Here is a 45,670-nt window from a genome sequence, read left to right on the forward strand (position 1 = left end):
TCTTGACGCCAGACATACCATATCCCTCTGCACCAGACTCCATCACTGGAGTATCATCCAGTTTATCCGTCCTAACCCGAATAAATAAGGTTGACTGCGCGGACCTTTTTTACCCACTGTGGGCTCTATTGGTTGTAACACTGATTCGCCGATAGTCAAGGCGACCATTGGGTCAGAGTTGAAATTCTGACAGGTCGCCCCCATCACTGTACTTGAACCACTGACGAACCTTTCTTTCCATGCATGCAAACAGCCAGATTCGACTAACATTCAATCAGGATCGCCCGGATCAGGAACATGACGACGACGGTTCTGCGGGCATTGCTGTTCAGGAAGCGAAGCCTGCCTTACAGGCGCCGCCGATGTACAAGGTGGTTTTGTTCAATGATGACTACACACCGATGGATTTCGTGGTCGAAGTGCTCGAGGTGTTTTTTAACCTGAACCGCGAGTTGGCGACCAAGGTAATGCTGGCCGTTCACACAGAAGGACGGGCAGTATGTGGAGTGTTTACCCGCGACATCGCCGAGACAAAGGCCATGCAGGTCAACCAGTACGCCAGGGAAAGCCAGCATCCGCTACTCTGTGAAATCGAGAAGGACGGTTAACGCCGACCACTTGGGTATGAGGTGAAGCTATGTTAAACCGCGAGCTCGAAGTCACCCTCAATCTTGCCTTCAAGGAGGCCCGTTCGAAGCGTCATGAATTCATGACCGTCGAGCACCTGCTGCTGGCACTTTTGGATAACGAAGCTGCCGCCACCGTGCTACGTGCGTGCGGCGCCAACCTCGACAAACTCAAGCATGACCTGCAGGAGTTTATCGACTCCACTACGCCACTGATCCCCGTGCATGACGAGGACCGCGAAACCCAGCCAACCCTGGGCTTCCAGCGGGTCTTGCAGCGTGCGGTATTCCACGTCCAGAGCTCCGGCAAGCGTGAAGTCACAGGCGCCAATGTGCTTGTGGCTATCTTCAGCGAACAGGAAAGCCAGGCAGTGTTTCTGCTCAAACAGCAGAGCGTTGCGCGTATTGATGTCGTCAACTACATCGCCCACGGTATCTCCAAGGTGCCAGGGCACGGCGATCATTCCGAGGGTGAGCAGGATATGCAGGACGACGAGGGCGGTGAGTCTTCTTCTTCAAGCAACCCGCTGGATGCCTATGCCAGCAACCTCAACGAGTTGGCGCGCCAGGGGCGGATCGATCCGCTGGTGGGCCGCGAGCTTGAAGTTGAGCGTGTAGCGCAGATCCTCGCGCGTCGTCGCAAAAACAACCCATTGCTGGTGGGCGAGGCGGGCGTGGGTAAAACCGCGATTGCTGAAGGCCTGGCCAAACGTATTGTCGATAATCAGGTGCCTGACCTGCTGGCCAACAGTGTCGTCTACTCCCTTGACCTGGGCGCATTGCTCGCCGGGACCAAGTACCGTGGCGACTTCGAGAAGCGCTTCAAGGCGCTGCTCGGTGAGCTGAAAAAGCGCCCGCAGGCGATCCTGTTTATCGATGAGATCCACACCATCATTGGCGCCGGTGCGGCTTCCGGTGGGGTGATGGACGCCTCCAACCTGCTCAAGCCGTTGCTGTCGTCGGGTGATATCCGCTGCATCGGTTCGACCACCTTCCAGGAATTTCGCGGGATCTTCGAGAAAGACCGCGCCTTGGCGCGTCGCTTCCAGAAAGTCGACGTGTCCGAGCCTTCGGTTGAAGACACCATCGGCATCCTGCGTGGGCTCAAGGGGCGTTTCGAAGCGCACCATGGCATCGAGTACACCGATGAGGCGTTGCGCGCAGCGGCCGAGCTGGCGTCACGCTACATCAATGACCGGCATATGCCGGACAAGGCCATCGACGTCATCGACGAAGCGGGTGCCTACCAGCGCCTGCAACCCGTCGAGAAGCGCGTGAAGCGCATCGACGTGCCTCAGGTCGAGGACATCGTGGCGAAGATCGCGCGGATTCCGCCAAAACACGTCACCAGTTCCGACAAGGAACTGCTGCGTAACCTGGAGCGTGACCTCAAGCTCACCGTGTTCGGTCAGGATGCGGCCATCGACTCGCTGTCCACCGCGATCAAGCTGTCGCGCGCGGGCCTCAAGTCGCCGGACAAGCCGGTCGGTTCGTTCCTGTTCGCAGGCCCTACCGGCGTCGGCAAAACCGAGGCGGCGCGGCAGTTGGCCAAGGCCATGGGCATTGAGCTGGTGCGCTTTGACATGTCCGAATACATGGAACGCCACACGGTGTCGCGCCTGATCGGTGCGCCTCCGGGCTACGTCGGTTTCGACCAGGGCGGTCTGTTGACCGAAGCAATCACCAAGCAGCCGCATTGCGTGTTGCTGCTCGATGAAATCGAGAAGGCCCACCCGGAAGTCTTCAACCTGCTGCTGCAGGTCATGGACCACGGGACCCTGACTGATAACAACGGGCGCAAGGCGGACTTCCGCAACGTGATCGTGATCATGACCACCAACGCCGGTGCTGAAACCGCCGCGCGGGCTTCGATCGGCTTTACGCATCAGGATCACTCCTCCGATGCAATGGAAGTGATCAAGAAAAGCTTCACGCCGGAGTTCCGCAACCGCCTGGACACCATTATCCAGTTTGGTCGCCTCAGCCATGAGGTCATCAAAAGCGTGGTGGACAAGTTCCTTACCGAGCTTCAAGCGCAGTTGGAAGACAAGCGCGTGCAGCTGGACGTAACGGACGCGGCGCGCAATTGGCTGGCGGAGGGTGGTTACGACGCGGCAATGGGCGCTCGCCCAATGGCACGTCTGATCCAGGACAAGATCAAGCGGCCACTGGCCGAAGAGATCCTGTTCGGCGAGCTCTCCGACCATGGTGGCGTGGTGCATATCGATCTGAAGGACGGCGAGCTGACCTTCGATTTCGAAACCACGGCTGAAATGGCCTGACATCGCTGACCGCAACAAAGCAAAAAGGCGCCCAAGGGCGCCTTTTTGCTGTCTGTCTCAAACACTGAAGATCAACTGTGGGAGCTGGCTTGCCTGCGATTGGATGGGTCAGTCAGCAACGTGCTTACTGTCATACCGATATCGCAAGGCAAGCAACTCTCCTATTAATCTCACGCGTCTGGATAGATAGCGCACACACAAAAACGCCCGGCAGAACCGGGCGTTTTGTATTGACTTGATTAACGAGCGCGGTAAGTGATGCGCCCTTTGCTCAAGTCATAGGGCGTCAGCTCGACGCGCACCTTGTCACCGGTAAGAATACGAATGTAGTTCTTGCGCATCTTGCCGGAGATATGCGCGGTTACGACGTGCCCATTTTCCAACTCCACACGAAACATGGTGTTGGGCAGGGTGTCGACGACAGTGCCTTCCATTTCGAAGCTGTCTTCTTTCGACATGCAGTAAAGCCCTCGGTATCCAGTGAATGGCCCGGTGCAACTGCGCCAGGCAAAAGCGGCGTGCATTGTGCCCGAAAAAGGGTGTTTAAGCCAAGGGGTTCTAGTTAAGCGTGACCCATCTTTGATTAATAAGTAGCTCAATCGGCCGATATTGGGTCTTGTAGTTCATCTTTTTGCAGTTTTTTATCCAGTAACCGAGGTACACCGCCTCCAGTTCCAGGCGCAAGGCTTCACCGATTTGCCACAGAATTGCAAAGCGTCCCAGGCTGCGACGTTCTTCGCTTGGCTCGTAGAACGTGTAAACCGCGGACAGGCCGTTGGGCAGCAGATCGGTCACGGCCACCGCCAGCAGGCGTCCGTCCAGGCGAAACTCATAGAAACGAGAAAACGGCAGGTCGCGCACCAGGAACGTCGAAAACTGATCGCGACTGGGTGGGAACATATCGCCGTCGGCATGGCGTTGTTCGATGTAGCGCTGGTAGAGATCGAAATATTCTTCGCTGTACTGAGGCTTGGTGGCGGTCACCGTCAGGTCGGCATTGCGCTTGAGGATACGTTTCTGGTTACGGTCCGGCAAAAACTGCGCAGCCGGGATGCGTGCCGGCACGCAAGCATTGCAATTCTGGCAATGGGGGCGGTACAGGTGATCGCCGCTGCGCCGAAAACCCATCTCTGACAGGTCGGCGTACACGTGCACGTCCATTGGCTGGCTGGGGTCGAGGAACAGCGTGGTGGCCTGCTCGTCGGGCAGATAGCTGCAAGAGTGGGCTTGAGTGGCATAAAACTTCAAGCGCGCCAGCTCGGTCATGATCAACCCTCGGGATAAGCTTTGAAATAAGTGTAAGCCAGGTGCGAGAAAGTCGCCTAGGAAACCCACGGTCCAGAGCTGGGTTGGTCCAAATGGTTGCGCAGGAAGGCCGCGAAATCACTGCGCGGTATGGCGCGCGCGCCAAGGCTGTGCAGGTGATCATTGGGCATCTGGCAGTCGATCAACACAAAACCCCAGGCCTGCAACTGCCGGGTCAGGGTGGCGAAACCGAATTTCGACGCGTTGTCGGCACGGCTGAACATGGATTCGCCAAAGAACAGTTGGCCCATCGCCAGCCCATACAGGCCGCCAACCAGTTCGCCGTTATCCCACACTTCCACCGAGTGCGCGTAGCCGCGCTGGTGCAGCGCCAGGTAGGCGCTCTGGATGCCCTCGGTGATCCAGGTGCCATCGGCGTAGCTGCGCGGTGCGGCGCACGCCTGGATGACGGCAGCGAAGTCCTGGTCGAACGTCACGCTATAACGCTGCTGGCGCAGCAGTTTGCCGAGGCTGCGCGAGACATGCAGTTCGTCGGGGAATATCACGGTGCGCGGGTCGGGTGACCACCAAAGAATCGGCTGGCCTTGCGAGAACCATGGAAAGCAGCCATGGCGGTAAGCCTCGATCAGGCGTTCGGCCGACAGGTCGCCGCCGGCGGCAAGCAGGCCATTGGGTTCGCGCATGGCCTTGGCCAGCGGCGGAAAAGTCAGGGAGTCGCGTTGCAACCAGGTCAGCATGGCATCCAGGCTTACGGAAGGGGAGGGGAGTGGCAGACGGGTCGCCTGCCGCGGCAGGGGTGATTATTGTCGACACAGCGCTGTGGGGCCAGCCCGAATCGGGGATCGACGAGGATTAGCGTGAGCGCGTGTTTCTGCAACTCTGTGCCCGAGGCGCGGTCGTAATCGGGTCCAGGCAATGCAGGCCATTTGCCAAGCTTGCCTGGATTGCTAAAAACAGCTCATAAGCCTTTGTCAGCAAAGACAATGCATGCTCAAATTGAACATGCTGTGACACTTCATTTGTCTATGCTGCTCAGTGATCGGCAAGGGCGTGGCATCGCGGGCGCAAACCCGTACAATGCGGCCATTGTGGCGTTATCGCCATTTCACCCTTTCATCACCCAGTGTTAAAAGTAGATTCAGCGACGTTCGTTCATTTTTCAGCCGCTCGGATTGAGCGGTAGTGTGCAGTCATTCAACAGATGGACGCGCTAAAGGCGCAGGAAAAGACCCGTTTTGAAGAAATCCGCCGCAACACCTAAAGCAGCAGTCGTGCCGGCCTGGCGCCAGCATCTGCACTACCGACTCAAGGAAGGAGCGCTGATCGCCATCGGCGCCCTGTGCCTGTTCCTGATGATGGCCTTGCTGACCTATGGCAAGGACGATCCGGGCTGGAGCCACAACAGCAAGATCGAAGACGTGCAGAACTTCGGTGGACCTGCCGGTTCCTACAGCGCCGACATTCTGTTCATGGTGCTGGGTTACTTCGCGTATATCTTCCCGCTGTTGCTGGCGATCAAGACCTGGCAGATCTTCCGCCAGCGCCACGAGCCGTGGCAGTGGAGCGGCTGGCTGTTCTCCTGGCGCTTGATCGGCCTGGTGTTTCTGGTGCTGTCCGGTGCGGCCCTGGCGCATATCCACTTTCATGCGCCTACCGGTTTGCCGGCGGGCGCGGGCGGTGCGCTGGGCGAGAGCCTTGGCGACCTGGCGCGCAAGAGCCTGAATATCCAGGGCAGCACCTTGATGTTTATCGCGCTTTTCCTGTTCGGCCTGACGGTATTCACCGACCTGTCGTGGTTCAAGGTGATGGACGTCACCGGCAAGATCACCCTCGACCTGCTCGAATTGTTCCAGGGTGCGGCCAACCGCTGGTGGTCGGCGCGCGTTGATCGCAAACGCATGGTTGCGCAGCTGCGCGAGGTGGACACCCGCGTCAGCGAAGTGGTGGCCCCAAGCACACCAGACCGACGCGAGCAGGCCAAGGTCAAGGAACGCCTGATCGAGCGCGAGCAAGCCCTGAGCAAACATATGTCGGACCGCGAGAAGCAGGTGCCGCCGGTAATCGCCCCGGCGCCGCCCAAGGCTCCCGAGCCCAGCCATCGCGTACAGAAAGAGAAGCAGGCCCCGTTGTTTATCGACAGCGCCGTGGAAGGCACCTTGCCACCGATCTCGATTCTCGACCCGGCCGAAAAGAAACAACTCAATTATTCCCCGGAATCCCTGGCGGCCGTCGGCCATCTGCTGGAAATCAAACTCAAGGAATTCGGCGTCGAAGTTTCCGTCGACTCGATCCACCCGGGCCCGGTTATTACCCGTTACGAAATCCAGCCCGCCGCCGGCGTCAAGGTCAGCCGCATTTCCAACCTGGCCAAAGACCTGGCCCGCTCCCTGGCCGTGACCAGCGTGCGTGTGGTGGAAGTGATCCCCGGCAAGACCACCGTGGGCATCGAGATTCCCAATGAAGACCGGCAGATCGTGCGCTTCTCCGAAGTGCTGTCGACGCCGGAATACGACAACTTCAAATCGCCGGTCACCTTGGCCCTGGGCCATGACATCGGCGGCAAGCCGGTGATCACCGACCTGGCGAAAATGCCGCACTTGCTGGTTGCCGGTACCACCGGTTCCGGTAAGTCGGTAGGCGTGAACGCGATGATCCTGTCGATCCTGTTCAAGTCCGGCCCGGATGACGCCAAGCTGATCATGATCGACCCGAAGATGTTGGAATTGTCGATCTACGAAGGCATTCCGCACCTGCTCTGCCCGGTGGTCACCGACATGAAGGACGCCGCCAACGCCTTGCGCTGGAGCGTGGCCGAGATGGAGCGCCGCTACAAGCTGATGGCGAAGATGGGCGTACGAAACCTGTCCGGCTTCAACGCCAAGGTCAAGGAAGCCCAGGACGCCGGCACGCCGCTGACCGACCCACTGTACAAGCGCGAAAATATCCACGACGAAGCGCCGCTGCTGACCAAGCTGCCGACCATCGTGGTGGTGGTCGACGAATTTGCCGACATGATGATGATCGTCGGCAAGAAGGTTGAAGAGCTGATCGCACGTATCGCCCAGAAAGCCCGGGCTGCCGGCATCCACTTGATCCTGGCGACCCAGCGGCCATCGGTGGACGTGATCACGGGTCTGATCAAGGCCAACATCCCGACGCGCATGGCGTTCCAGGTTTCCAGCAAGATCGACTCGCGCACCATCATCGACCAGGGCGGCGCCGAGCAACTGTTGGGTCACGGTGACATGCTCTACATGCCGCCCGGCACCAGCCTGCCGATCCGGGTTCACGGCGCGTTCGTTTCCGATGACGAAGTACACCGCGTGGTGGAAGCCTGGAAACTGCGCGGCGCGCCGGAATACAACGACGACATCCTCGCCGGTGTCGAAGAGGCCGGCAGCGGCTTCGACGGTGGCAGCAGCGGTGGCGACGACGACGCCGAAACCGACGCGCTGTACGACGAGGCCGTGGCGTTCGTGCTTGAAAGCCGCCGTGCCTCGATCTCTGCGGTACAGCGCAAACTGAAAATCGGCTACAACCGCGCCGCCCGCATGATCGAAGCCATGGAAAACGCTGGCGTCGTGACCGCAATGAACACCAACGGCTCGCGCGAAGTCATCGCCCCCGGGCAGATGCGCGACTGATCTCGTGCCGCGTGGCAGCACGCGGCTCGCCTTAACGACTCAATGAGGACTCCCATGCGTCTTATCCGCATGCTGTTGTTGCCAGCCCTGGCCCTGACTGCTGTTTCAGCCCACGCTGATCCGGCCTCCGTGGCCAGCCTGACCAACCTGTTGGACAAATCCAAGACCCTGACGGCGCGCTTCTCCCAGCTGACCCTGGATGGCGGCGGCACCCAGTTGCAGGAAACCGCCGGTGAAATGGCCGTGCAGCGCCCGGGCCTGTTTTACTGGAAAACCGACGCGCCGAACGAGCAGACCATCGTCTCCGACGGCCAGAAAGTCACCTTGTGGGACCCGGACCTGGAGCAGGCGACCATCAAAAAGCTCGACCCGCGCCTGAACCAGACGCCGGCGCTGCTGCTGTCGGGCGATGTGTCGAAAATCAGCGACAGTTTCGATATCACCTCCAAGCAAACCAGCAACGTGATTGAGTTCACCCTCAAGCCTAAGTCCAAGGACACGTTGTTCGACAGCCTGCAGCTATCGTTTGGCAATGGCGTGATCAACAACATGCGCCTGATCGACAGCGTTGGTCAGCGTACCGATATCCTGTTCTCCGCGGTCAAGGCCAACGGCGTTGTCGATGCCTCCAAGTTCAAGTTCGTCATCCCCAAGGGTGCCGACGTGATCCAGGAATAAACTGTTTAGAGGTTTCAAGCGCTGCCCATGGATTTGTTTCGAAGTGACCCGATTGCTCAACCCTTGGCCGCGCGTTTGCGTTCGACCAACCTGGACGAGTACGTCGGGCAAGAACACCTGCTCGCTCGCGGCAAGCCATTGCGCGAAGCCCTGGAGCAGGGTGCGCTGCACTCGATGATTTTCTGGGGGCCGCCGGGCGTGGGTAAGACCACCCTGGCGCGCTTGCTGGCGAAGGTCTCGGATGCGCACTTCGAAACGGTTTCGGCGGTGTTGGCGGGGGTCAAGGAGATCCGCCAGGCGGTTGAGGTGGCCAAGCAGCAGGCCGGGCAGTATGGCAAGCGCACCATCCTGTTCGTTGATGAGGTGCACCGCTTCAACAAGTCGCAGCAGGATGCGTTTTTGCCGTATGTGGAGGACGGCACGCTGATTTTTATCGGCGCCACCACCGAAAACCCGTCGTTTGAACTCAACAACGCGCTGCTGTCGCGGGCGCGGGTCTATGTGCTCAAGAGCCTGGACGAAGCGGCGATGCGCAAGCTGTTGCAGCGTGCATTGAGCGAAGACAAGGGCCTGGGCAAGCGCCAGCTCAGCCTCAGCGACGAAGGCTTCAAGATTTTGATGAGCGCCGCCGATGGCGACGGTCGCCGCTTTCTCAACCTGCTGGAAAACGCGTCGGATCTGGCCGAAGACCACAGCGAGATCGGCGTCGACCTCCTGCAAAGCCTGCTGGGCGATACACGCCGGCGCTTCGACAAGGGCGGCGAAGCCTTCTACGACCAGATCTCGGCGCTGCACAAATCCGTACGCGGCTCCAACCCTGACGGCGCGCTGTACTGGTTTGCGCGGATGATCGACGGCGGCTGCGACCCGTTGTACCTGGCGCGCCGTGTGGTGCGCATGGCCAGCGAAGACATCGGCAATGCCGACCCGCGCGCGCTGAGCCTGTGCCTCGCCGCCTGGGAAGTGCAGGAACGCCTCGGCAGCCCGGAAGGCGAGTTGGCGGTGGCGCAGGCCATCACTTACTTGGCGTGCGCACCCAAAAGCAACGCCGTGTACATGGGCTTCAAGTCGGCCCTGCGCGCCGCGGCCGAACACGGCTCGCTGGAAGTGCCGTTGCACCTGCGCAACGCCCCGACCAAGCTGATGAAGCAATTGGGCTACGGCGACGAATACCGCTATGCCCATGACGAGCCGGACGCCTATGCCGCCGGTGAAGATTATTTTCCCGATGAGCTTGAGCCGCAGCCGTTCTACCAGCCGGTGCCCCGTGGGCTGGAGCTGAAGATTGGTGAAAAGCTCAATCACCTCGCCCAACTCGATCGCCTCAGCCCCAAACAGCGGAGAAAGTAGTGCTCAAGACCATTCTTGCCGTGTCCGTAGCCGGCATCGCTGGTACATTATTGCGTTTCGCCACCGGTACGTGGGTGAGCGCCAATTGGCCCAAGCATTTTTATGCGGCGACCCTGGCGGTCAACCTGGTGGGTTGCTTGATCATCGGGCTGTTGTACGGCTGGTTCCTGTTGCGCCCGGAAGTGCCGATTGAGATTCGCGCCGGCTTGATTGTCGGCTTTGTAGGCGGTCTGACGACCTTTTCATCCTTTTCACTGGATACGCTGCGCCTGCTGGAAAGCGGGCAAGCCCTGGTTGCCTTCGGCTACTTGGGCATCAGCGTGTTCGGCGGGCTGCTCGCCACCTGGGCTGGCCTGTCCTTGACCAAACTTTGATAACGAGAGACCGACATGCTCGATTCCAAACTGTTACGTAGCAACCTTCAGGACGTAGCGGACCGCCTGGCATCCCGTGGCTTTGCCTTGGATGTTGCGCGCATCGAAGCGCTGGAAGAACAGCGCAAGACCGTCCAGACCCGCACCGAAGCACTGCAGGCTGAGCGCAATGCACGTTCCAAATCCATCGGTCAGGCCAAGCAGCGCGGTGAAGACATTGCGCCGCTGATGGCCGACGTCGAGCGTATGGGCACTGAGCTGTCCGACGGCAAAGTCGAGCTGGAAGGCATTCAGAGCGAGCTGGACTCGATCCTGCTGGGCATCCCCAACCTGCCGCACGAATCGGTGCCTATTGGCGAAGACGAAGACGGCAACGTCGAGGTGCGCCGCTGGGGCACGCCCAAGGCCTTTGATTTCGAGATCAAGGACCACGTTGCGCTCGGCGAGCTGACCGGTGGCCTGGATTTTGAAACCGCCGCCAAAATGTCCGGCGCACGCTTTGCCTTGCTGCGCGGCCCGATCGCGCGCATGCACCGCGCCCTGGCGCAGTTCATGATCAACCTACACACCGCCGAGCACGGCTACGAAGAGGCCTACACCCCGTACCTGGTGCAGGCGCCGGCGCTGATGGGCACCAGCCAGCTGCCGAAATTCGAAGAAGACCTGTTCAAGATCAGCCGCGACGGCGAAGCCGACCTGTACCTGATCCCGACGGCCGAAGTCTCGCTGACCAACATCGTCGCCGGCGAGATCCTCGACGCCAAGCAGCTGCCGATCAAGTTCGTGGCTCACAGCCCGTGCTTTCGCAGTGAAGCCGGTGCTTCGGGGCGCGATACCCGCGGCATGATCCGCCAGCACCAGTTCGACAAAGTCGAGATGGTGCAAGTGGTCGAGCCGTCGACCTCGATGGAAGCCCTGGAAGGCCTGACCGCCAACGCCGAGCGCGTGCTGCAACTGCTGGAGCTGCCGTACCGCGTCCTGGCGCTGTGCACCGGCGACATGGGTTTCAGTGCCGTGAAGACCTACGACCTCGAAGTGTGGGTGCCGAGCCAGGACAAATACCGTGAGATTTCGTCGTGCTCCAACTGCGGTGACTTCCAGGCCCGTCGCATGCAGGCGCGTTTCCGCAACCCGGAAACCGGCAAGCCGGAGCTGGTGCACACCCTCAACGGTTCGGGTCTGGCCGTCGGCCGTACGCTCGTAGCCGTGTTGGAAAACTACCAGCAGGCTGACGGTTCGATTCGTGTGCCTGAAGTGCTCAAGCCTTACATGGCGGGCGTTGAGGTCATCGGCTAAATGGAATTTCTGCCGCTGTTTCATAACCTGCGCGGCAGTCGTGTGTTGGTCGTCGGTGGCGGGGAGATTGCCTTGCGCAAATCCCGGCTGCTGGCCGACGCCGGTGCGTTGTTGCGGGTGGTTGCTCCCCAGATCGAAGACCAGTTGCGTGAACTGGTGCTGGGCAGTGGCGGGGAACTGATTTTGCGCGGTTATCAGGAGCCCGACCTCGACGGTTGCACCCTGATCATCGCCGCAACCGACGACGAGCCGCTGAACGCGCAAGTGTCCAGTGATGCCAAGCGTCGCTGCGTGCCGGTCAACGTGGTGGACGCGCCAGCCTTGTGCAGCGTGATCTTCCCGGCGATTGTCGACCGTTCGCCCTTGGTGATTGCAGTGTCCAGTGGCGGCGATGCGCCGGTGCTGGCACGCCTGATCCGCGCCAAGCTGGAAACCTGGATTCCGTCCACCTATGGCCAATTGGCCGGGTTGGCGGCGCGTTTTCGTGCCCAGGTCAAAGGTTTGTACCCGGATGTGCAGCAGCGTCGCGCGTTCTGGGAAGAAGTTTTCCAGGGCCCGATTGCCGACCGCCAGTTGGCCGGGCAGGGCGATGAAGCCGAGCGCCTGCTGATCGAAAAGGTCAACGGGAAACCGCCGCATGCGCCGGGCGAAGTTTACCTGGTGGGCGCAGGCCCGGGTGATCCGGACCTGCTGACCTTCCGCGCCTTGCGCCTGATGCAGCAAGCCGACGTGGTGCTGTACGACCGCTTGGTGGCGCCGGCGATTCTCGAGCTGTGCCGTCGCGATGCCGAACGGGTTTACGTCGGCAAGCGTCGCGCCGACCACGCCGTGCCGCAGGACCAGATCAACCAGCAATTGGTGGACTTGGCCAAGCAAGGCAAGCGTGTGCTGCGTCTCAAGGGTGGCGATCCGTTCATCTTTGGCCGTGGTGGCGAAGAGATCGAGGAGTTGGCGGCCCACGGCATTCCGTTTCAGGTGGTGCCGGGTATCACGGCAGCCAGTGGTTGCGCGGCGTATGCCGGGATTCCGCTGACCCATCGCGACTATGCGCAGTCGGTGCGGTTTATCACCGGGCATTTGAAAAACGGCACCTCGGACCTGCCTTGGCATGATCTCGTTGGCCCCTCGCAAACCTTGGTGTTTTACATGGGCTTGATCGGCTTGCCGATCATCTGCGAACAGCTGATCAAGCATGGTCGCTCGGCGGATACGCCGGCGGCGTTGATCCAGCAGGGCACCACCTCCAACCAGCGTGTCTTCACCGGCACCCTGGCGGATTTGCCGCGCATGGTGGCGGAGCATGAAGTGCATGCGCCAACACTGGTGATCGTTGGTGAAGTGGTGGTGTTGCGCGAAAAGCTGAAGTGGTTCGAAGGCGCACAATCCCAGGTCTGACACTGCCCTTGAGTGCGTGATTTGAGTGTGGCGAGTGGGCTTGCCCCGCGTTGGGCTGCGCAGCAGCTCTAAAGCCAGACACCGCGGTTTGCTTGGCAGAACGCGGTGTTTTTACGGGGGCTGCTGCGCAGCCCAACGCGGGGCAAGCCCGCTCGCCACGAAAGCCCAATCGCTACCGGAAGAGGGGTTGTCAGTTCCAGACGGCCTTACCGCTCAGCCGCTCGCGATCATGCCCGGCATCAAAATGCTGCAACGGCCCTTTCGGCACAATCCCCGTCGGATTGATGGTGCGATGGCTCGCGTAGTAATGCCCCTTGATATGCGCAAAATCCACCGTCTCGGCCACGCCTGGCCACTGATACATCTCCCTGAGCCAGTTCGACAAACTCGGGTAATCGGCAATCCGCCGCAGGTTGCATTTGAAGTGGCTGTAATACACCGCATCAAAGCGAATCAGCGTGGTGAACAGCCGCACATCGGCTTCGGTCAGGTATTCGCCGGCCAAGTAGCGGTGCTTACCCAAGTGCTGCTCCAGGTGGTCCAGTTCGGCAAACACATCGTCAAACGCGCTTTCATAAGCCTTTTGCGAGGTGGCGAAGCCTGCGCGGTACACGCCGTTGTTCACGGCGGGGTAGATGCGCTCGTTCAGCGCGTCAATCGCCTGGCGAAGCCCCTCGGGATAGAAGTCCAGCGTGTTGCCGGTCAGGTGGTTGAACGCGCTGTTGAACATGCGGATGATCTCCGCCGACTCATTACTGACGATGCGCTTGAGCTGCTTGTCCCACAGCACCGGCACGGTCACGCGGCCAGTGTAGTCGGCGGTGTCGGCGGTGTAGCGCTGATGCATGTAGGCAAAATCGTCGAGCTTGTCGCCGGTAGAGCCGTGGGCCTTGTCGAAGGTCCAGCCGTTTTCCAGCATCAACCAACTGACCACGGACACCTCGATCAGGCTTTCCAGGCCCTTGAGCTTGCGCAGGATCAGGGTGCGATGCGCCCAGGGGCAGGCGAGGGAAACATACAGGTGGTAGCGACCGGCTTCGGCCTTGAAGCCACCTTCGCCACTCGGGCCGGGCTCACCGTCGGCGGTCACCCAATTGCGGCGCTGTGCCTGCTCGCGCTGGAAAGCGCCGTCTGCGCTACTTTCGTACCACTGGTCTTTCCAGTGTCCTTCGATCAGCAAACCCATGACTGGCTCCTCGGCTAATAAGCGTTGGAGGCCAGTGTAAAGGGATGAGTTCGAACTAAAAGCGCAAAGACTGCGGGGGAATGATCGATTAAATCGATTTGTCCCGCGCATCCCAGTATTGCTGGGCCAATGCAAACGCCTGCTCTCGCGGATGGCCGATGCCGCGTAATGCCAGGGCCATGGTCGCGATCAGTGCCAGTTGCGGGTAGCTGTCTTCAGCGTCACCCCGCCACACGGCTTTCAGGTGTTCGGGTTCCAGGCTGGCAGGTTTGACGTGGCGTTGGGCGGAGAGGGCGGGCCATTCTTCATCCCAGCTTTGGCCGCCAGTGGTGCCATACAGGTGACTGATGGTGTCCGGATTGATCTCGACTTCGCCGCCATCGCCCTTGACCACGATCACATTGTCGCCAAGCAGGCCGCTGGCATCGCGGTGTACGCCCTGGTAACCGGGATGGAAAATGCTTTGCAGGCCGCAGCGCGCATTCAGCGGGTTGAGCAGGCGCGCCAGCGAGTGGATCGGCGAGCGCAGGCCCAAGGTGTTGCGCAGGTCGATCATGCGTTGCAGTTGTGGTGCCCAGTCGCCCAGGGGGATAAACGCCAGGTTGCCGTGTTCGAGGGCTGTTTCGACCTGCTGCCAGTTACGGCACAACGGGATCTGTAAGCCTTCCAGCAATTGCTCGGTGTACAACCGGCCGGCGGTGTGCGCACCGCCGCCGTGCATAAGAATGCGCACCCCGTTTTGCGCCAGGCACTTGGCTGCCAGCAAATACCACGGCAGATGGCGTTTTTTACCGGCGTAGGTTGGCCAGTCGACATCCACCTTCAGCGCCGGCGCGTTCAGGCGTTCGCGTACGGCTTGGGTGAAACCTGCGAGCTCTTCCGGGCTTTCTTCCTTGTGGCGCAGCAACATCAGGAAGGCGCCGAGCTGGGTGTCCTCGACTTTTTCGTCGAGCAGCATGCCCATGGCTTCGCGGGCTTCCTCACGGGTGAGGTTGCGCGCGCCGCGCTTGCCTTTGCCCAGGATGCGCACGAACTGCGCAAACGGGTGCTCGGCAGGGGTTTCAAAGGTCAGCGGGGCAAAGTCGGTCATAAGCAATTCGTCGGCCTGGGCAGGCCCGCCAACTTGGCGGCGAGTTTGGCGGGAGTGCCGTTGAACAGTGTGTTGAGGTGCAGGCTGTTGCCCTTTTCCGGTCCCAGCTTCAAGGCGGTGTACTTGATCAGTGGGCGCGTGGCCGGGGACAGCTGGAACTCTTCATAGAACCCGCGCAGCAGTTCGAGGATTTCCCAATGGGCGGCGGTCAATTCCAGGGGCTCGGCGGCGGCCAGCGCGTTGGCGACCTCCGCAGACCAGTCATTGAGGTCGACGAGGTAGCCGTCCTTGTCCAATTCGAGGGTGCGTTCGCCTACGGTCAGGGTGTTCATAGCCAGCTGTTGACCTTGTCGTAGTCGATGGACAACTGCACAAAACCCGGGTAGTCCACGCTGTCGGCCCAGTCCGGTAGCGGCAGGTTGCGCGCCTGCATGTCTTCGGCCAGTACAAAAACCTTCACGCCGCTGGTTTGCAGCGCCGCGTTGTGCAGGCCGTAGGCGCCGTCGCCGCACAGCAGAATCGCGTCCGCACTGCCACATACGCGCAGGCAACTGGCGAGGCGGCTATCGGTAAACGGTGAATGAGAAACCACATGTAAAGTCGACATCAGAGGGTAATCACCTGGTCGTAACGGTCAATCAATTTGCAAATAGCGTCGTTGCTCAGTGCCTGGGCGCTGGCAGGGGCTGTGAGCCCGCGTTCGGCCAGGCTGTGGCCGCAGGCGAACACGTCATCAATGCCAAACAGGCCCAACGCCTGCAGGTTGGCGCTCAAATCCTTTTGCTGCACGGCGTTGGCGTTTTGCTGCGGCGCCAGTTGAAACACGCCGTCGTCCATAAACAGCAGGCCGATCGGCAAGTCGAACGCCCCGCCCGCCAGCACAATATCCAGGGTTTCGCGCGCGCTTGGCCCGGACCACGGCGCCTGGCGGCTGATTACCAATAAGGATCTGGACATGTCACGGCCCTCCAAAACAGATCAGGCGGTCGGCGGCCTGCGCGGCATCGTGCAATTGCCCAAGGCCCGACAAGGCCCACGGAGCATCCAGGTTCACCGCGCTGCGTTGATAGCGCGTGGCCTCTTCGCTATTGAGCACGCCACGGCGCAAGGCGGCGGCAATGCACACCACGCCGTCCAGCTGGTGCGCGCTGACAAATTCGCGCCATTGCCGGGCAATATCTTGCTCATCCTGGGGCGCGACGATGTTGCTGGAGGCGCTGTACACGCCGTCCTGATAAAAAAACAGCCGCACTATTTCATGCCCACCGGCAATCGCCGCTTGGGCAAACAGCAAGGCGCGGCGCGAGGAGGGCGCGTGGGCGGCGGAAAACAGCGCAATTGCGAACTTCATGGAACACTCTGCAAGCAAACGTGGGCCAATGATAAAGCCGCCGCGTCGAAAAAGCCCGCCGTGATCAAAACGGTCACCCTCGCTGATCGTTCTGACGATTGCCGGTAGGATCAAGCCTGCCTACGCTGTGGGCATTCGAAACCGAAATGGAGTCTCCATGTCAGGTCCCTTGGCGTCCCTCAAAGTGCTGGATTTTTCCACCTTGCTACCTGGCCCGTTCGCATCCTTGATGCTCGCGGACATGGGCGCCGAGGTGCTGCGGATCGAATCGCCTACGCGCGTGGATCTGTTGCGCGTCCTGCCACCGCATGATCACGGCACGTCGGCCAGCCACGCCTACCTCAATCGCAATAAGCGCAGCCTGGCGCTGGACCTCAAGCAGGCTGAGGCGCTGGAGATCGTGCGTGAGCTGGTCAAGGACTACGACATCGTCCTTGAGCAGTTTCGCCCCGGCGTAATGGAGCGTTTGGGACTGGGTTATGCGGCGCTCAAGGCGATCAACCCCAGGCTGATCTACGTATCGATCACCGGCTACGGCCAGACTGGCCCCTATAAGGACCGCGCCGGGCACGATATCAATTACCTGGCGCTGGCCGGCATTGCCAGCCACACCGGGCGCCAGGACAGCGGGCCACTGCCGCTGGGCGTGCAATTGGCGGATGTGGCCGGTGGTTCGCTGCACGCGGTGGTCGGGTTGCTGGCGGCGGTGATAGCGCTTCAGCACAGCGGCGCTGGCCAGCACCTGGATGTGAGCATGACGGACTGTTCGTTCAGCCTGAACGCCATGGCCGGCGCGGGTTACCTGGCCTGTGGGGTCGAGCCGGAGTGGGAGACTCAGGTACTCAACGGCGGCAGCTTTTATGATTACTACCGCACGCGCGACGGGCGCTGGATGTCGGTCGGCAGCCTGGAGCCTGCGTTTATGCAGCAACTGTGCGCGGCGCTGGGGCGGCCGGAGTTGGCGGCGCAGGGCCTGTCGCCCAGGCCGGAACAGCAAAAAGCCCTGAAGCTGGCGCTGCAGGTCGAGTTTGAAAAGCGCAGCTTTGAGCAGTTGTGCGAGCTGTTTGCCGGGGTGGATGCGTGTGTTGAGCCTGTATTGAGTTTAAGTGAAGCGGTGGAGCACCCGCAGTTGAAGGCGCGGACGCTGATCAGCCAAGTGCCACGCGGCGATGGTTCGACGCAGGCGCAAATCGCATGCCCGTTGAAATTTTCAGAGGGGTTGCCGGAGCCTCGGCATATTGGGGCGGCGGTGGGGGCGCATACGGATGAAGTGTTGGAAGAGCTGGGGCTCAGTGCGCAACGAATTGCAGAATTGCGGCGGGCCAAAGTGATTGGTTAACTGCTCGGCCGCTATCGCAGGCAAGCCAGCTCCCACATTTGATCGGCAGCACGCTCAAAAATGTGGGAAGGGGCTTGCTCCCGAAGAGGCCCTTACTCCACCCGGGTTTCCCCGGTGTACACCAAGGTATGCCGGCAACGCCTGCACAAATACCGTCGCCCCTGGTTCACCAACCCATGGCGCTGGGCTGAAAACGGGAAATCACTGTCGGCACACGGGCAGCGATAGATGTAACGCGTGACTTGCCGACGCTTGATTGCATAGGTGTGGCAGCGATCCGGCGGCAGTTCGTATACCCCGCGCATGATCAATTGCCATTCCTCGCCATGGGGCTGGATGCGTTCGCCAAACAATTGATGGGCGATCAGGTGCGCAACCTCATGGGCCACGGTCTGCTTGAGGAAATGTTGGCTGTTTTCACGGTACAGCTGTGGGTTGAAGCGCAGCAGGTTCTCGTGCAAATGCGCGACACCGGCCTTCTGGCCCCGCAGCTTGAGGCTGACCTGGGGGCGTTTGAAGCTTCGTTTAAAAAAGGATTCGGCTTGCAGGAAACAATCTTCGACGCGGGTATTGAGTTGCTCGGGCATGCTGACCATCTCTCCAGAGGCGCCCAGTATGCCGCAAAAGCAGGTGTTTCCGAATCTGTCAGGCGCCGAATGGTCATGCATGACGCACAAAGCCACCTTGCGGTGGCTTTGCCTGCGGTGTCAGCCGCTCAGTTGGTGTAGATCGGGCCTACGCCCAAACCCCAGACGATCACGGTAAACGCCATGATCGCCACCAGTACCACCAGCCCGACCGCCAGCACCGAGCTGGAAAACAGGAACCCCTCGTCCGGGTCGATGCTCATGAACGTCGGCAGCCCCACATACAGCAGGTACACCGTGTAACAGATGGCGGCCGTGCCGACGACCATGCCCAGCCACATATGCGGATACAACGCCGCCAGTCCACCGATAAACAGCGGGGTCGCGGTGTAGGTGGCAAATGCCACGCACCGCGCCATGCTGGGGCTGGCGTCGTAGGTGCGGGCCATCCAATGAATGAACGCGCCCATTACCGCCACGCCGCCGAGCATGGCCGCGTACGACATCAGGGTCATCCATAGGGCGCTTTCCTGGGTCAGCATCACCGGCGCGCGGCTGCCGATAACCCAGCCCACCCGGGTAGTGCCGATAAACGCCGAAACGGCGGGGATCGCCGCGAGAATCAGGGTGTGAGTCAGGTACATGTGGCCGATACTTTCTTCCTTATCGCCACGAATTTCCCGCCATTCCTGGTCGGGATGGGTAAACAGCCCCACGACGTGATGGATCATGCCAGTCACTCCTGTCGTTATTACCATCGCCCCCCATCGGAGCGCCCACGGGCCAAAGGCCTCAAAGGTCCCGGATAGTTGTGCGACCTTACGTCGCAGTATAGGAAGTGATGACCGGAAAAACTGTAGGGCTTTAGAGCAAATTGCGCTGTAAAGAGTGGCGCTAATCGCGGTGAGGTCTGTCAGTAATGACGCGGTCCACTGTGAAGGTCGGCTTGCCTGCAATAGCGGTGGGCCAGCGAATTTTAATGGTTGTGTGACACCGCCATCGCAGGCAAGCCAGCTCCCACAATGGAACTCGGTCGGTCATGAAGGTAAAATGCCCGGCTTTTCGTCACACACCTCTAGCGGATCCAAGCGCCATGGGCACTCTTACGGTCAACCAGAACAAACTGCAAAAACGCCTGCGTCGCCTGGCCGGTGAAGCGGTCGCCGATTTCAACATGATCGAGGACGGCGACAAGGTCATGGTCTGCCTCTCCGGCGGCAAAGACAGTTACACCATGCTCGACGTGCTGCTGCACCTGCAAAAGGTCGCGCCGATCAAGTTCGAGATCGTCGCTGTCAACATGGACCAGAAACAGCCGGGCTTCCCCGAGCACGTATTGCCTGCCTACCTGAAAGCGCTGGGCATCGAGTACCACATCGTCGAAAAAGACACCTATTCGGTGGTCAAGGAGTTGATCCCCGAAGGCAAGACCACCTGCTCGCTGTGTTCGCGCCTGCGCCGTGGCACGCTCTACACCTTTGCCGATGAGATCGGCGCAACCAAGATGGCCCTCGGTCATCACCGTGATGACATCGTCGAGACGTTCTTCCTCAATATGTTTTTCAACGGCTCCCTCAAGGCCATGCCGCCCAAGCTGCGCGCCGATGACGGCCGCAACGTGGTGATCCGGCCGCTCGCGTATTGCAACGAGAAAGACATCCAGGCCTACTCCGACTTCAAGCAATTCCCGATCATCCCGTGCAACCTGTGCGGCTCCCAGGAAAACCTGCAGCGCCAGGTGGTCAAGGAAATGCTCTTGGACTGGGAGCGCAAGACCCCGGGCCGCACTGAAAGCATCTTCCGCAGCCTGCAGAATGTGATCCCCTCGCAGCTGGCCGACCGCAACCTGTTCGACTTCACCAGCCTGAAAATCGATGAGAGCGCCGCGTCGCGCTTTGTCAATGTTGTGAACCTCTAACACGTTTCAACGCTCTGAAAGACGGCGCTTACGGGCGCCGTCTTCAATTCAATTGCCAGGAGAGGGCATGCGCGATTACAAGTGGCTGCACGAATATTGTCTGAACCGTTTTGGTTCAGCGGCCGAGTTGGAAGCCCACCTGCCTGTGCCCAAGACCCCGGCACAGCTGCGCAAAATCAGTGACGATCGCTACCTGTCGACCCTGGCGCTGCGGGTATTTCGCGCCGGGCTCAAGCACAGCGTGGTGGATGGCAAGTGGCCCGCGTTCGAGCAGGTGTTTTTCGGTTTTGACCCGGAAAAGGTCGTGCTGATGGGCGCCGAACACCTGGAGCGCCTGATGCAGGACGCGCGCATCATTCGTCACCTGGGCAAGCTCAAAAGCGTGCCGCGCAATGCGCAGATGATTTTGGACATTGAGCAGGAAAAGGGCAGCTTCGGCGCGTTTGTTGCCGACTGGCCGGTGACCGATATCGTCGGTCTGTGGAAGTACCTGAGCAAGCACGGCCACCAGTTGGGCGGGCTGTCGGCGCCGCGTTTTTTACGCATGGTGGGCAAGGACACGTTTGTACCGAGCTATGACGTGGTGGCGGCGTTGAATGCGCAGAAGATCGTCGACAAAGTGCCGACCAGCCTGCGGGATTTGGCGACGGTGCAGGGCGCGTTCAACCAATGGCACGCCGAGAGTGGGCGGCCGATGTGTCAGTTGTCGATGATGCTGGCTTACACAGTGAATCATTGAGGCCGAGTTGATCCTATCGCAGGCAAGCCAGCTCCCACATTAGATCAGCGGCGCGGTCAAAATGTGGGACTTGGCTTGCCTGCGATAGCGGTCCTCAAGCCGGCTGCAAATCTGCCGCCAGCCGCCGATTCAACTGATGCCGCCAGCGCACATACAGCAATGCCGTGCAAAACACCGCCAGGCTCGCGAGCATTTCCAGCACCCCGAACCACTGCCGGTTCGGGTCATAGGCCGCCAGCGCGCCCTTGATGAAATACAAGTTCACCACAAAGCACGTCCACGAATGCCCGCGTGCGCTGCCGAGCAGCATGCCCGGCGCCAGCACCAGCAGCGGCACCAGTTCGATCAGCAGAATCACCCACGGGCGGGCGCCGTGCAGGTCGGCGACGAACAGGTAATACCCGCACAGCAACCCCACCAGCCCAAGAAACGCCAGCAGGCTGAGCACGCGTGCGACGTTGACCCGTGGTTCCAGCCACGCCTGGGGCGGCAGGGTCTTAGGCTTTCTGGCCACGGCCGTTCTCCAGCAGCATGGCGGTGGTGGCCAGGCGCAGGCCGAGGGCGCGGCACAGGGTGATTTCGTGTTGGTCGAGCATGCGCTTGCCGTCGGGCCCCGAGTGATGGCTGGCACCGTACGGCGTGCCGCCGCCCTGGGTGTCGAGCAGTGCTTGTTCGCTGTAGGGCAGGCCGGTGATCAACATGCCATGGTGCAGCAATGGCAGCAGCATCGACATCAGTGTGGTTTCCTGGCCGCCGTGCAGGCTGGCCGTGGAGGTGAACACGCCGGCTGGCTTGCCGACGAGGGCGCCGGTCAGCCACAGGTTGCTGGTGCCGTCGAGGAAATACTTGAGCGGCGCGGCCATGTTGCCAAAGCGGGTCGGACTGCCGAGGGCCAGGCCCGAGCAATTTTTCAGGTCATCGAGGCTGGCATACAGCGCGCCTTCGTCGGGAATGCTCGGCGCCACCGCTTCACACTCGGTGGAAATCGCCGGCACGGTGCGCAATCTGGCTTCCATCCCGCCCTGCTCGATACCGCGAGCAATCTGGCGGGCCATTTCGCTCACCGAGCCATTGCGGCTGTAATACAACACCAGCACATACGGCGCGGTCACGGCAGCAGCTCCAGCAGGTTTTCCGGCGGGCGGCCAATGACGGCTTTATCGGCGGTTTCCAGGATCGGGCGTTCCATCAGCTTCGGGTGTTCGGCAATCGCGGCGATCAGTTGCGCCTCGCTGAGGCTGGCGTCGGCCAGGTTGAGGGCTTTGTATTCGTCTTCGCCGGTGCGCAGCAATTGGCGTGCGCTGATGCCCAGCTTGCCCAGCAGGGTCTTCAATTGCGCGGCGTTCAGCGGGGTTTCGAGGTAGCGCACGACGGTGGGTGTGAGGCCGCGAGCTTCCAGCAGTTCGAGCGCACCGCGGGATTTCGAGCAGCGCGGGTTGTGATAAAGCGTCAGATCGGTCATGTGCGGGTCGCATCTTGCGTAAGGTGGCGGGTATTCTACCTGCGCAGCGTCCTGTCCTTAAACCGTAAGAGGCGATAGGTCGCAGCCAACGTTCATTTTTTTGCGAAGGATTACCCCATGACAAGGCGACTGATCGGTGCATTGGCGATCATCACAACCCTGCTGCTCAGCGGCTGCGGTAACGACTACGGCGTTGACCAATACGGTAAGAAGGTCGCGTCAGAACGCTTGGACAAACAGTGGGTGGTGGTCAATTACTGGGCGGAATGGTGTGGCCCGTGCCGCACGGAGATCCCGGAACTCAATGCCTTGGCCGAGCAGCTCAAAGGGCAGAACGTCGGGGTTTTCGGGGTCAACTTTGACAATGTGCAGGGTGAAGAACTCAAGGCCGCCAGCGAGAAGCTGGGGATCAAGTTCACCGTACTGGCGCAGAACCCGGAAGAAATTTTCGATATCCCGCGCAGCGAGGCGTTGCCGGTGACCTACATCATTGATGACAAGGGCAAGGTGCGCGAGCAGTTGATGGGTGAGCAGACGGCGCAAGGCGTGCTCGCCAAGCTCAAAGCCCTACGCGGTTAACTGTGTGGGAGCGGGCTTGCCTGCGATGCAGGCGACCCGGTATGCCTGTGATACCGAGTCGATGCTGTCTCAGGCAAACCAGCTCCCACAGCAAAACCGGTGTGCAATGAAGTCGATCAGCCTTCTTCAAGCCATAGCCGAATAGGCTTGCCTTCGGCCGGCCAGAAACGCGTCTGCTCAATCGGCGAAATATCCCAACGCTCGACGCCTTGCAGGGCCTGGAAGAAGCGGTGCTCCTGTTCCATCAAGGCCTCGGCGCAGAGTTTGCGAGTGCTGCCGATCTTGCCGAAGTTCAGCTTGTCACCCTCAACGGTGTACGGCGCAAACCAGTGGTTGCAACCGCCATTGCCGTAGGCGCGACCATCGGCGCCAAGGGTGACGGTCAGGTGCGCGTAATCCATCAGCGGCCGTTCACCAATCCATTCCACCACGTAGCTGTGATCTTGCTTGAGCTTCACCGCATCGCCGGCGCAGCCGGTCAGGCCCATGCCGACGGCCGCGAGCAGCAGCAGGCCTTTCATTGCGCGGCCTGCTGGCATTTAGGGCAACGGTGCTTGTCGCCTTCGCTGGCCCAGCCCAATGCCTTGATGCGCGCGTTGGCGGCAGGTTGCAGCGGCTCTTTGGTCAGCTTGGTTTCTACCGCGAATTCAAATTCCAGCACGGTGTCGCAGCTGTCGCAGTTGACCTTCCAGGTATGAATCTCCAGCTCGCCGAATTTCGGCCCCTGGGCCATGGCGACCCATTGGCCTGCCGGGCGGATGGAGTAGCGCGCATCACCTTCGACGGTCAGGCGCATCGACAGGGTTTTACTGCCACGCAGGGTGACGATCAGCACGTCGCCGTGTTTGATCGAACCACCGTTGCCGGTGACTTGATAACGGCCCGGCACCAGGGCGCGGCATTCGATCAGGGTGTGTTGCGGGCTCAGCAAGCTGAAGCGGAAATCGTGTTCGGCCATGGATCCTCCAAATAGGCGCGGCATCCTATCACGGGTGCCGGCCTATCATGAGCCTGGTATGTGACCGCCGATCATCCTTCGACCAGGTTCTGCGGCTGGCCTTTGGCCCACGCGGCAATATTGCCCAATGTGGTGCTGGCGATGGCCGCCAGGGCCTCGCGGGTGAGAAATGCCTGGTGCGCGGTGATGATCACGGTGGGGAACGTCAACAGGCGTGCGAGCACGTCGTCTTGCAGCGGCAGGTCGGAGCGGTCTTCGAAAAACAGCTGGGCCTCTTCTTCATACACATCCAGCCCCAGGTAGCCGAGTTGGCCGTCCTTGAGGGCTTCGATCAGCGCCGGCGTGTCCACCAGCCCGCCACGGCCGGTGTTGATCAGCATTGCGCCGCGCTGCATCTGCGCCAGGGAGCGGGCGTTGATCAGGTGTTTGCTGTCGGCGGTCAGCGGGCAATGCAGGCTGATGATCTGCGCGTGCGCCAGCAGCTCGGGCAGGCTCACATAACGTGCGCCAAGGGCCTGCACCTGTGGGTTGGGGAAAGGGTCACAGGCCAGCAATTGGCAGCCGAAGCCGGCCATTATCTTGGCGAACGTGGCGCCGATCTGCCCGGTGCCGACCACGCCGACGGTCTTGCCCACCAGGTCGAAACCGGTCAGCCCATGCAAGCTGAAATCGCCATCGCGGGTGCGGTTGTAGGCCCGATGCAGGCGGCGGTTAAGGGCGAGAATCAGCGCCACGGCATGCTCGGCCACCGCGTGGGGCGAGTAGGCCGGCACCCGCACGATGGTCAGGCCCAGGCGCTGGGCGGCGGGCAGGTCGACATGGTTGTAACCGGCCGAGCGCAGGGCAATCAGGCGCGTGCCGCCTGCGGCCAGTTGCTCCAGCACCGGGGCGCTGAGGTCGTCATTGATAAACGCGCAAACCACTTCGTGGTGTTCGGCCAGGGCCACGGTGTCGAGGTTGAGTCGCGCAGGCTGAAATTGCAGCTCAAGGCCGGCCGGCAGTGGCTCGCCAAGAAAGCTGTCGCGGTCGTAGGTCTGGCTGCTGAAAAGAATGACGCGCATCAAAAAAGCTCCCTGCAAGTTGCGAGTTGCAAACGCAGACCCTTGAAGGCAGGAGCAAACCCGCGCCGCAAGCGCCCGCGCTTATAAAATAAACTCAGGCGCTGACGCGCGCCTCGCTGGCCAGGCGGGCAATCGCCATGTCCAGTTCATCCAGGGCCGCCATGGCCTTGGCGTCATCCTGCTTGAGCAAGGTCTCCGCGCGTTGGCAGGCGGCGCGCAATTGCGGCACGCCGCAGTAGCGGGTGGCGCCGTGCAGCCGGTGGACGCGCTCGATCAGGGCATTGTTGTCTTTGGCTTCGCGGGCGACGGTGATCGCCAGGCGGTCGGCTTCCAAAGAGGCCAGCAGCATGGCGAGCATGTCGGCGGCCAGATCGGCCTTGTTGGCCGCCAGACGCAGGCCTTCCTCATGGTCCAGTACCAGCAGTTTCACGCCTGTGCCCGAACTGTCGCTGGTGCGTTCCGGGCCTTGGTTGCGCAGGGCCAGGCCGGTCCACTTCAGCACCACTTGGGCTAGTTGGCGTTCGCTGATGGGTTTGGTCAGATAGTCGTCCATGCCGCTTTGCAGCAGCGCGCGTTTTTCGTTGGCCATGGCGTGGGCGGTGAGGGCCACCACCGGCAATGGCGTGCCGTGGCGCTCGCTTTCCCATTGGCGGATAGCCTCGGTGCTTTGGCGGCCGTCCATGCCGGGCATTTGTACGTCCATCAGCACCAGGTCGAACGTTTCCTGTTTCACCGCGTCAATGGCGGCATAACCGCTTTCTACTGCCTGCACCTTGGCGCCCATGTCTTCGAGCAGGGTTTGGACCAGCAGCAGGTTTGCCGGGTTGTCATCCACGCAGAGCACGCGCGGCGCGCGGCTGGACAGCGGCTCGCCGGGTTCGCTGCGCAAGGGGCGCGGGCTGATCAGGTCGGCCAGTGCGCGGCGCAATTTGCGCGTGCAGGCCGGTTTGGCCTGCAACTGGCTGTTGGGGTTGGGCACCGATTGATTGAACAGCATCTGTTCGGTGGTTGGGCACAGCACCAGCACTTTACAGCCCAGGTGTTCCAGGTCCCACAAATGCTGGTTGAGGCGTTCGGGCGGAATATCATTGGCCGTGACGCCGAGCACGGCAAGGTCGATGGCCTGCTCGGTCTGATGCGCGCTGGTGATGCCGTTGGTCAGGCTTTCCAGGGTGTTGAACGGTGTCACTTCCAGGCCGCAATCTTCCAGTTGGTGTTGCAGGGCCTGGCGCGCCAGCTCGTGGTTTTCCAGCACCGCCACGCGACGCCCCAGCAGTGGCGCGCTGGGCAGATCGTCGACGTCATCGCGGGTTTTCGGCAGGTTGAGGCTGATCCAGAATTCAGAGCCTTCGCCCGGCGTGCTGTCGACGCCGATCTCACCGCCCATCTGCTCGATCAGTCGTTTCGAGATCACCAGGCCCAAGCCGGTACCGCCCGGTTGCCGCGACAGGGAGTTATCGGCCTGGCTGAACGCCTGGAACAGTGCGCGCACGTCCTGGTTGGACAGGCCGATGCCGGTGTCTTGCACACTGATACGCAGTTGCACGCTGTCCTCCTGTTCGTCCTCGACCATCGCGCGGGCAACGATAGTGCCTTCGCGGGTGAACTTGATCGCATTGCTGATCAGGTTGGTGAGGATCTGCTTGAGCCGCAACGGGTCGCCGACCAGCGCCAACGGGGTGTCGCGGTACACCAGGCTGACCAGTTCCAGCTGCTTGGCATGGGCGGCGGGCGCGAGGATGGTCAGGGTGTCTTGCAGCAAATCGCGCAGGTTGAACGGCACGCTGTCGAGCACCAGCTTGCCGGCCTCGATTTTCGAGAAGTCGAGAATTTCGTTGATGATGCCCAACAGGTTGTCGGCGGACTTTTCGATGGTGCCCAGGTAATCCAGTTGGCGCGGCGACAGTTCGCTTTTTTGCAATAGGTGGGTGAAACCGAGAATGCCATTGAGCGGGGTGCGGATCTCATGGCTCATATTGGCCAGGAACTCCGACTTGATACGGCTGGCCTCCAGGGCCTCTTTGCGCGCCAGGTCCAGCTCGATGTTCTGGATTTCAATGGTTTCCAGGTTTTGGCGCACGTCTTCGGTGGCCTGGTCGATGCTGTGTTGCAACTCTTCCTGGGCATTTTGCAGGGTTTCGGCCATGCGATTGATGCCCGAGGCCAGCTGGTCCAGCTCCTGGCTGCCCAGGGGTGGCAAGCGGGTTTCCAGGTTGCCGTCCTTGAGTTGGGCCACGGCCAGCTTGATCTGGCCAATCGGTGAGTTGATCGTGCGGCTGATCCGCAGCGCGAGCGCGGCGGTGCAGATCAGGCCGATGGCAATCAATAGCAAGCTGGCGAACAGGCTGCGGTAGCCACGCAGCAGCATGCCATTGTGCGACAGCTCTACCTCGACCCAGCCCAGCAAACGGTCGGCTTCATCGGGGATCAGCTCGCCGGCGAGGTTGCGGTGGCGGCCAAATACCGGCAGCAGGTAACGCGTGGCGTCATTGCCGGTGCGCTGCAGCAGGTGGGAGCTGTTACCGACGGGCGGCTGGTTGAGCATGGTCGGGCCGGCGTGCGCCAGCGGCGAGCGGTCTGGCGCCAGAAACGACACGGCACGCACGTCCGGTTGTTCCAGCGACTGGGTAGCGATGCGTTCCAGCAGGTCGGTGTTCTTGCTACTCAGGGCCGGGGCAACCAGCGGCGCCAATTGCTCGGCAATCATTTCGCCACGTTGCAGCAATTGGGTTTGCAACTCCGAGAGCTGCATCCAGGTGAAATACCCCCCCAACAACAGGGCCATCAGGCTGGTCGGTAATAAGGTCAGCAACAGTACGCGGCCTTTTATCCCCATTCTTCTAAGCACGCCACTCTCCTGCTACCACATTGTTTTCGATTATCTGCGCGGGCATCCGGCCCACGCCACTTGCGCAGTGTAGCCATTTGCGCGGCCTGGAATCTCGCAAATTAATGACATACCGCAATCTTCGGGCCATTGAGAGCCGGGCGGCGATTGCCTGGGGCAGTTTAATCTTGAATAATCAGCGATTGAGAATGACTTGCAGACGCTAATGACTCCCGCAGCTGGCTCACCCAGTATCCTGACGATCGAAGACGACCCTGTGCTGGGTGCTTATGTGCATGAGCATCTGGGCCGCTGTGGCTTCCAGGTGACTTGGTGCCAGAATGGCCAGCAAGGTCTGCAAATGGCCCGCGACCAGGCGTTCGACGTGGTGTTGATGGATATCCTGTTGCCCGGGATGGACGGGTTGTCGATCCTCACCCACCTGCGCCAGAGCCATGCGATCCCGGTGATCCTGATGTCGGCGCTGGGCGCAGAAGCCGACCGTATCAGTGGCTTTCGCCTCGGTGCGGATGACTATCTGCCCAAGCCATTCAGCATGATCGAGCTGCGGGTGCGCATTGAAGCCATCTTGCGCCGCGTGGCCCTGGACCGGCGCCCGCTGCCCACGCCTCTGGCGGTGCGCGACAACAGTCGCACGCTGCGCTTTGACGACGAGCTGTGCGACGTCTTCTATCAGGCGCACTGTGCCGGGCTGACCCGCAGCGAATACCGTCTGCTGGAAACCCTGCACCGCAATGCTGACGAAGTGTTCAGCAAGGCCTTCCTCTATCAGCATGTGTTGCAGCGCGGTTATGCGCCCCACGACCGCAGTCTGGACATGCATGTCAGCCAGATTCGCCGCAAGCTCAAGGCCATCGGCTACAGCGAGTGTGAAGTGCGCACGGTGTGGGGCAAGGGTTACGTACTGAGCGGCCATGATGAAGGGCTTTGAGCAGTTGCCGGGCAAGCATTCGTTATTCTGGAAACTGGCCTGCCTGCTGATCGCTTTCTGTTTGCTGATGATTTGGCTCAGTTGGTCCTGGGGCCGCTACATGGAAGAGCAGAATGCCTACGTGGCCGAGGAGTCGCGCGAGATTCTGCGGGGTTATGCCGCGGGCGCCGAACTGGCCTGGAGTACCCAGGGCAGGGTAGGTGTGGATGCCTGGTTAGCGCTTATGGCCAGGCGTGAAGCCACGTGGATCGGTGTGATCGGCAACGACTTGCAGTCTCTGAGCAGTACGCCACTGAGTGACAAAGAAAGCCAGCGCCTGACCTTTCTGCGCGGGTTGGAGTGGCCGGTCAGCCGGCATGTCAAAGGCCTGCCGTGGATGAAAATCCCGTTTCCGGTCGACCCAGGCGCGGGTTCGCTGGTGATTGAGCTGCCCCAACGTTTCATGCCGGGGCGCTACCAACTGTTTTGGCGCGTGGTGACCAATGGCGTGATCCCCGGCCTGTTTACGCTGTTGCTGTGTATTGGGCTTTATCGGCTTTTGATCATGCCCCTCAATCAATTGCGTGAGCAGGCCAATGCCTGGCGCGCCGATCAATTGAATACGCGCATGTCGCGTGAGGCCACCAGCCGTCAGGACGAGCTGGGCGAACTGGGCCGGGCCTTTGACCATATGTCCGAGCGCTTGCAGGGCACGGTGGTGTTGCAGCAACAACTGTTGCGGGACATGTCCCACGAGCTGCGCACTCCGTTGAGCCGTTTGCGCGTGGCCTGCGACAGTGAACAGGATTTGACGCAGTTGCGTGAGCGCCTGGGCCGGGAAATCGATGCCATGCAGCGTCTGGTGGAAGACAGCCTGCAGCTAGCCTGGTTGGACAGCGAACGCACGCCGTTGCCCAATGAAGATATTCAACTCCCGGCCCTGTGGGACATGCTGAGGGAAAACGCCTGCTTTGAAAGTGATTGGCCGGCGTCGCGTTTACCCTGCCGGTTGCCCGCAGACTGCTGGGTACAGGGCAACCTGAACGCGCTGGCTCAGGCGCTGGAAAACATCCTGCGTAACGCCATTCGGCATTCTCCCCCGCATGGGCGGGTGCAGCTTGATGGCTGTCGAGACGCTGATTACTGGCATATCTGGCTCCAGGATCAGGGCGCCGGCATTGATGAGCGTGACCTGGAGCGTATTTTTGCGCCGTTCACACGCTTGGAAGGGTCACGGCCCGGTGATGGCGGTTTCGGTCTGGGCCTGAGCATCGCCCGTAATGCCGTGCAGCGTCAGGGCGGGCGTTTGTGGGCGGAAAATACCGGGCAAGGCCTGCGTGTGCATTTGCGTCTGCTGGCGCGTTAGCTTTTTCACGCGCGACGCTGTTTGCGCTTCTTCCACTGATGCGCGACCCACCAACGCCAATAGCCCATGGTCAGGCAATAGGCCAGCGCGCCCAATACCAGCCCCACGACCACCGATCCCAACAGGAATGGCTGCCACAGCGTGCTCAACTGGCCGCTGATCCACTCCCAGGTGAGGTTGTCCGGCAGGCTGCGCGGCGGCACGTTCATCAGCCAGGCACCGGTCAGGTAAGTGCAGATAAATACCACCGGCATGGTGATCGGGTTGGTCAGCCACACCAGGCTGACGGCGATAGGCATATTGCCGCGCACCACAATCGCCAGGATCGCGGCCAACAACATCTGCAGCGGAATCGGGATGAATGCCGCGAACAGGCCCACCGCCATGGCACGCGCAACGGAGTGCCGGTTCAGGTGCCAGAGGTTGGGGTCATGCAGCAACGTGCCGAGAAATCGTAAAGACTTGTGTTCCCTGATACTCGTGGGATCGGGCATGTACCGTTTGAATAAGCGCCGGGGCATAAGGGGTCCAGGTCAGTTCGAGGGGCAAGTATGCCCGCATTCTATAAACAGAAAATTCAGACTTTGTGACAAAACATCATCGGCAGCGCTGGGCGAGCGACTAAGACTGAGTGGATCACTTGCAAGGGATGATTCATGAAAATCGGCATGTTTGCGCTCGGACTTGGCCTGCTTTCGTTGCGACTTTTACCCGCACTGCCGCCTACCGGATGGCTACTGGCCATTTGGGTGATTGCGTTGATGTTGTTGCCTTTTCGCACCTATCCGGTGGCCTTTTTCCTGTTCGGATTGGGCTGGGCGTGCCTGAGCGCGCAGTGGGCCTTGGACGACCGTCTGAAGCCGGCGCTGGATGGCCAGACGCGTTGGGTAGAAGGCCGCGTGACCGGCCTGCCGCAGCAGACAAGCACTGGCGTACGGTTTGAACTGACCGACAGCCGGTCACGCACAGCCCGCTTACCCAAGCGCATTCGGGTGTCCTGGCACGGTGGCCCGCCAGTAAAGAGTGGTGAGCGTTGGCGCCTGGCGATCACCTTGAAGCGTCCCGCGGGGCTGCTCAATTTTCACGGTTTTGACCACGAAGCCTGGCTGCTGGCCCAGCGCATCGGCGCCACGGGATCGGTCAAGGACGGCCAGCGGCTGGCGCCAGCCCGCAATGCCTGGCGCGATGCTGTCCGCCAACGCTTGGCGGCGGTGGACGCCCAAGGGCGCGAGGCGGGTTTGGCGGCGCTGGTATTGGGCGATGGCTCCGGGCTGGCTGCCGGGGACTGGCAGGTATTGCAGGACACCGGAACCGTGCACCTGCTGGTGATCTCCGGCCAGCACATCGGCTTGCTGGCGGGGTTGATCTACGGCCTGGTGGCCGGGCTTGCGCGCCACGGCTGTTGGCCGCGAGCCTTGCCGTGGCTGCCATGGGCGTGTGGCCTGGCCTTTGCCGCCGCGCTGGGTTACGGCCTGTTGGCTGGGTTTGGTGTGCCGGTACAACGGGCCTGTGTGATGGTCGGCCTGGTATTGCTGTGGCGTCTGCGTTTCCGGCATTTGGGGATCTGGTGGCCACTGTTGTTGGCGCTCGACGCCGTGCTGGTGCTGGAGCCGTTGGCGAGTTTGCAGCCGGGGTTCTGGTTGTCGTTCGCGGCCGTCGCGGTGCTGGTACTGGCGTTCAGCGGGCGCCTGGGTCCATGGAGTCTGTGGCACGCATGGACGCGTCCACAGTGGTTGATTGCCATCGGTTTGTTTCCGCTCCTGCTGGTGCTTGGGTTGCCTGTAAGCCTGAGTGCGCCAGTGACCAATCTGTTTGCCGTGCCATGGATCAGCCTGGTGGTATTGCCATTGGCCCTGCTGGGGACTGCGCTGCTGGCGATTCCGTTTGTGGGTGAAAGCTTGCTGTGGTTGGCCGGCGGCGCACTTGATGGGCTTTTCAGGGGGCTGACGCTGCTGGCGAGCCAGCAGCCAGCCTGGATACCGGTCGAGGTGCCCCTGGTGTATTGGTGTGTAAGCCTGGTGGGCGCGGTGTTGTTGCTGCTGCCCCAAGGCGTGCCGTTCCGGCTGCTGGGCTGGCCAATGCTGTTGCTGGCGGTCTTTCCACCCAGGCAGGCCGTGCCTTTTGGGCGGGTGGAAGTGGTGCAACTGGACGTCGGCCAGGGGCAGGCGCTGATCCTGCGCACGCGCCATCACACCTTGCTTTACGATGCGGGGCCGCGTTCCGGCGAGTTTGATCTTGGCGCGCGCGTGGTGCTGCCCGCGTTGAAAAAACTCGGGGTCGACACCCTGGACCTGCTGGTGATCAGCCATGCTCACGCGGATCACGCGGGCGGTGCGCCAGCCGTTGCCCAAGGGCTTGCAGTCCAGCGGGTGATCGGAGGAGAAACCCAAGGCTTGCCGGCATTGCTCGATACTCAACCCTGCGTCAGTGGCGAGCAGTGGGAGTGGGACGGTGTAGCGTTTGAACTGTGGCAGTGGCCTGGCGCCACTAGCAGCAACCCGAAATCCTGTGTGTTGGGTGTAAAGGCCAACGGCGAACGCCTGCTGTTGACCGGCGATATCGATCGCGCTGCCGAACGGGCTTTCCTCGCGTCACCCCTGGCGGTACGAACCGATTGGCTGCATACGCCGCATCATGGCAGTCGCAGTTCTTCATCCTGGCCCTTGCTGGAACAGCTGGCGCCCAAATCGGTCCTGATCTCACGGGGGCGTGGCAACGCGTTCGGTCATCCGCACCCGCAAGTGCTGGCGCGTTATCAGGCGTTGGGCAGTCGCGTGTACGACAGCGCCGAGCAAGGCGCCGTGCGTGTGCAATTGGGCGCCTTTGAACCACCTGAAGTTGCGCGCAGTCAACGCCGCTTCTGGCGTGAAGCGTTACCCTAAATCAACGTCGCCCAAGACCCAGGCCCGCGACGGGCGGGCCGGTGGCTGACGAGCCCCGCTGACGAACCTATATGGTAAAGTGGCGCACTTTTTCGAGGGGACATTCACTGTGTGGGAATTGGTCAAATCCGGCGGCTGGATGATGTTGCCGATCATCTTGAGCTCCATCGCCGCACTCGGCATCGTCGCCGAACGCCTGTGGACCCTGCGTGCCAGCCGCATCACGCCCGAGCATTTGCTGGGGCAGGTGTGGGGCTGGATCAAAAACAAACAACTGGATAAAGACAAACTCAAGGAATTGCGCGCCAACTCCCCCTTGGGTGAAATCCTGGCTGCCGGCCTTGCCAACTCCAAACATGGTCGCGAGATCATGAAAGAGTGCATTGAGGAAGCCGCCGCCCGGGTCATCCATGAGATGGAGCGCTATATCAATGCGCTGGGCACCATCGCGGCCATGGCGCCATTGCTGGGCCTGTTGGGTACGGTGTTGGGCATGATTGATATTTTCAGCTCATTCATGGGCTCAGGCATGACCACTAATGCCGCGGTATTGGCAGGCGGTATCTCCAAAGCCCTGATTACCACGGCTGCGGGCCTGATGGTCGGTATTCCCTCGGTGTTTTTCCACCGTTTCCTGCAACGCCGCATCGATGAACTCGTGGTAGGCATGGAGCAGGAAGCCATCAAACTGGTGGAAGTGGTGCAGGGCGATCGTGATGTCGATTTTGTCGAGGGCCGGGTGTGAAATTTCGCCGCAAGCAACGGGAAAACGTTGATATCAACCTCGCGTCGCTGATTGACGTGGTGTTCATCCTGCTGCTGTTCTTCGTCGTCACCACCACGTTCACCCGGCAAACCCAGCTGCGTGTCGACTTGCCGGAAGCGGTGAGCGGTTCGCCGGCCGAGGACCAGGACGCCAAGCAACTGGATATTGCCATCAGCGCCGACGGGGTGTTTTCGGTGAATAACCAATTGCTTGAGAAAAATGACCTCACCAGCCTGATGGACGCCTTGCAGAAAGAATCCGGCGGCGATACCAACATGCCGCTTTCGATCAGTGCAGACGGCAAAACCCAGCATCAAGCCGTGATCACCGCGATGGATGCCGCCGGCAAGCTCGGCTTCACCCATCTGCGCATGACCACCGTAGAGGCGGCGGCCCAACCCTGATGGCCATGTCCGATCGTTTTCTCAAGGCCTGGTACGAAGGCCACCCGGCACTCACGCTGCTGCGGCCGCTGGAGTCTTTGTATCGGCGTGTGGTGCAGCGCAAACGTGCGCGTTTTCTCGCGGGTGAGGGCGCGATCTATCAATCGCCAGTACCGGTGGTGGTGGTCGGTAATATCACTGTGGGCGGAACGGGCAAAACGCCGCTGATTCTGTGGCTTATCGATCACTGCCGGCGCAGTGGTTTGCGGGTAGGGGTGGTCAGTCGCGGTTACGGTGCCAAACCGCCGCAGTTGCCGTGGCGGGTCGAGGCCAGCCACAGCCCTGAAGTGGCCGGTGACGAGCCGTTGCTGATCGTGCAGCGCAGCGGCGTCCCGCTGATGATTGACCCAGACCGCAGTCGCGCGGTGAAAGCGCTGCTGGCCAGCGAGCCGCTTGACCTGATTCTTTCCGACGACGGTCTGCAGCATTACCGCCTGGCCCGTGACCTTGAACTGGTGTTGATCGATGCCGCCCGTGGCCTCGGCAACCGTCGTTGCTTGCCGGCCGGACCTTTGCGCGAGCCGGTCGAGCGCCTGCAGAGCGTTGATGCGCTGCTCTATAACGGTGCCGCGTCCGATCGCGAGGATGGCTTCGCCTTCCGTCTCCAACCCACGGCACTGATCAATTTGAAAACCGGTGAGCGCCAGCCCGCCGATTATTTTCCGGTAGGCCAACAGGTCCATGCGGTCGCGGGTATTGGCAACCCGCAGCGTTTCTTCACTACCCTTGAAACGCTACACTGGCGGCCGATACCGCATGCGTTTGCCGACCACGCGCCCTACAGCGCCGACGTCTTGAATTTTACGCCGGCATTGCCGTTGGTCATGACCGAAAAGGACGCGGTGAAGTGCCGCGCCTTTGCCCGTCCCGACTGGTGGTACCTTGCAGTGGATGCGCTGCCGTCACCGGCGTTTGTCGCCTGGTTCGACACGCAACTGATGCGCTTGCTGCCCGCCCGACTCTTGCCTTAAATCGCTTTTACCCAGGAAACGCTCATGGACACCAAACTGCTCGACATCCTCGCTTGCCCGATCTGCAAAGGCCCGCTCAAGCTCAGCGCCGACAAAACCGAGCTGATCAGCAAAGGCGCCGGCCTGGCGTACCCGATCCGTGATGGCATCCCGGTGATGCTGGAGAGCGAAGCCCGTACCTTGACCACCGATGAGCGTCTGGATAAATGACCACCGCCTTTACCGTTGTCATTCCTTCGCGCTATGCATCGACCCGCTTGCCGGGTAAGCCGCTGCAATTGATCGGCAACAAGCCGATGATCCAGCTGGTGTGGGAGCAGGCCTGCAAAAGCAGCGCCGAACGGGTCGTGGTGGCCACCGATGACCCGCGCATCATCGAGGCCTGCAAAGGTTTTGGCGCCGAAGCGGTGTTGACCCGCGAAGACCACAATTCCGGCACCGACCGCCTGGCCGAAGTCGCCACGCAGCTGGGCTTGGCGGCGGATGCAATTGTGGTCAACGTGCAGGGCGACGAGCCATTGATCCCGCCGAGCGTGATCGATCAGGTCGCCGCCAACCTGGCTGCCCATGGCGAAGCGCGCATGGCGACCCTGGCGGAGCCTATCGAAGACATCGACACGCTGTTCAACCCGAACGTGGTCAAGGTGGTCAGCGACATCAATGGGCTGGCGCTGACATTCAGTCGCGCGACCCTGCCTTGGGCGCGCGACGCGTTTGCCAGGAGCCGCGACGTCTTGCCGGAGGGCGTGCCGTACCGCCGCCACATCGGTATCTATGCCTATCGCGCCGGTTTCCTGCATGACTTTGTCAGCTGGGGCCCGTGCTGGTTGGAAAACACCGAGTCTCTGGAGCAACTGCGTGCCTTGTGGCACGGCGTGCGTATCCATGTGGGCGACGCGCTGGAAGCACCGCCGGCCGGCGTCGATACCCACGAAGACCTTGAGCGCGTCCGTCGCCTGCTGGGGGCCTGATGGAGGTTCTGTTTGTCTGCCTGGGCAACATCTGCCGTTCGCCGACCGCCGAGGGCGTATTGCGCCGTAAACTGCGCGAAGCGGGCTTGGCAGGCCAGGTCGAAGTGGCGTCTGCGGGCACCGGTGATTGGCATGTCGGCAACCCGCCGGACCAGCGTAGCCAGCGTGCGGCATTGGTGCGCGGGTATGATCTGTCGGCTCAGCGTGCCCAACAGGTCTCGCGTGCCGACTTTGCACGTTATGACCTGATCCTGGCTATGGACCACAGCAACCTGCGCAACCTTAAGGCGCTGCACCCCGGGCAGGGTAAAGCGGAGCTGGACTTGTTCCTGCGCCGTTTTGAGTCTGAAGTAGACGAGGTGCCAGACCCTTACTACGAAGGTGAACAAGGCTTTGAACGGGTTCTTGACCTGATCGAGCGCGCCTGTGATTTATTGGTAATCGAATTGAAGGGGCGGTTATGACCTTGCAGGTGCTTGCGCAGGTATCGCTCAAGCCATTCAACAGCTTTGGCATCGACGTACGCGCCCAATTGTTTGCCGAGGCCCATAGTGATGCCGATGTCCGCGAAGCCCTGGCTTACGCGGCTGCGCACGCAGTGCCGCTGCTGGTGATCGGTGGCGGCAGCAACTTATTGCTGACCCAGGACATTCAAGCATTGGTGTTGCGCATGGCGACCCAGGGCATTCGCGTGTTGCAGGATGATGGGCAGCAGGTGGTGGTCGAAGCTGAGGCGGGCGAAGCGTGGCACCCGTTTGTACTGTGGACCCTGGAGCACGGTTTCTGCGGTCTGGAAAACCTCAGCCTGATCCCCGGCACCGTCGGGGCTGCGCCGATGCAGAACATTGGTGCCTATGGTGTAGAGATCAAGGATGTGTTTGCCGGCTTGACCGCTCTGGATCGCCAAACGGGCGAGCTGCGCGATTTCAGCCTGCAAGAGTGCAACTTCGCTTACCGCGACAGCCTGTTCAAACACCAAACCGGGCGCTGGTTGATTCTGCGCGTGCGTTTTGCCTTGAGTCGCACCAGTCACCTGAAGCTCGGCTACGGCCCGGTGCAGCAGCGCCTGGCCGGGCAGGGGATCACCGAGGCGACGCCCAGCGACGTCAGCCGCGCAATCTGCAGCATTCGCCGGGAAAAACTGCCGGACCCGGCCGAGCTGGGTAATGCCGGGAGCTTTTTCAAGAACCCGCTGGTGTCCCAAGCGCTGGCCGCAGAGCTACAGGCGCTGTACCCGGACCTGGTGGCTTACCCGCAAGCTGACGGGCAGATGAAGCTCGCGGCCGGCTGGCTGATCGATAAGGCCGGCTGGAAGGGCTTTCGTGATGGCGATGCGGGCGTACATAAGATGCAGGCACTGGTGCTGGTCAACTATGGTGGGGCGACAGGGCACGATATTGCCGACCTGGCGCTGCGTATCCAGCAGGACATTGCTGAACGCTTCAAGGTTGAGCTGGAAATGGAACCTAATCGGTATTGAACCGTTAGAAACAAAAATGCCCCGCATCTTTCGATGCGGGGCATTTTTTATGGCGCTAGTAATCAGTCATCACGGCCCATGATGCCGAAGATCTGCAACAGGCTGATGAACAGGTTGTAGATCGATACATACAGGCTGATGGTCGCCATGATGTAGTTGCGCTCACCGCCGTGGATGATGGCGCTGGTCTGGAACAGGATGCATACAGAGGAGAACAGCACAAACCCTGCGCTGATCGCCAACTGCAAGCCGCTGATCTGGAAGAACATGCCTGCGACCACTGCTGCCAGCAACACGAAGAAGCCAGCGGTGATGAAGCCGCCCAGGAAGCTCATGTCCTTGCGGCTGATCAGCACGTAGGCCGACAGACCACCAAAGACCAGGGCCGTCATGGCAAACGCCGAGCTGACCACTTCCGCGCCGCCGGCCATGCCGAGGTAACGGTTAAGGATCGGGCCGAGGATAAAGCCCATGAAACCCGTCAAGGCAAACGCCGACACCAGACCCCAGGCCGAGTCACGCAGCTTGTTGGTCAGGAAAAACAGACCGTAGAAACCGATCAACACGACAAAGATGTTCGGGTAGCCAACGCGCATTTGCTGCGCTACATACGCCATTACGCCGCTGAATGCGAGGGTAAGGGCGAGCAAGCCGTACGTATTGCGCAACACGCGGCTGACTTCAAGCTGCTCAGCCTGCGCGTTACCATTCACTGCGTAATTCTGTTCGCGCATGGCGACACTCCTTCAGTTTTGAAACGTTCAGTCGCAAAGATCATAACAGACGCTCTGTAACAAGCGATGCCGAGAGTTTGACAGTGTGTTTCATTCGGGTATTATGGCGCCCGCTGACACGGGATGGGCTACTATAATCCTGTGATGCGAAAGGGAAATTGGCAGAGTGGTTGAATGCACCGGTCTTGAAAACCGGCGAACGTTAATAGCGTTCCCAGGGTTCGAATCCCTGGTTTCCCGCCAAGATTTACACAAAAGCCTCGCAAAAGCGGGGCTTTTGCGTTTCCGGGGTTTGAGAAGAAAAGTGGCGCGAACAACAGGCGTTCCGAAACTTTCGGGCAGGAGTTCCGAAACTTCGCTTATTTAGAGGGCTTGGCGGTCGCGCCGATCCTCCTGTAAACCCTCTTCGTGATCTCCTGTTTACTGTGCCCGAGCAGTAGGCTTGCATCACCGATATCGAGGATTTCCGAGGCCGCTTTAGGCCGGATGTCACGAAACTGAAACCCGCCTATCTTCGCCGCGAGCAATGGGTCTCCCTGATCAATTGCTTTCTGTTGCGCCTTCTCACGCGCTCTGTCCCAGCGCAAGCGCAACATCCCCTTCGTCATTCTCTTACCATGCTTGTTGATCAGCAGGTATTTTGAAGAGTGGTGCGCATTCCTCTCTGTGATTTCCTTAATCAACCGCCCTAAGCTGTTTTCCCCGACCTCCGTGCGCATCGAGATCCGCAGTTTTAGGCCGGTCTTGCCCTGCGTCACCAGGAAGTAATCCCCCTCTGTATCGTCGCTGCGCATGATGATCACGTCAGCAGGTCGCTGGCCGGTCAAATAGCCGAGATCCATCGCTTCCTTGAGCTCAGGCTCTGCCATCCCGTAGACCGCATCCCATACCACCGCATTGGCGTAATAGTCGCGGGGAGTCTCCTTGTTTTTTCTGATCCCCTGACATGGGTTTTCCCGTTCGGTCAGCCCCCATTCCCGCGCCATGTTGAATACGTGGGAGAGTAGGGCGATTTCGCGGTTCGCCCTGACCTTTGCCGAGCGCGCATCGCGATAACCCGCGATGTTGGCGGGAGTTATAGAGTCGATGGGCGCGCTGTCGAAGGTGGGACGCAGCTGTTTTAGTTCGGCCAGGTTGTCTTTCTGGGTCCGCTCCCCCTTTTTTGGGATGACGTCGCGCACATATCGGTCGAAGATGCCCTTCATCGTTGTCAGATCGGCCGGCTTTTCTTTGGCCTCCAGTTCGGCCCACTTCAGGCGGGCTTTGCTCAGGTCTGTTCCAAGCGGGATCTCTTTTCCCGCTGAGTCACGGTAGTAGTAACCGATCCAGACCTTGCCATTTTTCCTTGGGCGCTTACGCCGCACCATTCCTGGCGGCAAGTCCCTGTTTTCCGTTTTCCGGGGGCGCATATCAGTTCACTCTGGAGAAATCTGGCGTCCAAGCCGGTCGCGTGGACGGCGGGATTGGATCTGCGATTGCGGCGTTAACCATGCCAAGCTTCATCCGCGCGAACATCCGGCCAACCAGCGGCCGGCCGCCGCGACTCTCGATGAAAACCCAGTTGCGATCCTGAAGCCATTTGCGCTGATCAGATCGACGCTTGTAGCCGGTAAGGTCGGCGAGTTCATCGTCCGACAGGATCTCTGCTTGCATGCCTACCTCCCGCCGCCCGCGGTGGGCCGCGCTGTCTTGATGATGTGGATGACCATGCCGCAAGTGATTAGCAGCCAGATGCAGGTGCCTACAAAGGCACCGAGGATATCTGCCGTTTCGCCATCCATGAGCAGGCAGGGGCCGATCCAAAAGAACCAGCAGGCCGTGGCTGACACGTAGAGCAGAGCGCCCAGCATCAGCAGGGTGAGTTTCGTTGCGTACATGGGGTGTCCTTGCCGCGCTGGGCGGCAGAAGGTGGGTTAGGTCGTGGCGTTCTTGATTGCGGCTCGAGCGTCGAACATGGCGTAGTACAGGCGATGGAATATCGCGCAACTCGGGTCTTCGTGATCGTCGCCGCCGTGCTCAAAGATTCCGTCGATGGTGCCGCTATAGTTGCTGGCGATCTGTTCGCACTCACCAGCAATCTGGGTCAGCGCAGAAAGTGCTTTGAGTAGGCGCTCGCCCTCCTGTGCCAGCCTTTCTATTTCATCGAGCGCCTGCTGGTGCAGGGTCATGTCTATAATCAAGGACTGCGCAGTGCAGCCCTGGAACTTCTGAATTCGTTTTTGCAGTCGGACGGCCAGCGGCCGCCCATCGAGTGCGTGACCCATAGGAATACCTCGCCCGCCGCTCACCGGCAGGCATGTAGGGGGATTGGGGTTACAGCGCCATTTCGGCCTGGGTTTCTCGCTGCCAGATCGGGGAACTGTTGTGCGACTCGATGCGATCGGCGATGACATTGGCGCGCTGGCCGGCGGTCGGAGGGGCATACATGCCGAACCTGCTGATGCCGCCGCCGTTCACGGTAGCGTTCGTTGAGTCTGCAGAGGCCAGGGGTAAATGCTGGAATATCGCCGGGTCGAGCATGCGCAGTCCGTGGAGCTTGCAGGATGGGCGGCCATGCTCATCGCAGATGGAATTCATCGCCGCACCCATTCGCTTCCACCATTGGCCGGTGCCTGGACTTGACCATTGTCCCGAACTTCCGATAGCCACGGTCTGCCAGCCAGCAGCAAGGCGCTGTAGGCGATCAAGCGATTCGTGCAGGTGCCAGACAGGAACGCCCCGCAACTCCTTCGGCCATTCTGACAGGAGCGCAACATTCGCAGTCTCGTCGCCGTCAATTACATCAGGGATCAAGGCCCAATCGAAGCCAGGGTGTCGATGCCACTGCTCAACCCATCGGGTATAACCGTCGACATCCAGTGTTCCGCCCTTGGTCCAGATCGAATATGCACCGTTGTCGAACACGAATGACTGGCAGACATCTGCGACAATTCCCACGTCATCCTGACGTGGAAACGGCACCAGTGCATGACGGCCGGCCAGAAACTTTGCAGCATCCTCGCGCTTACCGCCAACCGGCGTGCCGTGGTAGTGGTTCATCCGCTGAGCCTCACCGTTTCGATTTCGACTCCCTGGTGCGTGGCGATAATGGTCTGATCGCCGCCCAAGGATTCCGCCAGGCTGTCGGCAATCTGTTCATGCCAGCCTTTGGTGATCAGCGCTGTCGTCGCCTTGATGTGCTCGACGCGAATCATGGCGCTCGAGCGCAATTCTAGCCGGTAGAGGATCGTTTCGCCGTCGGAAGGGCATACGGCTGCGAAGGTGTGTCGATAGGTATTCATGGCCTCGGCCCCTTGTAGATGAAGACGTAGGCGAACCAGAGGGTGGCGATCATGGCGTCACCTCGTCAGGTTTGTATTTGGTGAGCCGCCATTTGGTGTTGTTGCTCTGGCCGTGGTCCGACTCGACCAAGCCTTCGCGCTTCATCAGCTCCAGTTCGCGGCGGACCTGCTTGGTGGTGAATGGCTCGATGTGGAACCGAAACCACCAGGTGCAGAACCAGCTATCGCGGGATCCGCCGGCGCCGCTCATGTACGTGGTGATGCGCTGGCGCAGGCTTGATTCACTTTCTTCAGGCATGACTTTGTCCTTGCCGCTATAGCGGCTGACTGTGAAGGGGAGGGGTTAATTAATGACCATTGGTCGGATGTGCGGAACCTTCGGCGCCATACGTATCTATCCACCGGCATTGGTGTAATCTTGAGCGACACACATCTAATGAGGCCGGACCATGCGTACCCGCGGTCAGATCTACTGGAATTGGGCCGATCCTGAATTGCATTGCCGCAATCACGATGAGCGACTTCCATCTGGCATCTTGCTGAACATCCAAGTCCGACTGTCAAAGACCAATCAGACCCAGTTATTCGTTGGTATTTACGGACAGACTGGAATGATGATTTTTGAAGATAGTTTTCTTGATCGCCCTGGGCAGACGATGTCCCAGGCTCTGGTCTGGGGCTTGGATTTTGCTCGCGAGAGAGTTTCGCAGTCCGTACCCAACCTTGCTTCTCCCCCAAAAGAGCGACGTCAAAGGTCGTTCTAGCTTCGAATTCAACCGCTTATCAACTGATGTGAATCTTTCGAGCGACTGACTTGTCACTCTTTTGGATCCAAAATGAATCAGATTCGTTATGAGTCCCACTTGGATTAGCCTCTGAGGAAAGCGGGATGGAAGACGTTCGATTCAAATACCACGAGTTGCTCGTAGAACTCGATGCTGCCACTAGCAAAATGATGATGTTGGTGTCGGCTGGGCAGATGACCGGGCCTGAGTGGCTGGAGTCTGCTCAGAAGCATCATTACGCCTATGAAGCGTGGAGACATTTCCTCAGGGCTGTTCCAGCAGCTTCGGACAGTCGCCATTAGTCAGCAGGTGCTCTCCTGAAATATGCAGGTTTCGCGAGAGGAGTACGGATGTACTCCTATGCTGCTTCGGATTGTCTCTCGGCGGCGCGCCATGGATCGTTGGCCAGTGCCAGCGCGGCCATCGGCGGCGGGCTGACGCTGTTGCCACACATGTGCACCTGCTGAGTTTTGGTGAACGGCTTACCATCGGCACCGTGGCTGATGATGTAGTCGGCGGGAAAGCCCTGTGCCTTGTACAGCTCGGACGGCTTCAGCATCCGCAGGCAGATGTCGACGATCACATAGGGCGTTCCCTTGACCATCACGGTGACTATGGCCAAGCGGTCCTTGGTGGTTATCGTCGGCGCCGGCGAGTCGCATGCGCTGATGTTCTCGGTACCGTAGTAGCTGATCAGGAAGGCGGCGACGCGAAGGGCACCGGCTTCGTGCTCAGGCGATAACGTGAGCGACACCAGCGAGCTCTTGCCACCGCCGCAGGCTGTAATGGTCGGCGCCGGTTCTTCCTGGCCCTGGCCAATGCTTCCGCCGAATGCCCGCTCCATGAATGCGCTGACCAACCCGTGGTGCTGGCCGCTGGCGGTGATGGTGTGCAGTGGATCATTTACGTCCCGTGCATCGCAGTTGCCGCGCATGTGCACCAGGTTTGCTGCAACCAATGCGTGGTGTTGACCGGTGGTCACCGTCGGCACTGGCCCGGCAAGATCGCTGGGAGCATGGCCCGTGGTGTTCGTGATCAAAGTCGCGCTGACCAACTGCTGCTGGCTGCCGGTGTTTGTCACCGTGGTCATCGGTTCTTCGGTGCTCTTGGCGACCGTGGTGTTGAAGCCGCCATTCATCTGGGCCATGAACACCGTGGATATGCCCATGGCGTGGGCTGCGCCGGCCGGGCGCTGATAGTTGCCACCGCTGGTGATGGTCGGCAGTGGCTCGTCCAGCGCCTTGCTCGCGTCATCGAGGCGGAACTTCACTAGGTGCGCCGCTGCGATCGCGCGGTGGTTCTGGGTCGTGACCGTACCGGTCGGCTGGTCGACGCTCACCGGCTTACCGGAATACTCGGGGCCGCCGGCCCCGATCATCAACGGGCTGATCAGCGTCAGCTCGCCGCGGTTTGCGCAGGTCACCGTCGGTAACGGGTCGAGCGGTTCGTTGATTCGGTCGCTGCCCTGGTGCGTTGCCGGTGCGATGATCGGGCTGACCACCGAGAAGGCGCCGCCCTTCGGGTAGGAAGTGACTGTGCGCAGCGGCTCATCGGCTGACTGCACTGCCTCGCCGGACCAGTTGGCAATCGGCACAATGAACGGCTCCGCGCTATCGATGACGAATTTCTTCATGCCCTTGGCAACGCGGCGCAGGGTGGCCGGGGCCAGGTCCTTCTTGCGACCGAAGATGCTTTTGCCCAGGTCGGTGAAGTCGATGCAGTCAGCGGCCGTTTTCCACTTTTGTTGGCCCCTGGCGGGGTTCTTTGCGTGAGTCGCTTCCGGCCACACAATCGGCTGGCCGTCGCACCGGGCGATCATGAACAGGCGTTCCCGGCTGGTCGGCGCGCCGAAGTCGCAGGCCTTGATGACCTTCCACTCAACGACATAGCCCATAGCTTCGAGTAGGGCCACGAAACGGCGCCACGTCTTGCCGCGCTGTTTCGGGTCAGGGATCAGGAATTGCTGGCCCACAGGGACCACCTCACCAGGTGCGGCAATCTCGCCGCCGAGCTTGACCACGCGGCCGGTCGCCTTGTCGCGCTTGGCGATCAACCGGCCCCATTGCAGGATCTGTTTCACGTTCTCCAGGCTGATGACCCTGGGCCGCTTCATGCCTGCCCACTTGAGGCCGATCCACGACAGGCTGCGGATCTCACGTTTCCGCGGCTGGCCGGCTGAGGCCTGGGTAAAGTGCGTGCAGTCCGGTGACATGTGGAACCAGCCGACAGGCTTGCCGCCGCACTCGGTGTCAGGGTCACCCTCGAACACGTCGGTGGTGAAGTGCTGTGCGCCTGGGTGGTTCATGGTGTGCATGCTGATCGCTTGCGGGCTGTGGTTCTTCGCCACGTTCACAGCGCGGCCCAGGCCCATTTCCAAGCCGGTACCGGCACCGCCGCCGCCACAGAAGAAGTCGACAACGATCTCATCGTCCTGAGGGTTGAAGCCGAGTCCGTATTGGGTTTTGAAATCGAAGGGGTGTTTCTTCTGTTGTGCGGACATAGAGGTGCCTCGTCGCTAAACGGCTACAGTGATTTAGGGGGTTACGTTGGAGGAATGCGTGATGCTGGAAGGTCCAGACGATTCGGAGCGAATCGCTGAGTTTTACGAGTACATCCGAGTTGGCGGCGCCAGGGAGGCTTTCGCGTTACTGGTTGGCACCTTCACCTGCCTGAAAAGTGTCAGTTGCAGTACGGCTAAGCAGGGAAAAGTCCGCTCTGTTGCTGTTCGCCAAGGTGGTGCGTGGTGTTTTTCGATCATGCCGTCACGCAAGAGGCTGCTTTTTCATTGGCGGCCGCCAGTTGTTGACCGGTATCGAACTCAGATAGCGGCCACAAAGGCACTCTTCCCAGAAAGCTTCACCGACAACTCACACAAAGACGCTGAGCATTGGGCAATCAGCATTCAATCGATAGAAGACGCGATGCGATTGTTGCTCATATTGGACGTCAACTGATCATCGCCGGCTGGCGTGATTTGTTGATATGGGGTATTAGGTAGGGTCATTTTGAGCGCTATTAGGGACAAGTCATGCAGGCACCAACGGATAATCTG

At 60.5% G+C, this 45,670-nt stretch carries 53 protein-coding genes and 1 tRNA gene (1 of these 54 cut by a window edge); 25 read left to right on the forward strand and 29 right to left on the reverse strand.

Translation table 11 applies throughout. The features are described 5' to 3' along the window. Positions 1-16: the beginning of a cold shock domain-containing protein CspD gene (gene cspD, locus L8K08_RS19610; RefSeq protein ID WP_145164692.1), read on the reverse strand. Its footprint begins 296 nt before the window's first position; only the first 16 of its 312 coding nucleotides appear in the window; its start codon is at positions 14-16; the stop codon falls past the left edge of the window. Between the two features lie 223 nt (positions 17-239). Between cspD and clpS the strand changes: the two genes are divergently transcribed. Together clpS and clpA are read left to right on the forward strand one after the other, a co-directional pair. Then, entirely contained in the window at positions 240-608 is a 369-nt protein-coding gene (gene clpS, locus L8K08_RS19615) for an ATP-dependent Clp protease adapter ClpS (protein WP_005789091.1), read from the forward strand. A gap of 29 nt (positions 609-637) precedes the next feature. After that, positions 638-2,908: an ATP-dependent Clp protease ATP-binding subunit ClpA gene (clpA, locus tag L8K08_RS19620; protein ID WP_106579861.1), complete on the forward strand. Its 2,271-nt coding sequence runs from the start codon at positions 638-640 to the stop codon at positions 2,906-2,908. 239 nt (positions 2,909-3,147) lie between these two features. On the opposite strand, the gene infA is transcribed toward clpA, so the two are convergent. The 3 genes from infA to aat form a co-directional block, all read right to left on the reverse strand. Next, positions 3,148-3,366 carry a translation initiation factor IF-1 gene (gene infA / locus L8K08_RS19625; RefSeq protein WP_002553999.1) on the reverse strand — a complete coding sequence of 73 codons (219 nt, stop codon included), beginning with the start codon at positions 3,364-3,366 and terminating at the stop codon, positions 3,148-3,150. Positions 3,367-3,466: 100 nt separating this feature from the next. Continuing rightward, positions 3,467-4,174 (reverse strand): arginyltransferase, encoded by a 708-nt coding sequence (locus tag L8K08_RS19630; protein WP_145164694.1) that lies wholly within the window; start codon positions 4,172-4,174, stop codon positions 3,467-3,469. A gap of 56 nt (positions 4,175-4,230) precedes the next feature. Continuing rightward, positions 4,231-4,911 (reverse strand): leucyl/phenylalanyl-tRNA--protein transferase, encoded by a 681-nt coding sequence (gene aat / locus L8K08_RS19635; protein ID WP_145164711.1) that lies wholly within the window; start codon positions 4,909-4,911, stop codon positions 4,231-4,233. 498 nt (positions 4,912-5,409) lie between these two features. Between aat and L8K08_RS19640 the strand changes: the two genes are divergently transcribed. From L8K08_RS19640 to cysG, 6 genes are read left to right on the forward strand one after another with little or no spacing between them, the layout of a single operon-like run. Then, positions 5,410-7,818, forward strand: a complete 2,409-nt coding sequence (locus L8K08_RS19640; RefSeq protein WP_242199473.1) for a DNA translocase FtsK — start codon at positions 5,410-5,412, stop codon at positions 7,816-7,818. A gap of 54 nt (positions 7,819-7,872) precedes the next feature. Continuing rightward, on the forward strand, positions 7,873-8,496 hold the full coding sequence (lolA, locus tag L8K08_RS19645; protein WP_106579857.1) for an outer membrane lipoprotein chaperone LolA: 624 nt from the start codon (positions 7,873-7,875) through the stop codon (positions 8,494-8,496). Between the two features lie 27 nt (positions 8,497-8,523). Further along, positions 8,524-9,846, forward strand: a complete 1,323-nt coding sequence (locus tag L8K08_RS19650) for a replication-associated recombination protein A (protein ID WP_106579856.1) — start codon at positions 8,524-8,526, stop codon at positions 9,844-9,846. After that, on the forward strand, positions 9,846-10,220 hold the full coding sequence (gene crcB / locus L8K08_RS19655; protein WP_034098661.1) for a fluoride efflux transporter CrcB: 375 nt from the start codon (positions 9,846-9,848) through the stop codon (positions 10,218-10,220). Before L8K08_RS19650 ends, crcB begins: the two co-directional genes overlap by 1 nt. 15 nt (positions 10,221-10,235) lie before the next feature. Further along, the gene (gene serS / locus L8K08_RS19660) at positions 10,236-11,516 is read left to right on the forward strand and encodes a serine--tRNA ligase (RefSeq protein ID WP_145164715.1); all 1,281 of its coding nucleotides are present in this window, start codon (positions 10,236-10,238) and stop codon (positions 11,514-11,516) included. Continuing rightward, positions 11,517-12,911, forward strand: a complete 1,395-nt coding sequence (gene cysG, locus L8K08_RS19665; protein ID WP_119736257.1) for a siroheme synthase CysG — start codon at positions 11,517-11,519, stop codon at positions 12,909-12,911. A gap of 190 nt (positions 12,912-13,101) precedes the next feature. Here the strand turns inward: cysG and L8K08_RS19670 are convergent, their stop codons facing one another. From L8K08_RS19670 to tusD, 6 genes are all read right to left on the reverse strand, one after another. Further along, positions 13,102-14,097, reverse strand: a complete 996-nt coding sequence (locus L8K08_RS19670; protein WP_242199475.1) for a glutathione S-transferase family protein — start codon at positions 14,095-14,097, stop codon at positions 13,102-13,104. An 88-nt stretch (positions 14,098-14,185) separates the two neighbouring features. After that, positions 14,186-15,187, reverse strand: a complete 1,002-nt coding sequence (locus L8K08_RS19675) for a glycosyl transferase family protein (protein WP_242199477.1) — start codon at positions 15,185-15,187, stop codon at positions 14,186-14,188. Next, a complete protein-coding gene (locus L8K08_RS19680; protein ID WP_145164721.1) occupies positions 15,184-15,519 on the reverse strand; it encodes a TusE/DsrC/DsvC family sulfur relay protein in 336 nt (111 codons plus the stop codon). Before L8K08_RS19680 ends, L8K08_RS19675 begins: the two co-directional genes overlap by 4 nt. After that, positions 15,516-15,794: a sulfurtransferase complex subunit TusB gene (tusB, locus tag L8K08_RS19685; RefSeq protein ID WP_242199478.1), complete on the reverse strand. Its 279-nt coding sequence runs from the start codon at positions 15,792-15,794 to the stop codon at positions 15,516-15,518. Before tusB ends, L8K08_RS19680 begins: the two co-directional genes overlap by 4 nt. Then, positions 15,794-16,144 (reverse strand): sulfurtransferase complex subunit TusC, encoded by a 351-nt coding sequence (gene tusC / locus L8K08_RS19690; RefSeq protein ID WP_242199479.1) that lies wholly within the window; start codon positions 16,142-16,144, stop codon positions 15,794-15,796. Before tusC ends, tusB begins: the two co-directional genes overlap by 1 nt. A 1-nt stretch (position 16,145) precedes the next feature. Further along, complete coding sequence (tusD, locus tag L8K08_RS19695) at positions 16,146-16,538, reverse strand: sulfurtransferase complex subunit TusD (RefSeq protein ID WP_145164727.1); 393 nt, start codon at positions 16,536-16,538, stop codon at positions 16,146-16,148. A 157-nt stretch (positions 16,539-16,695) separates the two neighbouring features. Here tusD and L8K08_RS19700 point away from each other — a divergent pair, with 157 nt between their 5' ends. After that, a complete protein-coding gene (locus L8K08_RS19700) occupies positions 16,696-17,877 on the forward strand; it encodes a CaiB/BaiF CoA-transferase family protein (protein WP_242199480.1) in 1,182 nt (393 codons plus the stop codon). A 92-nt stretch (positions 17,878-17,969) separates the two neighbouring features. Here L8K08_RS19700 and L8K08_RS19705 read toward each other — a convergent pair whose 3' ends face one another. After that, positions 17,970-18,464: a SprT family zinc-dependent metalloprotease gene (locus L8K08_RS19705; protein ID WP_064454959.1), complete on the reverse strand. Its 495-nt coding sequence runs from the start codon at positions 18,462-18,464 to the stop codon at positions 17,970-17,972. Between the two features lie 128 nt (positions 18,465-18,592). Continuing rightward, positions 18,593-19,195, reverse strand: coding sequence for a Yip1 family protein (locus tag L8K08_RS19710; protein WP_106579846.1), 603 nt, complete (start codon positions 19,193-19,195; stop codon positions 18,593-18,595). A 362-nt stretch (positions 19,196-19,557) separates the two neighbouring features. Here L8K08_RS19710 and ttcA point away from each other — a divergent pair, with 362 nt between their 5' ends. After that, positions 19,558-20,382, forward strand: a complete 825-nt coding sequence (gene ttcA / locus L8K08_RS19715) for a tRNA 2-thiocytidine(32) synthetase TtcA (RefSeq protein ID WP_242199481.1) — start codon at positions 19,558-19,560, stop codon at positions 20,380-20,382. 67 nt (positions 20,383-20,449) lie between these two features. Next, positions 20,450-21,121, forward strand: coding sequence for a DNA-3-methyladenine glycosylase I (locus L8K08_RS19720; RefSeq protein WP_179608636.1), 672 nt, complete (start codon positions 20,450-20,452; stop codon positions 21,119-21,121). Positions 21,122-21,215: 94 nt separating this feature from the next. Here L8K08_RS19720 and L8K08_RS19725 read toward each other — a convergent pair whose 3' ends face one another. From L8K08_RS19725 to arsC, 3 genes are read right to left on the reverse strand one after another with little or no spacing between them, the layout of a single operon-like run. Next, a complete protein-coding gene (locus L8K08_RS19725) occupies positions 21,216-21,635 on the reverse strand; it encodes a DUF2069 domain-containing protein (RefSeq protein ID WP_242199482.1) in 420 nt (139 codons plus the stop codon). Continuing rightward, positions 21,619-22,233, reverse strand: coding sequence for an NAD(P)H:quinone oxidoreductase (gene wrbA / locus L8K08_RS19730; RefSeq protein WP_106579842.1), 615 nt, complete (start codon positions 22,231-22,233; stop codon positions 21,619-21,621). Before wrbA ends, L8K08_RS19725 begins: the two co-directional genes overlap by 17 nt. After that, positions 22,230-22,583 carry an arsenate reductase (glutaredoxin) gene (arsC, locus tag L8K08_RS19735; protein WP_145164734.1) on the reverse strand — a complete coding sequence of 118 codons (354 nt, stop codon included), beginning with the start codon at positions 22,581-22,583 and terminating at the stop codon, positions 22,230-22,232. The genes wrbA and arsC overlap by 4 nt, the downstream gene beginning before the upstream one ends. A 117-nt stretch (positions 22,584-22,700) precedes the next feature. On the opposite strand from arsC, the gene L8K08_RS19740 reads away from it, so the two are divergent. Further along, positions 22,701-23,162, forward strand: coding sequence for a TlpA disulfide reductase family protein (locus tag L8K08_RS19740; protein WP_197628999.1), 462 nt, complete (start codon positions 22,701-22,703; stop codon positions 23,160-23,162). A gap of 116 nt (positions 23,163-23,278) precedes the next feature. On the opposite strand, the gene L8K08_RS19745 is transcribed toward L8K08_RS19740, so the two are convergent. The 4 genes from L8K08_RS19745 to L8K08_RS19760 all read right to left on the reverse strand — a co-directional run bounded on the left by L8K08_RS19745 (position 23,279) and on the right by L8K08_RS19760 (position 28,029). After that, entirely contained in the window at positions 23,279-23,683 is a 405-nt protein-coding gene (locus L8K08_RS19745) for an META domain-containing protein (RefSeq protein ID WP_145164738.1), read from the reverse strand. Continuing rightward, the gene (locus L8K08_RS19750; protein WP_106579838.1) at positions 23,680-24,120 is read right to left on the reverse strand and encodes a hypothetical protein; all 441 of its coding nucleotides are present in this window, start codon (positions 24,118-24,120) and stop codon (positions 23,680-23,682) included. Before L8K08_RS19750 ends, L8K08_RS19745 begins: the two co-directional genes overlap by 4 nt. A 71-nt stretch (positions 24,121-24,191) precedes the next feature. Beyond that, positions 24,192-25,181 (reverse strand): 2-hydroxyacid dehydrogenase, encoded by a 990-nt coding sequence (locus tag L8K08_RS19755; protein WP_242199484.1) that lies wholly within the window; start codon positions 25,179-25,181, stop codon positions 24,192-24,194. A gap of 94 nt (positions 25,182-25,275) precedes the next feature. Then, positions 25,276-28,029: a response regulator gene (locus L8K08_RS19760; RefSeq protein ID WP_145164741.1), complete on the reverse strand. Its 2,754-nt coding sequence runs from the start codon at positions 28,027-28,029 to the stop codon at positions 25,276-25,278. Positions 28,030-28,234: 205 nt separating this feature from the next. Here L8K08_RS19760 and L8K08_RS19765 point away from each other — a divergent pair, with 205 nt between their 5' ends. Further along, positions 28,235-28,960 (forward strand): response regulator transcription factor, encoded by a 726-nt coding sequence (locus tag L8K08_RS19765; RefSeq protein WP_242199487.1) that lies wholly within the window; start codon positions 28,235-28,237, stop codon positions 28,958-28,960. Continuing rightward, complete coding sequence (locus L8K08_RS19770; protein WP_242199531.1) at positions 28,947-30,305, forward strand: sensor histidine kinase; 1,359 nt, start codon at positions 28,947-28,949, stop codon at positions 30,303-30,305. Before L8K08_RS19765 ends, L8K08_RS19770 begins: the two co-directional genes overlap by 14 nt. Before the next feature lie 5 nt (positions 30,306-30,310). On the opposite strand, the gene L8K08_RS19775 is transcribed toward L8K08_RS19770, so the two are convergent. Then, positions 30,311-30,826, reverse strand: coding sequence for a DUF2062 domain-containing protein (locus L8K08_RS19775; RefSeq protein ID WP_145164745.1), 516 nt, complete (start codon positions 30,824-30,826; stop codon positions 30,311-30,313). A gap of 135 nt (positions 30,827-30,961) precedes the next feature. Between L8K08_RS19775 and L8K08_RS19780 the strand changes: the two genes are divergently transcribed. From L8K08_RS19780 to murB, 8 genes are all read left to right on the forward strand, one after another. Further along, entirely contained in the window at positions 30,962-33,187 is a 2,226-nt protein-coding gene (locus L8K08_RS19780) for a DNA internalization-related competence protein ComEC/Rec2 (protein WP_242199490.1), read from the forward strand. A gap of 109 nt (positions 33,188-33,296) precedes the next feature. Further along, positions 33,297-33,932: a MotA/TolQ/ExbB proton channel family protein gene (locus L8K08_RS19785; protein WP_106579832.1), complete on the forward strand. Its 636-nt coding sequence runs from the start codon at positions 33,297-33,299 to the stop codon at positions 33,930-33,932. Further along, a complete protein-coding gene (locus L8K08_RS19790; RefSeq protein WP_106579831.1) occupies positions 33,929-34,357 on the forward strand; it encodes a biopolymer transporter ExbD in 429 nt (142 codons plus the stop codon). The genes L8K08_RS19785 and L8K08_RS19790 overlap by 4 nt, the downstream gene beginning before the upstream one ends. Next, a complete protein-coding gene (gene lpxK, locus L8K08_RS19795; protein WP_242199493.1) occupies positions 34,357-35,367 on the forward strand; it encodes a tetraacyldisaccharide 4'-kinase in 1,011 nt (336 codons plus the stop codon). Before L8K08_RS19790 ends, lpxK begins: the two co-directional genes overlap by 1 nt. A gap of 24 nt (positions 35,368-35,391) precedes the next feature. Next, positions 35,392-35,577 (forward strand): Trm112 family protein, encoded by a 186-nt coding sequence (locus L8K08_RS19800; RefSeq protein ID WP_003174668.1) that lies wholly within the window; start codon positions 35,392-35,394, stop codon positions 35,575-35,577. Continuing rightward, positions 35,574-36,338, forward strand: a complete 765-nt coding sequence (gene kdsB, locus L8K08_RS19805; protein ID WP_242199494.1) for a 3-deoxy-manno-octulosonate cytidylyltransferase — start codon at positions 35,574-35,576, stop codon at positions 36,336-36,338. The genes L8K08_RS19800 and kdsB overlap by 4 nt, the downstream gene beginning before the upstream one ends. Beyond that, positions 36,338-36,802, forward strand: a complete 465-nt coding sequence (locus L8K08_RS19810) for a low molecular weight protein-tyrosine-phosphatase (protein WP_242199496.1) — start codon at positions 36,338-36,340, stop codon at positions 36,800-36,802. Before kdsB ends, L8K08_RS19810 begins: the two co-directional genes overlap by 1 nt. Continuing rightward, positions 36,799-37,818 carry a UDP-N-acetylmuramate dehydrogenase gene (gene murB, locus L8K08_RS19815; RefSeq protein WP_242199498.1) on the forward strand — a complete coding sequence of 340 codons (1,020 nt, stop codon included), beginning with the start codon at positions 36,799-36,801 and terminating at the stop codon, positions 37,816-37,818. The genes L8K08_RS19810 and murB overlap by 4 nt, the downstream gene beginning before the upstream one ends. A 62-nt stretch (positions 37,819-37,880) precedes the next feature. On the opposite strand, the gene L8K08_RS19820 is transcribed toward murB, so the two are convergent. After that, positions 37,881-38,552, reverse strand: coding sequence for a Bax inhibitor-1/YccA family protein (locus tag L8K08_RS19820; RefSeq protein ID WP_060755618.1), 672 nt, complete (start codon positions 38,550-38,552; stop codon positions 37,881-37,883). 152 nt (positions 38,553-38,704) lie between these two features. On the opposite strand from L8K08_RS19820, the gene L8K08_RS19825 reads away from it, so the two are divergent. Next, positions 38,705-38,795 (forward strand) — tRNA-Ser (locus tag L8K08_RS19825). A gap of 116 nt (positions 38,796-38,911) precedes the next feature. On the opposite strand, the gene L8K08_RS19830 is transcribed toward L8K08_RS19825, so the two are convergent. Genes L8K08_RS19830 through L8K08_RS19860 form a run of 7 tightly spaced genes read right to left on the reverse strand, consistent with a single transcriptional unit; the run spans position 38,912 to position 42,131 of the window. Continuing rightward, a complete protein-coding gene (locus L8K08_RS19830; protein ID WP_242199501.1) occupies positions 38,912-39,961 on the reverse strand; it encodes a tyrosine-type recombinase/integrase in 1,050 nt (349 codons plus the stop codon). Between the two features lies 1 nt (position 39,962). Continuing rightward, positions 39,963-40,205 (reverse strand): DUF4224 domain-containing protein, encoded by a 243-nt coding sequence (locus tag L8K08_RS19835; RefSeq protein ID WP_242199503.1) that lies wholly within the window; start codon positions 40,203-40,205, stop codon positions 39,963-39,965. 2 nt (positions 40,206-40,207) lie between these two features. After that, on the reverse strand, positions 40,208-40,429 hold the full coding sequence (locus tag L8K08_RS19840) for a hypothetical protein (RefSeq protein ID WP_242199505.1): 222 nt from the start codon (positions 40,427-40,429) through the stop codon (positions 40,208-40,210). Positions 40,430-40,465: 36 nt separating this feature from the next. Next, positions 40,466-40,816, reverse strand: coding sequence for a hypothetical protein (locus tag L8K08_RS19845; protein ID WP_242199507.1), 351 nt, complete (start codon positions 40,814-40,816; stop codon positions 40,466-40,468). Between the two features lie 49 nt (positions 40,817-40,865). Then, positions 40,866-41,591 (reverse strand): hypothetical protein, encoded by a 726-nt coding sequence (locus L8K08_RS19850; protein ID WP_242199509.1) that lies wholly within the window; start codon positions 41,589-41,591, stop codon positions 40,866-40,868. Beyond that, positions 41,588-41,833, reverse strand: coding sequence for a hypothetical protein (locus tag L8K08_RS19855; RefSeq protein WP_169918285.1), 246 nt, complete (start codon positions 41,831-41,833; stop codon positions 41,588-41,590). The genes L8K08_RS19850 and L8K08_RS19855 overlap by 4 nt, the downstream gene beginning before the upstream one ends. 49 nt (positions 41,834-41,882) lie before the next feature. Beyond that, positions 41,883-42,131, reverse strand: a complete 249-nt coding sequence (locus tag L8K08_RS19860) for a hypothetical protein (protein ID WP_242199511.1) — start codon at positions 42,129-42,131, stop codon at positions 41,883-41,885. A 151-nt stretch (positions 42,132-42,282) separates the two neighbouring features. On the opposite strand from L8K08_RS19860, the gene L8K08_RS19865 reads away from it, so the two are divergent. Next, positions 42,283-42,597: a hypothetical protein gene (locus L8K08_RS19865; protein ID WP_242199513.1), complete on the forward strand. Its 315-nt coding sequence runs from the start codon at positions 42,283-42,285 to the stop codon at positions 42,595-42,597. Between the two features lie 379 nt (positions 42,598-42,976). On the opposite strand, the gene L8K08_RS19875 is transcribed toward L8K08_RS19865, so the two are convergent. Further along, complete coding sequence (locus L8K08_RS19875) at positions 42,977-45,118, reverse strand: DNA cytosine methyltransferase (protein ID WP_242199517.1); 2,142 nt, start codon at positions 45,116-45,118, stop codon at positions 42,977-42,979. A 61-nt stretch (positions 45,119-45,179) separates the two neighbouring features. On the opposite strand from L8K08_RS19875, the gene L8K08_RS19880 reads away from it, so the two are divergent. Next, entirely contained in the window at positions 45,180-45,572 is a 393-nt protein-coding gene (locus tag L8K08_RS19880; RefSeq protein ID WP_242199519.1) for a hypothetical protein, read from the forward strand. The last annotated feature ends 98 nt before the right edge of the window (positions 45,573-45,670 follow it).

The sequence above is a fragment of the Pseudomonas sp. TREG-RG-20F-10-E-6-01 genome (genome assembly GCF_022662455.1).
Classification (GTDB): Bacteria; Pseudomonadota; Gammaproteobacteria; order Pseudomonadales; family Pseudomonadaceae; genus Aquipseudomonas.

What these genes read in the sequence shown, in the direction of transcription:
- L8K08_RS19840 (WP_242199505.1), bottom strand. Translation starts at nt 40,429, where the DNA reads ATGTACGCAACGAAACTCACCCTGCTGATGCTGGGCGCTCTGCTCTAC.
- L8K08_RS19875 (WP_242199517.1), bottom strand. Translation starts at nt 45,118, where the DNA reads ATGTCCGCACAACAGAAGAAACACCCCTTCGATTTCAAAACCCAATAC.
- ttcA (WP_242199481.1), top strand. Translation starts at nt 19,558, where the DNA reads ATGGGCACTCTTACGGTCAACCAGAACAAACTGCAAAAACGCCTGCGT.
- L8K08_RS19780 (WP_242199490.1), top strand. Translation starts at nt 30,962, where the DNA reads ATGAAAATCGGCATGTTTGCGCTCGGACTTGGCCTGCTTTCGTTGCGA.
- L8K08_RS19750 (WP_106579838.1), bottom strand. Translation starts at nt 24,120, where the DNA reads ATGGCCGAACACGATTTCCGCTTCAGCTTGCTGAGCCCGCAACACACC.
- serS (WP_145164715.1), top strand. Translation starts at nt 10,236, where the DNA reads ATGCTCGATTCCAAACTGTTACGTAGCAACCTTCAGGACGTAGCGGAC.
- clpA (WP_106579861.1), top strand. Translation starts at nt 638, where the DNA reads ATGTTAAACCGCGAGCTCGAAGTCACCCTCAATCTTGCCTTCAAGGAG.
- L8K08_RS19675 (WP_242199477.1), bottom strand. Translation starts at nt 15,187, where the DNA reads ATGACCGACTTTGCCCCGCTGACCTTTGAAACCCCTGCCGAGCACCCG.
- L8K08_RS19835 (WP_242199503.1), bottom strand. Translation starts at nt 40,205, where the DNA reads ATGCAAGCAGAGATCCTGTCGGACGATGAACTCGCCGACCTTACCGGC.
- L8K08_RS19855 (WP_169918285.1), bottom strand. Translation starts at nt 41,833, where the DNA reads ATGAATACCTATCGACACACCTTCGCAGCCGTATGCCCTTCCGACGGC.
- L8K08_RS19800 (WP_003174668.1), top strand. Translation starts at nt 35,392, where the DNA reads ATGGACACCAAACTGCTCGACATCCTCGCTTGCCCGATCTGCAAAGGC.
- L8K08_RS19820 (WP_060755618.1), bottom strand. Translation starts at nt 38,552, where the DNA reads ATGCGCGAACAGAATTACGCAGTGAATGGTAACGCGCAGGCTGAGCAG.
- L8K08_RS19765 (WP_242199487.1), top strand. Translation starts at nt 28,235, where the DNA reads ATGACTCCCGCAGCTGGCTCACCCAGTATCCTGACGATCGAAGACGAC.
- L8K08_RS19880 (WP_242199519.1), top strand. Translation starts at nt 45,180, where the DNA reads ATGCTGGAAGGTCCAGACGATTCGGAGCGAATCGCTGAGTTTTACGAG.
- tusD (WP_145164727.1), bottom strand. Translation starts at nt 16,538, where the DNA reads ATGAAGTTCGCAATTGCGCTGTTTTCCGCCGCCCACGCGCCCTCCTCG.
- L8K08_RS19770 (WP_242199531.1), top strand. Translation starts at nt 28,947, where the DNA reads ATGAAGGGCTTTGAGCAGTTGCCGGGCAAGCATTCGTTATTCTGGAAA.
- kdsB (WP_242199494.1), top strand. Translation starts at nt 35,574, where the DNA reads ATGACCACCGCCTTTACCGTTGTCATTCCTTCGCGCTATGCATCGACC.
- L8K08_RS19720 (WP_179608636.1), top strand. Translation starts at nt 20,450, where the DNA reads ATGCGCGATTACAAGTGGCTGCACGAATATTGTCTGAACCGTTTTGGT.
- lpxK (WP_242199493.1), top strand. Translation starts at nt 34,357, where the DNA reads ATGGCCATGTCCGATCGTTTTCTCAAGGCCTGGTACGAAGGCCACCCG.
- L8K08_RS19865 (WP_242199513.1), top strand. Translation starts at nt 42,283, where the DNA reads ATGCGTACCCGCGGTCAGATCTACTGGAATTGGGCCGATCCTGAATTG.
- aat (WP_145164711.1), bottom strand. Translation starts at nt 4,911, where the DNA reads ATGCTGACCTGGTTGCAACGCGACTCCCTGACTTTTCCGCCGCTGGCC.
- tusB (WP_242199478.1), bottom strand. Translation starts at nt 15,794, where the DNA reads ATGTCGACTTTACATGTGGTTTCTCATTCACCGTTTACCGATAGCCGC.
- arsC (WP_145164734.1), bottom strand. Translation starts at nt 22,583, where the DNA reads ATGACCGATCTGACGCTTTATCACAACCCGCGCTGCTCGAAATCCCGC.
- L8K08_RS19745 (WP_145164738.1), bottom strand. Translation starts at nt 23,683, where the DNA reads ATGAAAGGCCTGCTGCTGCTCGCGGCCGTCGGCATGGGCCTGACCGGC.
- L8K08_RS19860 (WP_242199511.1), bottom strand. Translation starts at nt 42,131, where the DNA reads ATGCCTGAAGAAAGTGAATCAAGCCTGCGCCAGCGCATCACCACGTAC.
- murB (WP_242199498.1), top strand. Translation starts at nt 36,799, where the DNA reads ATGACCTTGCAGGTGCTTGCGCAGGTATCGCTCAAGCCATTCAACAGC.
- tusC (WP_242199479.1), bottom strand. Translation starts at nt 16,144, where the DNA reads ATGTCCAGATCCTTATTGGTAATCAGCCGCCAGGCGCCGTGGTCCGGG.
- cysG (WP_119736257.1), top strand. Translation starts at nt 11,517, where the DNA reads ATGGAATTTCTGCCGCTGTTTCATAACCTGCGCGGCAGTCGTGTGTTG.
- L8K08_RS19670 (WP_242199475.1), bottom strand. Translation starts at nt 14,097, where the DNA reads ATGGGTTTGCTGATCGAAGGACACTGGAAAGACCAGTGGTACGAAAGT.
- L8K08_RS19700 (WP_242199480.1), top strand. Translation starts at nt 16,696, where the DNA reads ATGTCAGGTCCCTTGGCGTCCCTCAAAGTGCTGGATTTTTCCACCTTG.
- L8K08_RS19845 (WP_242199507.1), bottom strand. Translation starts at nt 40,816, where the DNA reads ATGGGTCACGCACTCGATGGGCGGCCGCTGGCCGTCCGACTGCAAAAA.
- infA (WP_002553999.1), bottom strand. Translation starts at nt 3,366, where the DNA reads ATGTCGAAAGAAGACAGCTTCGAAATGGAAGGCACTGTCGTCGACACC.
- L8K08_RS19630 (WP_145164694.1), bottom strand. Translation starts at nt 4,174, where the DNA reads ATGACCGAGCTGGCGCGCTTGAAGTTTTATGCCACTCAAGCCCACTCT.
- L8K08_RS19830 (WP_242199501.1), bottom strand. Translation starts at nt 39,961, where the DNA reads ATGCGCCCCCGGAAAACGGAAAACAGGGACTTGCCGCCAGGAATGGTG.
- L8K08_RS19710 (WP_106579846.1), bottom strand. Translation starts at nt 19,195, where the DNA reads ATGATCCATCACGTCGTGGGGCTGTTTACCCATCCCGACCAGGAATGG.
- L8K08_RS19775 (WP_145164745.1), bottom strand. Translation starts at nt 30,826, where the DNA reads ATGCCCCGGCGCTTATTCAAACGGTACATGCCCGATCCCACGAGTATC.
- L8K08_RS19810 (WP_242199496.1), top strand. Translation starts at nt 36,338, where the DNA reads ATGGAGGTTCTGTTTGTCTGCCTGGGCAACATCTGCCGTTCGCCGACC.
- clpS (WP_005789091.1), top strand. Translation starts at nt 240, where the DNA reads ATGCATGCAAACAGCCAGATTCGACTAACATTCAATCAGGATCGCCCG.
- lolA (WP_106579857.1), top strand. Translation starts at nt 7,873, where the DNA reads ATGCGTCTTATCCGCATGCTGTTGTTGCCAGCCCTGGCCCTGACTGCT.
- L8K08_RS19850 (WP_242199509.1), bottom strand. Translation starts at nt 41,591, where the DNA reads ATGAACCACTACCACGGCACGCCGGTTGGCGGTAAGCGCGAGGATGCT.
- L8K08_RS19705 (WP_064454959.1), bottom strand. Translation starts at nt 18,464, where the DNA reads ATGCCCGAGCAACTCAATACCCGCGTCGAAGATTGTTTCCTGCAAGCC.
- L8K08_RS19650 (WP_106579856.1), top strand. Translation starts at nt 8,524, where the DNA reads ATGGATTTGTTTCGAAGTGACCCGATTGCTCAACCCTTGGCCGCGCGT.
- L8K08_RS19755 (WP_242199484.1), bottom strand. Translation starts at nt 25,181, where the DNA reads ATGCGCGTCATTCTTTTCAGCAGCCAGACCTACGACCGCGACAGCTTT.
- L8K08_RS19740 (WP_197628999.1), top strand. Translation starts at nt 22,701, where the DNA reads ATGACAAGGCGACTGATCGGTGCATTGGCGATCATCACAACCCTGCTG.
- L8K08_RS19680 (WP_145164721.1), bottom strand. Translation starts at nt 15,519, where the DNA reads ATGAACACCCTGACCGTAGGCGAACGCACCCTCGAATTGGACAAGGAC.